The organism is Mesorhizobium sp. L48C026A00, from assembly GCF_000502375.1.
GTDB classification, from domain to species: domain Bacteria; phylum Pseudomonadota; class Alphaproteobacteria; order Rhizobiales; family Rhizobiaceae; genus Mesorhizobium; species Mesorhizobium muleiense.
In genome coordinates, this window is record NZ_AYWU01000031.1 from 1 (window position 1) to 57671 (window position 57671).

The 57671-nt window shown below is 62.4% G+C and carries 31 protein-coding genes and 2 pseudogenes (1 of these 33 running past the window's edge); 10 read left to right on the plus strand and 23 right to left on the minus strand.

Going from position 1 to position 57671, the window contains the following annotated elements:
* The 10 genes and pseudogenes from X738_RS74340 to X738_RS0143720 form a co-directional block, all read right to left on the minus strand.
* A partial coding sequence (locus X738_RS74340) for an ISL3 family transposase (protein WP_245277817.1) occupies positions 1–1211 on the minus strand: 1211 nt, incomplete at its 3' end.
* A 273-nt stretch (positions 1212–1484) separates the two neighbouring features.
* A complete protein-coding gene (locus tag X738_RS74345; protein ID WP_023802810.1) occupies positions 1485–2072 on the minus strand; it encodes an RES family NAD+ phosphorylase in 588 nt (195 codons plus the stop codon).
* Entirely contained in the window at positions 2069–2704 is a 636-nt protein-coding gene (locus tag X738_RS74350) for a hypothetical protein (RefSeq protein ID WP_245277816.1), read from the minus strand. Before X738_RS74350 ends, X738_RS74345 begins: the two co-directional genes overlap by 4 nt.
* 141 nt (positions 2705–2845) lie before the next feature.
* Positions 2846–3310 (minus strand): annotated as a pseudogene (locus X738_RS89340) (DUF1612 domain-containing protein); the annotation flags it as partial.
* A 251-nt stretch (positions 3311–3561) separates the two neighbouring features.
* Positions 3562–4923, minus strand: coding sequence for a trypsin-like serine peptidase (locus tag X738_RS74360; RefSeq protein ID WP_031256496.1), 1362 nt, complete (start codon positions 4921–4923; stop codon positions 3562–3564).
* A gap of 38 nt (positions 4924–4961) precedes the next feature.
* Complete coding sequence (locus X738_RS74365; RefSeq protein WP_023802815.1) at positions 4962–6179, minus strand: S8 family peptidase; 1218 nt, start codon at positions 6177–6179, stop codon at positions 4962–4964.
* A 32-nt stretch (positions 6180–6211) separates the two neighbouring features.
* A complete protein-coding gene (locus tag X738_RS74370; protein WP_023802816.1) occupies positions 6212–7198 on the minus strand; it encodes a DNA/RNA non-specific endonuclease in 987 nt (328 codons plus the stop codon).
* A 13-nt stretch (positions 7199–7211) separates the two neighbouring features.
* Positions 7212–10007, minus strand: a complete 2796-nt coding sequence (locus tag X738_RS81240) for a S8 family serine peptidase (RefSeq protein WP_023802817.1) — start codon at positions 10005–10007, stop codon at positions 7212–7214.
* 147 nt (positions 10008–10154) lie between these two features.
* The gene (locus X738_RS74380; protein ID WP_023802818.1) at positions 10155–11039 is read right to left on the minus strand and encodes a hypothetical protein; all 885 of its coding nucleotides are present in this window, start codon (positions 11037–11039) and stop codon (positions 10155–10157) included.
* Between the two features lie 304 nt (positions 11040–11343).
* A complete protein-coding gene (locus X738_RS0143720) occupies positions 11344–11655 on the minus strand; it encodes a hypothetical protein (RefSeq protein ID WP_023802819.1) in 312 nt (103 codons plus the stop codon).
* 240 nt (positions 11656–11895) lie between these two features.
* On the opposite strand from X738_RS0143720, the gene X738_RS74385 reads away from it, so the two are divergent.
* Positions 11896–13164, plus strand: coding sequence for a S8 family serine peptidase (locus X738_RS74385; RefSeq protein ID WP_023802820.1), 1269 nt, complete (start codon positions 11896–11898; stop codon positions 13162–13164).
* Here X738_RS74385 and X738_RS74390 read toward each other — a convergent pair.
* Entirely contained in the window at positions 13154–14863 is a 1710-nt protein-coding gene (locus tag X738_RS74390) for a caspase family protein (RefSeq protein ID WP_023802821.1), read from the minus strand. The genes X738_RS74385 and X738_RS74390 overlap by 11 nt on opposite strands.
* A gap of 722 nt (positions 14864–15585) precedes the next feature.
* On the opposite strand from X738_RS74390, the gene X738_RS74400 reads away from it, so the two are divergent.
* Positions 15586–17631, plus strand: coding sequence for a hypothetical protein (locus tag X738_RS74400; RefSeq protein ID WP_023802824.1), 2046 nt, complete (start codon positions 15586–15588; stop codon positions 17629–17631).
* 77 nt (positions 17632–17708) lie between these two features.
* Positions 17709–19601, plus strand: coding sequence for a hypothetical protein (locus X738_RS74405; protein WP_156942706.1), 1893 nt, complete (start codon positions 17709–17711; stop codon positions 19599–19601).
* Positions 19602–19624: 23 nt separating this feature from the next.
* Here the strand turns inward: X738_RS74405 and X738_RS74410 are convergent, their stop codons facing one another.
* The 3 genes from X738_RS74410 to X738_RS74420 form a co-directional block, all read right to left on the minus strand.
* Entirely contained in the window at positions 19625–20887 is a 1263-nt protein-coding gene (locus tag X738_RS74410) for a S8 family serine peptidase (RefSeq protein WP_023802826.1), read from the minus strand.
* A gap of 444 nt (positions 20888–21331) precedes the next feature.
* Positions 21332–22597 carry a S8 family serine peptidase gene (locus X738_RS74415; RefSeq protein WP_023802827.1) on the minus strand — a complete coding sequence of 422 codons (1266 nt, stop codon included), beginning with the start codon at positions 22595–22597 and terminating at the stop codon, positions 21332–21334.
* 42 nt (positions 22598–22639) lie between these two features.
* Entirely contained in the window at positions 22640–25258 is a 2619-nt protein-coding gene (locus tag X738_RS74420; RefSeq protein WP_198032913.1) for a hypothetical protein, read from the minus strand.
* Between the two features lie 163 nt (positions 25259–25421).
* On the opposite strand from X738_RS74420, the gene X738_RS86395 reads away from it, so the two are divergent.
* Complete coding sequence (locus tag X738_RS86395; protein ID WP_198032914.1) at positions 25422–25643, plus strand: hypothetical protein; 222 nt, start codon at positions 25422–25424, stop codon at positions 25641–25643.
* A 172-nt stretch (positions 25644–25815) separates the two neighbouring features.
* Here X738_RS86395 and X738_RS74425 read toward each other — a convergent pair whose 3' ends face one another.
* The 5 genes from X738_RS74425 to X738_RS74450 form a co-directional block, all read right to left on the minus strand.
* Positions 25816–28674 (minus strand): acyl carrier protein, encoded by a 2859-nt coding sequence (locus X738_RS74425; protein ID WP_156942707.1) that lies wholly within the window; start codon positions 28672–28674, stop codon positions 25816–25818.
* A 42-nt stretch (positions 28675–28716) separates the two neighbouring features.
* Positions 28717–28941 carry a hypothetical protein gene (locus X738_RS74430; RefSeq protein ID WP_023802830.1) on the minus strand — a complete coding sequence of 75 codons (225 nt, stop codon included), beginning with the start codon at positions 28939–28941 and terminating at the stop codon, positions 28717–28719.
* Positions 28938–29726 (minus strand): hypothetical protein, encoded by a 789-nt coding sequence (locus X738_RS74435; protein WP_023802831.1) that lies wholly within the window; start codon positions 29724–29726, stop codon positions 28938–28940. Before X738_RS74435 ends, X738_RS74430 begins: the two co-directional genes overlap by 4 nt.
* A gap of 391 nt (positions 29727–30117) precedes the next feature.
* The gene (locus X738_RS74445; RefSeq protein ID WP_031256511.1) at positions 30118–31722 is read right to left on the minus strand and encodes a trypsin-like serine peptidase; all 1605 of its coding nucleotides are present in this window, start codon (positions 31720–31722) and stop codon (positions 30118–30120) included.
* A 1081-nt stretch (positions 31723–32803) separates the two neighbouring features.
* A complete protein-coding gene (locus X738_RS74450) occupies positions 32804–35752 on the minus strand; it encodes an N-6 DNA methylase (protein ID WP_063830571.1) in 2949 nt (982 codons plus the stop codon).
* A gap of 111 nt (positions 35753–35863) precedes the next feature.
* Between X738_RS74450 and X738_RS74455 the strand changes: the two genes are divergently transcribed.
* Positions 35864–36157: a hypothetical protein gene (locus X738_RS74455; RefSeq protein WP_156942708.1), complete on the plus strand. Its 294-nt coding sequence runs from the start codon at positions 35864–35866 to the stop codon at positions 36155–36157.
* Between the two features lie 120 nt (positions 36158–36277).
* Here X738_RS74455 and X738_RS87660 read toward each other — a convergent pair whose 3' ends face one another.
* The 3 genes from X738_RS87660 to X738_RS74465 form a co-directional block, all read right to left on the minus strand.
* Positions 36278–36961, minus strand: coding sequence for an ATP-binding protein (locus tag X738_RS87660; protein ID WP_023802836.1), 684 nt, complete (start codon positions 36959–36961; stop codon positions 36278–36280).
* A gap of 688 nt (positions 36962–37649) precedes the next feature.
* Positions 37650–39893 carry an ATP-binding protein gene (locus X738_RS87665; RefSeq protein WP_023802838.1) on the minus strand — a complete coding sequence of 748 codons (2244 nt, stop codon included), beginning with the start codon at positions 39891–39893 and terminating at the stop codon, positions 37650–37652.
* Positions 39890–41149 (minus strand): metallophosphoesterase family protein, encoded by a 1260-nt coding sequence (locus tag X738_RS74465; RefSeq protein WP_023802839.1) that lies wholly within the window; start codon positions 41147–41149, stop codon positions 39890–39892. Before X738_RS74465 ends, X738_RS87665 begins: the two co-directional genes overlap by 4 nt.
* A gap of 311 nt (positions 41150–41460) precedes the next feature.
* Between X738_RS74465 and X738_RS74470 the strand changes: the two genes are divergently transcribed.
* The 5 genes from X738_RS74470 to X738_RS87675 all read left to right on the plus strand — a co-directional run bounded on the left by X738_RS74470 (position 41461) and on the right by X738_RS87675 (position 56315).
* Positions 41461–47448: a DUF3320 domain-containing protein gene (locus X738_RS74470; RefSeq protein ID WP_031256512.1), complete on the plus strand. Its 5988-nt coding sequence runs from the start codon at positions 41461–41463 to the stop codon at positions 47446–47448.
* A 46-nt stretch (positions 47449–47494) separates the two neighbouring features.
* On the plus strand, positions 47495–50137 hold the full coding sequence (locus tag X738_RS74475; protein ID WP_023802841.1) for an AAA family ATPase: 2643 nt from the start codon (positions 47495–47497) through the stop codon (positions 50135–50137).
* 12 nt (positions 50138–50149) lie between these two features.
* Positions 50150–51316 carry a DUF6361 family protein gene (locus X738_RS74480; RefSeq protein WP_023802842.1) on the plus strand — a complete coding sequence of 389 codons (1167 nt, stop codon included), beginning with the start codon at positions 50150–50152 and terminating at the stop codon, positions 51314–51316.
* Positions 51306–53168 (plus strand): phospholipase D family protein, encoded by a 1863-nt coding sequence (locus X738_RS74485; RefSeq protein WP_023802843.1) that lies wholly within the window; start codon positions 51306–51308, stop codon positions 53166–53168. Before X738_RS74480 ends, X738_RS74485 begins: the two co-directional genes overlap by 11 nt.
* Before the next feature lie 1161 nt (positions 53169–54329).
* Positions 54330–56315: a C-terminal helicase domain-containing protein gene (locus X738_RS87675; RefSeq protein WP_023802845.1), complete on the plus strand. Its 1986-nt coding sequence runs from the start codon at positions 54330–54332 to the stop codon at positions 56313–56315.
* 3 nt (positions 56316–56318) lie between these two features.
* On the opposite strand, the pseudogene X738_RS74495 reads toward X738_RS87675, so the two are convergent.
* A pseudogene (locus X738_RS74495) lies at positions 56319–57671 on the minus strand (Tn3 family transposase) (its annotated part continues 537 nt past the right edge of the window); the annotation flags it as partial.

The window sequence follows — 57671 nt, forward strand, 5'->3', positions numbered from 1 at the left end:
TCCGGATCTCGAACCGGCTCCAAGTTCAGCGCGGGAGACTGAATGTCATCGGCCTGCTCTCTTTCGGCCCGCCGCCAGGCTCCGAGAAGCCGCTCCAGATTGGCGAAACTGCCAGTGTAGCCGCGCTGCTTGACGTCATGAAACAGGTGCCGTCCGCAGCGGTTCCCATCCTTCCAGCATTGGGCGAGGAAGGCTTCGAAATACCAAGGTGATGTGGGGTTCAATGCTGCGCGCCGCCTGTCTGGCGGAGCCTTGAACTTGAGCCAATTCGCAACGCTGCGACGTTCATAGCCGGTCCGGCGGGCGATCTCGCTATACGACAGTCCCTCGTCGCGCAAAGCGTGGAGCGTTTCGAGTATCTCCTGACGAGCTTGCCTATGCGCGAGACGGGCGCGCCGGCGATGTGTCGCAGCGTCGACGATTGCNTCCTCCGACAGGATGGCCCTGCCGGTGGCACGTCCAGAAAGGCTCATCTGTTCTTCGATGGCCGAGCGAAGATTCTGGACCAGGTGAAATCGATCGGCAACCTGTCGCGCCTGTGGTGCGCCCTCGCGAACAGCCTGCGCATAGAGGCCGCAGCGGTCCCGGCTGACGACTTCGACCGAAGGATGGCTCCGCAGCCACTTGGCCGCACTCTCAACGCTCCGATCGTCCAGAATGTCGACAACCGAGCGGCGCTCGAGATCAACCACGATGGTCCCGTAGCTTGTCGCCCGCCGCCAACTCCAGTCATCGATGCCGACCACCCGGACCTCGGAGTTGCGGTGAGCGACCGTGGCATCCCGCTTCAACTGCCGCAGGATGGTGTCGTCGCTGACCGGCATGCCGAGCCGTTCCATCAAGCGCTCGCCAGGACGGCCGCCAGTGCTGTGGCCAAGCAGGCCAACAATCTCCCCGACCCTTCTCGTCCGACGCGCATAAGGAGCAGCGATCATCGGCAGCCGGTCGGTGAACGTTTGTCGCTCACATTTGCGATATGAGCACCGCCAGCGGCGCAGCAGGAGCTTAACTGTCACCGGCCTGCCCTGGACTGGCAGATCCTGGAGGTGACGGTTGGACCAGCCATGCCGACTTCGGCTTCGCCGACCACAATCGGGGCAAATGCCGATCGCGGATCCGGCAGCTGAAACAACCCAACTGTCATCAACAGCGAGCGCGACACCCAGAATCTTGACCCCTGGGCCGGGTGACCATTTCGATTTTGTTCGCATGCCCGCCCATAGCGACNGAGCGCGACACCCAGAATCTTGACCCCTGGGCCGGGTGACCATTTCGATTTTGTTCGCATGCCCGCCCATAGCGAGAGCGCCACTAACAGCGGATGAACCACACAAAGTGAGGAAGAACCCCATTAACTGCCAAGCGACACGATTTCATTCCTGAATCTGATGCCCGCCTGATCGTGAATGCGGGGCCGGCGGCGCAAATGGGCGGGCTGGATAGTTCGGCAATAAAGCAGCTTTACGGTGGCTGACCCTCATGGCCTATGGGGCCAAGCCGACGCCGTAGCGTTCGGCGATGCGCCAGAACCAATCCTGATCGAGATCGACTTGACGTTCTTTTTCTTCGATTGCGCCGGCTGACCGATCAAACAGCGCATAGCAAAGCTCGGTGTCGTCATGCCGGGCGTGGTAGGCTATTCCATCCGCGTTGATCGGATGCCGAAGCAGAGCCTGGGACCAGGTTTGCGGGACGTCATAGGGCAGGCCACCGTGCGAAACCTCGCCGGTGGCGCCGAGGCGCGCCAGGCCGGTCCCGGCGAGCCGGATCAGTTTCAGATCTCTTTTTGCGCTAAGGTGGACATAGGCCTTCCGCTGGAGCAGGTCACTGTCGATGAGCGTGCGACCTGGTGTGCGCAGGAAGGTTTCCGCGAAGGCACCGCTGGCCCCCTTCGCCGTGTAAAGCACGCCGTAGGACGCATCTGGAGCGTTGAAGCGCCCGGTCGTCGAGGTGTCGAAGAAGATCGGCTCTAGCTTGCTGGTATAGAAGCGGTGCAGGCTCTCCCCTGCTCGAAGCTCGACCAGTTCTGGATTTCGTCGGACGAGATCGGCGGGAGGGAGCGGGCCGCTCACGCCCCCTGCTCGCCGTGCCGCCTCGCGGTTTCGATTACGGGAGCACGCTCGCCGGATTTCAGCAGGTCGATGGGCTTACGATTGCCGAGCCGATCATCCGGGTGGGAAAGGAAATTGAGGACCGTCCACGGATTGCTGGTCTGCAGGGCTTCGCGAACCGCCTTTAGGCCGGGCACAACGGTGCCATCGCGATTGAACTGCAGCGTGGGATAGCTGCGACGATTGCTCGGGCCGGGAACGGCAAGCAGTGTACCTTCCTGCACACGCTTGTCGATTGCCTGACGGGACACGCCGCGCATCAGCGTGCGGACCTGATCGAGATCGTAGGCCCCGCCGGCATCTCGCAGGTCCTCCTGCGCAATGCGGATACCCTCGAGCATCGCGCGGCTGCGGGCATCGGGTTCAAATGCCGTCTTGTCGACGAGCGACCTCTCATCGCCGCGCGCCGAGCCCGGCTCCTTTTCGATCACTTCGGTAACCCGGGCGACGCGACCGCGGACGGTCTTCCTGATTTCCCGGACTGACTCCGGTCTCGACGACACGATCGCGACATGGGCCCCGGCGGGCAGCTTGAACCCGGAGAGCGCCTTCATCGGATCGCCTTTCATCGTGAACATCGTCACCACGCCCATCGGCGTCTTGCCCCGCTCTTTCGCGGAGGCGGTCGAAGTCTTGGAATGTGCTTTGTCAGCCATGTGCCTTATCTCCTGCACTCAAATATGGCGATCAGAGCAACTTTGTCAACCTGCGCAACTATGACAACGCGGCGAGCTTCAAAGGATTCCCCATGCGCGGTAGCGTCCCCTCCCCGTCATTTCCCGCACGCCGAGGTCGGCGGGCGCCGCGTTGTGTTACCTTCGCAGCCTTGGCGATCATGGCGGCGGAAACGACGGGCCGTGACAGGACAAGTTCGACGACGGCGGGCAGGCTACTCGACGAACGGCGACCGCGCAGCCGGCGCTCCATCTGTTCGCGCGCCTGCGCCAGACGGGCGGTCTCCTTCATGCCGGCCTCGGCCGAGGACGATATCGCAAAGCGATCAAGCGAGTCACTCGCACCTGAGCCCGGCGCCGCTCTCTGGGAACGGCCTTCAAGCCGACATTGAAGCGGAACAAATGCGAGCCGACCTTGCTCCGCGCCCGGAGATAGGCGCTGACCTGTTGCCCGCCAAGCCAGTGCTGGCGCTGCATCGGTTCGAGCGTCTCCCAGGCATCCCAAAGCAAGGCCGCGCCGAGCGCCGGAGTTCCTCGAGAGGCCGATCGCCCGTCCACCACACTAAGTGAGGAAGAACCTGATTAACTGCCAAGCGACAACTGATGGTTTATCTGCCATTGCGATAAATGGATACCAGCCCATCCCCAAAACCCTAGGCAAGCTGAAATGCGGGTCGCTCATCCCGCTTAACGAACCGGTTTTCGATGTTTGGCGAACCCACATAGGGTCTGATATGGCGAAGGAACACGTTTAGTTCGACCGCAGAAATCAGCGGCTACGGAACACCGGCTCGGCTCGCAGAGAACACGCTGAAAAGCAACATGCCTGCCAGCACAAGCGAAAGTGCGGAGAGGCCGTAGATGACAAGCGGCTGGAGGATCGGGAAGAAGGTCACCGACCCGCCATTTTCCGCGCCGTGATTGCCGTAGTGATAGGCGTTGTCGAAGTAGCCGCCTTTCCGGTCTCCTTTCGGCGTGACCAGCTGCATCCGCCCGGCACTGGAGTGTAGACAGAGCGGCACGTTCTTAATGGCTGAGCAGCCCGACAGTTCGGACGGCGTGTAGCCGAATGTATCGGGATAGATGTAGACTGCGCCTTCACTCTCGAATTTCTGGATGAAATGGACCTGCGCCGCCAGAGGCAGCAGGACAAAGGCGGTCAAAGTCAGGGCCGCGGTCCGGCGCAGCGTTGAGGAGATGGGAATGGCGCTGAGACTGCCGAAGGAAGGGACGCGCGCCGCCCAGGGATGCAAACGCCGGGATCGAGAGAACACAAGGAACATATAGAACACTATTGGCGCCATGAACGCGAACAGATGCATGCCCCAAAATGCGTTGAGTAGCCTGTTCTTCCCGCCCATCGTGATCGGCTCGAAAATCTCGGTGCCGCGTTCGGCTTGGAAATGCGCAAAGAGCAGAAGGAAGAAGGCTGCGGAGAGGATGGTCCAGCCGCGCATGAAGGATGGCGACAAGGGCCGCCTCTCAAACGGGAGAGGCGGCCAGAACGCCTGCAGATCGGCGACCGGGATCATGTAGGCGACACGTTCAACATCTGACTTGAACCTGCGCACGATCATGCCTACCACGGCCTCGTGCTCATTGTCCCACACCGCGCCGCCGCTATAGCCGCCCTCGACGAAAGCCCCAGCATTCCGGCTGCCTTCGATCTGGATCCAAGCGTCGGTGTTCTGTCCCATGAATTGCGCATCGACATGGTTCCCAATGCTACGGCCGGGGGCGATTCCGAAAACGCTCAGGCGGTCGCCATCCAGCGATTTGCCCGAGATATCGGCAAGCAGCGCCTGCCCGGCTTCCGGCGGTGCGTCCTTGTCGAGCCTGATCACGGCGATGTCGTCGAGCGGCGTTTCTCCAGCGGCCCGCCACTTGATTACCCTTCCAGGGAACGGCTCGCTCGCAGGCAGCATCGGAAAGCCTACTTGGACGACCGCGTTAGACGCAGGCGGGTTCTGCGCGTCGGCGGGTTCACCCAAGGCGACGTTCACGACATGCGCGCAGGTCAGAACATGGCGGCTGTCGACGACCATCGCCATGCCTGCATGCTCACCATTCGCTTTCAGGACCCGAGCTATTCCGGCGGCTTTGGCCGCCCGCTTGCCACCGACTCCGCCCCGCAGCATGAATACCCTCTAATACTTTGTGACATCATTGACGCGCATTATGGACCCTGCACAAGCCCGTCGCCGACGTCTTCCGGGTCGAGCGGGCTAAGGTCAATTGCCGTTTCCCTGATCTGTTGCACGACCCAATCCGCCGAAAAACCCTGCGGCATCTTCTTTTGTGCCCACAAAGCCGCGACTCCGGCCACATGCGGCGTCGCCATGCTGGTGCCGCTCAGCGCGATCAGGCCACCTCCCGCCTTGGCGGACCAGATGTCTTCGCCGGGCGCCGACACCACAGCGCCTTCGTTGGAGAAATTCGCCACCCGGTATTTTTTCTTGCCGTTATTTTCGTCGAACCCGAGCGCCGCCACGGAGAGAAACCGCTCGCCCGACGCCGGAGGCGCGACGATGATCGAGTAATTCGGTCGGTCGCTCTCGTTGCCGGCCGCCGCCACCAGCACGCTGCCGGCAACGACGCCATCAACGCCGAGCATCATCTGCGACAGTCTGTCGAACACGCGACTGTTTTGCCGGTAGCCGGCTAGCGCGATCGACGTCGCCTCCGCCTGCGTAAATTGCTTCTTGTCAATCAGGTGCTGCTGATATCCGACGAAATCCATGCCGAGCGACATGGAGATGACATGGGCACCCTCGAGCTTCGCCCAGAAGATGGCGTTGACGATATCCTCGGAAGAGCCGCCGCCTTCGCCGAGTACCTTGCCGATCAGGGCTCGCGAGATACCCTTGGCAACACCGATGCGAAACTTGTCCACGTCTCGGCCGAAGATCGTGCCGGCACAATGCGTGCCATGTCCGTCGAGATCTTGCGGCGCTTCCCTGGTGAAGTTTCGCTGGACGAGCGTGACGCCTTTGAAGGCCGGGTGCGTCGCGTCGATGCCAGTGTCGAGCACTGCCACGGTGACGCCGGTCCCATCGGAATCGCCGCCTACCGCGTTGACCGCGCCGACGCCCCAGGCAACCTTGCCGACCTTCTTCGCCCCGGCGGATGCCTCGCGCGCCTTGATCAGCGTCACCGGCATACGCGGAAAGGACGCCAGAACGGTGTCGTCCTGCTGCGCGGTGCGGCGCTGCTCGCCATCCATTTCGTCTACCTCGACCGTGACCCGCTCCAACCGCGTCGTCATCCGCGAGGGGGCTGCCTCCAGCCCCAGGATACGGCGCCGTCCGGTAGCGGCCTCGGTTGCCACCAGACCCGCATCGTCACCGGGCGAACGGGGCCTGCGCAGCACCACCCATTCGATCTTTTTCGCCATCTGATGTCCCTCCCAACGAGCCGGCCTACGCCCTATACCCTAATGTCCCCCAGCACCTTGATCTCCGCAGCGATGGTCAACCCGCCTTCCAGTTCTTCCTCATTGGAAAAGCCGTCAAAATTCGGCAGGGCACCAAACGAGAGCCCGGTGAGACGCTCGATCTGTCGTACGCTTTTCTGATACGTCTTGTAGGCTCCGAAAGCTGCCTCGAGCTGGCCGAGTTCCTTCCCCTGTTCGACAACATAGGCGGTGGCGGACGGACGGGCGTCGTCGGACAGGAAAGCAACGACCTTCCAGAACGCCTTGGGAATCAGCACGTCCCGGAAGAGCAGGTCGCTCGGTGAAAAGACCGGGCCTGTGAATACGCTGCACCGTTCCTTCCAGGCCCGCGAATTCTGCAGGATGTAGTTCTCGAGCCCGAGCCAGGTCTTCTGGTTGACGATGTCCATCTGCGGTGCGCAGTTGGTAAAGTGAAACGTGTCGCTGTTTGCGATTGTCGCGCCATCCCCCCAGTTGGGATCCTCGCGCCTAACGAGATGGCCGCGGTCGAGGCGGTTGGCGGTATAGAGTTCCTCGCCGATCTGGGCTTCGATGGGAATTCTCCCATCAAGGGACCATTTGTCGCTGTCGCGTTCGATGGAAACGGAGCGGGCGCCCTCTATATTGACGGCGGTGAACATGGCGGTGCGCCGCGCGGCCGACATGACCACCGAAAAATTCTGATAATCCAGCCTGCCGTCGCGATTGCCGCCGACCGGCGTCACGTCCCGAAGTCTCGCTCCTTCGGGTTTCGGAAGCGCGACCTTGAAGTCGCTCAGGAAGTCCGCGTCAAAACCGGTTCGATCGGCGAAGATTTCGGCGGGCGTTATACGCGGCTGCGTCGCCCGCTCCGTCCTTGCCGATTCCAGGCGGTTGTGCGCTTCGAGCTCGCCTTCGCCGCCCGGCCGTCGCAGTCGCACCATGTCGCGCAGCCGCGGGCGTTGACCAAGCTTGATTTCGGGGTGTTGGCTTCTCGGCATTGGAATCCTCCTCTTACGATGCGAAAAACTTGGCGAGAGCGGCGAGATCGAGAAGTTTTGGATTGCGTTGCGCGGCTTTGCGCACGGCGGCGAGGTCATGTGCCAGATTCTGCCGCAGCACCTGGCCGCCGAAATGCAGTCCGCCGATGCCATACGGTGCGTCGAGGCTGATGACGGGAGCGCCTGAATTGCCGCCAAGCGTCGTCGCGTCGTGGCTGAACGCCCAGCTCGCGCCATCGCCGACGACCGACCCCGGCCCATTGGAGATTTCTCCGGGGCTGACATATTTTATCCCGTAGTCGTCGCCGAACAGTTCCCAGAACCTGTCCCAGATCTCGGTCGACACCTTTCCGGTTTCCAGGTCGATGGCGGCCTCGAGCGGCGGCGCGGCTGGATAGCCGACCACGATCAGATTGGACTTCGCGCCAGGTCCGGTGCGCAAGGGACCGGACGGCGCCGGCGCAGGCAGCCTCTGCCCGGCGCTGTTTGTGGTTTCGACTTCGAGGATGGCCACGTCGAGCTTCGACAGGTCGACGAAGGGCCCGATCTTGGAAGGACCGGCGGTCACCACGCCCTTGACAGCAAACCGCCTCGTGTCGTCGGCGGCCGCCTCGTCGAAGCAGATCGACACTGACGCGTTGAGAAAGAAGCGCTGCTTGCCCTTCGCGGCGGGCAAGGGCTCGGCAAAAGCGTCGATAACATGCCGATTCGTCATGACCAGGCCGGCTTCGATGACCGTGCCGGTGCCAACATGCTCGTGTCCGTCGGCTGTCGCCGTATCGATGCGGCCGACAGCGTCGAACAGCGGCTTCAGAGCCTTTCGGTTCGGGCCGAGATGCCCTGCCCAGCGCTCGAGCTGCGGATCCTGCGGATCGACCATGCCTCCCGATATACGTATCGCCGGCCGGCCGGTCAGCCGAACGATCGCCTCGGTGGTGGCGCGCAACATTTCCAGGGACGCCCCTTGCAGCGCGGTACCCTTCGACAACGCCTCGACTACCTCTTCGGCCTGCGTCATCATGTCGGTGCGCGCCCTTCCGGCGGCTTCGATCGACATCGTTCGAGGCGCACGATGGCTCAGCGCCTTCTCGATGCGATCGAGCACGTCCTTATTGCCGGCCGTACCGACCATTTTTCCAGCGGTGATCTCCGGCGCGCCCTTGCGGCCCTTGGCGCCACCGCGCTGCGTCGACGTCAGGTCAGGAGAGCGGGGGCCGACGAAGGGCGTCTTGGGACCGGCGGCCGCACGGAACGGCGACTTCGGCGGAGGTCCGGCCTTCGCCGGCGATGTCATCGCTTCGGCGAGGGCGCGGCTCGGGCGCGGCGGCGCCGCACTCTCCAGTGCGCCGCTGCGCGCCGGATTCTGTCGCTGGAGACTGTCGGCAGCGAGATAGCCGGCCTCGGCGACAAAGCGCCTTGTGCCACCCGCCGCCTCGACGATGGAAGCGCCTGGGTTGGAGTCGGCCGTCAGCAATACCGCTGGAATGGCGATGAGCGAAAGCTTGAGCAAGGCATGGGCGTCGACGACGCCAGCACCCATGGACCTTGTCGGCCAGTCGGCAGGCTTGCGCGCCGTCTTCCTGACCGCAGAGCGGAAGAGTTCCTGCACCGTTGCGCCCCGCTTGGCCGCTTCCGCGCGAACGGCTGTCACATCGTGATGGGCGAGCCACAGCGCCGCGCATCCGGCAGTCAGAGCAACAGCAAAGGACGTTCCCTGACCGGGCTCGACCAAGGATTTGTCGGCATCGTTCGGGCGGTTTCGGCGCGCGATGTAGACATTTTCGCCAGGTGCGGAGATGTCGACCTTTGCGCCGCGGGAACTTCCCTTCCAGGGCTTGTCATGGATGTCGACACCGGCGACTGCGATCACGTTCCTGTCCCACGCCGGATACACTACGAACGACACGCAATTGCCGGCGGCGGCCAGAACGATCATTCCCGCGTCCACCGCGCGGGCTATCGAGTGCTTCAGATCCGGGCCTTCAATTGGCCCTCCAAGGCTCATAGTGACGACGTGGCAACCTTTGAGGCGCGCATGGTCGATCGCCGCCGCGACCGCGCCGCCGCCGCCGATAACCACGCCGTTGACGCAGCGAACGGGAACTAGGGTCGCGCCAGGCGCAGTGCCGATAATCGACAGCGAAGAGCGGCTAACGACAGCGCTCGAGGTCGCCGTACCGTGACCGGGCGATGACATCGACGCCGAGAGAGGGTCTATGGGCAGGCCCGATCCGACCAGAACATCCTTGCCCTTGGCGAGGTCAATCGCGGTTTCCAACTCGCGGTGGTCGGCGACGCCGGTATCCGGCTGGCCGACCAGGATGCCTTGCCCCGTTGTCCCGAACGCGGCCCAGGCCTTGTCAGCACGCACCGCTGTGACCGCCCATCGGGGCTGGGTCGGCACAGCCGCAGTTGACTTGCAGAGCGCCCAGACGATGCCGCCCACGGATTCTGGCGCCCTGCGCATCAGGTCATCGTCGGGAATCCAACCAGGATCGACATCCGGAACGCAGGATACGAGACCGAAATCATCCACCAGCTTCTGCGCGACATCGAACAGGAAGCTTGACGATTGCTCGCGAACGACGTTCGGGAACTGCAGCACGCAGATCAATGGGTCTTCGCCCGGTGGTAGCTGGAAGAACTGAAACCGGTCGCTTCCCATGAGTTTTCGAAGCTTTTGGCGCTCTTCGGAAACGTTTGGCGGGCGCGAATATTCGAAGGTGAACCGCAATATGCCAGGCGCCAGGTTCTCAGCCTGCTTCGGATCACTCGCCTTTGCCGCCGCTTTGAGAAACGCCCTGTACATCGTTGCCCCCCTATTTCCGCCGCTTGTTCAACATGCGCCGGGAGCGACGCATCCCCCGGCGCATTTTGGCTCAGAGTGGTCGGTTCGGCCCCAAAGTCGCGCCAGGTCAGCGCAACCAGCGGCGCGATGTCCTCCCGCCCGAGATCGCTACTGGGCCGTTCGCGGACCTAACTTCAGAAGTTCCGCGATAAATTGTGTGATCGTGGACCCCTGAACCATCGCGTTCATGCCTATCTCCACTTTCAGGTGACCCGCATCATCGAAGAACCTGGCAGATTCGATCGTCGGGCCGTATTGCAGGAATTCGTCCGGGACGGAGGCGCGCAGGATTCTCTGGTCGATCGCCTTCCTCAAGGCGTCCTCTGCTTTTGCATTGATATCGACGCCGGCGATCGACAGCACGCCTTCGGTAATGAACGCGAACTGACCCTTCAACTCAATGTCCGGTCGTCCCAGGACGAGCTCGACCGAATAGTCGTCGGTCTTGCCGATGCGCAAAGGCAAGTCCGCATCGAACGACTGGCTGACCAGCTTGCTCTTGATCGGATCGCCCGGCCATGTAACCACGACGGGCACCTTGGTCTTGATGCCGAAACCGACATCCTTGATCTCCCACTCGACCTTGGAATTGGGGATCGGGTTTTCACGGCAATCCCACATCGTGACATTTCCGCCGATCGAGAACATCAGCGTCCCGTCGCGAAAAAGCAGCTCCTTCCTCGAAATCGAGACAACCGGATTATCGGCGCTGTAGCTCCGACAATTCTGCGTCGGCAGTTCGAAGGTGTCGACGATCGCGCCGATCTTGCTCTGAAGGTCGGACAGATCGCCGACGGCCCTGGCCTTGATCTCGGCCCGGCCATCCACCGTGCGGACCTTGAAATAGCTTGTTGCGACGATTGCGACCGAAATCCCATTCACGTCCTGGGAAATCGATACAGGTCCAACCACCACCTCGTCGGGCTGGGCGTAACATGGGGTGACGGAAAGCAGCCCGACGATCCAAGTCGTTAGAATAGCGCTCGCTTTCATAGCTGCAGCCCCCATACCGACCCCCATATCTGCCTTGGGGCGATCAAGCTTCGACTTCCTGGACGATTTCAGCCAATTCGATCTCGTCCAAACGATAATCTAGTTATGCTTGTTGGGGAAGTCTTCCCCAACCGGCACCAAAAAGATCTTCCAAGGTAACTAAGAGAATTGTTAGCCAACACATCAGTCTTTAGACAGTTTGGGTCGTTATCGGGGAGCAAAAACTCGCTGGAATGGCTCTGTGGATTGGAAGCTCCAACCCCTCTGAACGTCTTTTGCGACACGGTCTAGACGTTTAGCGGCGTCATGCAACGAGAGCCTGGCCCATGATGGTGATTTTGCCCGAGTAAAGGCTGTCTGAAGAACGCGCCAACAAAAGGATGCTGTAAATGTCCTCCCACTTTTGGTGTTCCGTGACGGTTACGCATCCAAGCGAGGTCGAGCCTGTGTGCAGACAATACCCCTCCTCACTTTTGTAGGCGATGATCCACCAGCTCAGTGCGTGTGGCGCTTTGTCGATGTAGCCGGCGGCGTGCTGGAAAGCCTTCGCGGCTTTCGGCCATATGACATAGGTGCCGTCCGGTACCTCGGGTTGCGACGTGGCGGTCGCCGTCACTGTCTTCGAGCCATCTGCCGACGTTGCCGTAACCTTTCCCGCTGCCGCATCCCAAAGCAGTAAGCATATAGGCGTTTCCGCCCATGGGAGCAAACGAAGGCAGGCGCTTTCGCCTAGCGCTCAAATTTCAAACTGAGACACTACCGCCTGGCGATTCAGTTTGAGAAATTTACATGATTTGATATCACTAGAGTTCGAATCCAACTGCATCCGTAGAAGCATCGCGCTCCAGGTAACCCAATGGAAGAGGACCGCTATATCTTTCTGCGTGTCCCAGATTTTGTATCGCTGAAGGACATCAATACCTTCGCGATCGACCGGACCTTGTCCGGCAAATCACCGATCGGACTGCCGAAAGGACTCGGCCGTAGTTTGGATCAAGCAGAGAATCGGCGACGCGCCATGCTCAACGGCGGCGTCCAGATTGTGTCAACAAGCGATGCGAAGCTCGCTGCGGATCTGCGCGGTGATCCGCGCACGATCGAGGGCAGCCTCGCCATGCCTACCTGTCTGGTGAAGCCGCTCACAATCGAGACGCCGGAAGAGGATGCCGGTGACTATGCCTGGGGGATAGAGGCGGTGGGAGCGCTTGATGCTCCGGGTTCGGGCGCTGGGGTCAAGGTCGCGGTGCTCGATACTGGTATCGACAAAGCCCACGAAACATTCAGGGACAAGACGATCGTCGAGCAGGACTTCACCGGCGAGGGATCTGGTGATCGCAATGGTCACGGCACTCATTGCGCCGCCACTTTCTTCGGCGGCAATGTCAGCAACGTGCGCATCGGCGTCGCCCCGGGCGTGAGCGATGCCTTCATTGGCAAGGTCTTGCGAGACGACGGGAGCGGCGACGTGGGCATGCTGGTCCAGGGGCTCAACGCGGCTGTTGGTTTCGACGCTGATGTAATCTCGATATCGGTGGGGTTCGACTTTCCGGGCTATGTCAAGAGGCTGATGGCCAACAAATGGGACATGGATCTCGCCATTGCCAAGGCGTTGGTGGTCTATCGCGACAATCTAAGGGTGCTCGATGGTATGCTCGAACTCATACGGCATCTTGGCGCGATGAATCGTGGCGCGGTCGTAGTCGCGGCGGCAGGCAACGACAGCCGCTCGGATGACCGTTCCAGGATCAGGATTCCCGTCTCGCTGCCGGCCGCCGCCGACGGAATCATCTCCGTCGGCGCGCTGGAGCGTCACGCGGGAGGATTGTGGGTTCCCGACTTCTCCAATACTCTACCACGCCTTGTCGCGCCCGGCGTTGCGGTGTTGTCGGCAAAGGCGCGAGCAAAGGAGGGCGACAGCGCCTCAGCACTCGACACGAAGACTGGCACAAGCATGGCATGTCCGCATGTCGCGGGAGTCGCGGCCTTGTGGTCGCAGTTTCTTGGTCGCGCCTCGCCAGACGAAGTGGAGCAGCATATGCTGGAGTCTGCCCGCAACGACGTGTTCGCTCCCGACGTCCAACCTACCGATCGGGGTGAGGGCTTGGTAGCTGCGCCTAGAATCTAGCCCGCGCTGCCTTTGTCGCCTCTCTGCGATCCCGTCGCAACATCAGGAGCGCCAAGCCGATCGCCGCACCGAGAAGTGAGCCGGTGATCGGTCCGAAAATGAGGCCCGTGACGATAAGGTCCATCGTGTCCGGGTGCCCGACCCGACTCGCGATCAAATTGTCGAATGACGAATTGATGATTAAGAACAATACTCCGCTGAGCACCCCGACAATGGCCGTTGCTCCCATGGCGATGCCGGCGTCGCGCAGAATCTTGCGGTAATTTGTGCGCTCGATGCTGTAAGTCGTCACCGAGAAGACAATGGCTGCCACGCCGACGAAGCTGCCCGGCAGCAGCGCCTCGGGCGATGCGGGCGGGCGGTTCAACGATCCAAAATAGAGAACCACGGCGGGTCCTACGAAGATGCCGACGATGACCCCGCCCAGGATTCCGCCGATCACCAACCAGAAATTCGAGGCGATGACCTTTAGCGGAGGCTTGGCTGCCAGCAGGTTGGCGATGACGAAGCTCGCCCCGCCGAGCAGGCCTCCCGTGGCGACCGCGCTGATCTCGATCTCGGCGAGCAGCCAGCCAAATGGCACGTATTCGTAGTTTTCAGTGTTGGTCCAGAAGAAGTAGTATGCGGCGGCTATAACTGGCCCGGCAAGGATTCCTCCCAAAAATCCGCCGAAGACGCTTCGCTGCGCCAGCGTGAGCACTCCTTCACCGCGCTGGTCGCCGAACTCGCCGCGTACGAAGCCGTAGGCGCGCGACAAGCCAAGCAGGAAGATCCCGAACGCGACGACCATGATCAGGGCGGCTAGAGCCATGAGGGCAAAAGCCCGTAATATCGGAATGTCAGGCCAGTACGTGGTCTGCCAAGTTACACCGTACATCGCGGATGTGTGGCTGGCAACCGCAACCAGAAACGCGACCAGCCCGAGGATGTTGGCCGAGAACCACATCAATGAGCCGGGATTGAAGAAAAAAGGCGCCGAGAGCGATGACGTCATCCACGGTTCCTGCGCGCCGGATGACCGCTCCTGCACATGTCGCGTGATCCGCAGCATCAGATTGCCCAGCGACAGGTCCGCGGTGTCGAGATTGGCGAGCAGCCCCTCGGTGAACAGGCTGTTCCCACCCTTGCCCTCATAGGCCAGCCTGCCCGGCGCGGCGGCATAGGCGAAAAAGATCTGTCCTTCGAAACCATGGTCCTCTTGCGGTCGCGCCAAGCCGGTCTTGAGCTTGTCGACAGGCAGGCCCTTGGCTTTCGCGAACTCGTGAACTGGCGTGGAGTGATCGCCGAACAGGCTCTCGCGGCAGGCATCGAGAAATACCAGCGTTACCTCCGCCGCCTTCGTCGCCGCCGCAATGGTTGATTGGATCGGTACAAGATCGTCGAGAAACTGCTTCTTATCCGCATCGAAATCGACGGGAATCATGTAGTTCTCATCCTTCCACTGGACGCCGTGGCCGGAATAGTAAATCAGCGCAGTCGCCGCGCCGTCGCAGTCGCGAACGAAGGCGTCCAGCGCCGCCCGCATGTCCCTCTTCTTGCCGTCCTTGCAAGTCATGACCTTGAAGCCGAGTTCACCCAGCGACCTGGCGAGGTCATCGCAGTCCTTCGCCGATTTGGAAAGCGCAAGTTCGCCAGCATAGGCGCCATTGCCGATCACGAGCGCGACGCGCTTCTGCTCCTTGACCCGGCCGAAATTCATATGGGCTGTATCCCGCAATGAACTGATCTTACTGTGGCTAATCTAGTCGGATCCTTTTCAATTGGGAAGAAAGAAAGAATGACTTGACCCTCATGCACACGCCGACGCTCTCGTATAGTTGACCCGATACCGTGAACTGTTCACGAGTATATCGCGTCAGTTTGCTCATTACGTTTCGGTCGTATTCGATCCTCGAGAGTAGCCCAGCCGAATGACATGACGGGCGGTAGACGTCCTCGATGAGGTGGAAGCGGCCATCGTGCTTCGCCAGCATAGCGGAAGCGATGGCGAACGAGCAGTTCGCATTCGATGGAGACAAAGAAGCTCTCGCAGAGGGCGTTGTTGCTGGCGTCGTTGATGGGAAGGTGGGTGGGCAGATTTCAAGATTAAAGGTGTGGGGGGCTTAAGGGGTCGAAGTTCGTGACCGCCACGCTGGCAAAGACCGCGGGAGCGTTATTGGCATCTTCTTTATTCCTAAACTGACACGACAGGCGTCAAGCGAGTAGGAACGGAGACGTTTTCGATGTAAATTTGTGCCGTCTCAACCATTGCCGGCTTGCGCGAAGCGCAATTTATGTGTTCGACTTGTAAACAAGATCAGCCATGAAAAACAATTCGAACTGCGACCCCGCCGAGAAAAAAGCGAGATTGGCAACTTTGTCGCGGACTAGCAGTTGACCAAGCCTTGCGTTTTGATGACTTGCAACCCAGGGAGAGAACCTATGCCACCATTCGAAGGATCCGACATTTCAGCCCTCGGTCTTTCCAATACCGAAGCCGAGGGGTTCGAGGCCATGCTTGCCGATCGCGAGCAGGAAGAGGTCACGCTCGAAATGGAGGCGGCGGATGATAGCCTCATCGTTGCCGGGGCGAGCGCCGATGGTGCAGTTGCGGCCGCCAGAGTGTCGGACGCCTCTTTCAAGCTGATCGTTGATTACGAGACCGGCGGGAAGGCTTTCTATGAGTTGGTGATCAAGAGCCGGCCGATCTGGCCGAAGGAGGCATCGGGGGTCACCATCGGCTTCGGCTATGACCTTGGCTATGTAACGCGCGACGAATTCCGCTCCGACTGGGCGGCGCTCCCGTCCGGGGACCGTAACCTGCTCGAAACCTGCGTCGGCTTCCACAGCGGCAAGGATCCCGCAACCAAGATGCAGATGCTACTGGCGTCGGTGAAACACATAATAGTCGCATGGGCGCCGTCGGAAGCCGTATTCAAGGCGAAGACTCTTCCAAAATTCGCCCTGATGACACAGAACGCACTGCCGAACACAGGCCTGCTCAGCGGGGATTGCTTCGGCACGCTGGTGTCGCTGACCTTCAATCGTGGCGCGTCCTATTCCAAGGCGCACAACCCGACCACTGACCCGAAGGACCGTTACCGCGAGATGCGGGCAATCAAAGCGGCAATGATAAGTCGCAAGTTTGGCGACATACCGGGTTTGCTAAAGGCCATGATCCGGATCTGGGTCGGCACGGCGGTCGAAACCGGCCTGAGGCGCCGTCGCAACGACGAGGCGGCGCTGTTTCTCACCGGGCTGGCGGCTCCTGTCGTGGCGAGCGGGCCGCTGGATTTCGGGGGCGACGCAGCCGCAGCGGATGCGGGCGCCACGGCTGCCGCAGCGCCATTGCCCGAAAGGGCAGAGAGCGTGCCGGCCAGCCAGCCGAACGACGAGAATTTCTGGACCGAGGTGTCAGAAGATGATCTTGCCGCCGAGGCCGAGAACGGGCTGAGCGGCGGTATTCTCGCCGGTGGCGCAACCTGGGCGCCAGACAATGTCCAGCCCGACTACGCCCATCTCGGCGGCAATTTGCTCCAGAACGCGTCCTTCGCGTTGAAAGCTGAGGATCTCCAGTTGCTCGCGCAGCTCAACGACTTCGACCTATCGGGCGCGGGCGATACGGTGTTGTTCGGCCTCCGCGGCTGCGGCGTCGTCAAGGACCACACTGTAAGCGGCGGCCCGATATTGATGGATCAGCGTCCCGACCACAATACGCCGCGCTGCATCATCGGCGTCTGGAAGCGAGCGACTGGGACTGTCTCGGTCTTTCCCGCTTCAACCGTACCGAACCAGGCTGCGGTTGCCCTCTACAAGCGCAACCGTTCGGCCGGCAACATACTGGCCACCGGACTGCACTCCTACGTCTGCGGCCCACACATCACCTCGCGGACGACACCGGGCTGTTTTCTGCTGCGTAAGCCTGACATGTCGAAACGCGTTGTCGTGGTGCGGCGTTCAACCGACGATCTGTCTTATCAGAAGACAGACATCGTCGACCGCTGCGCGCCCGGCGACAACATCCATCCGACATTCTTCAGCACGATGGCCGGCTTCTCCTCGCTCGGTTGCCAGGTCGTTGTGGGCACGTTCAAGGAGGGCAGGCACTCCGGCCCCTGGTCGGAGCTCCGCAAGGCAGTCGGCTTTACCGACAATGACGGCGAGCCAGGCAAGCAGTTCCGCTACATGCTGCTCACCGGCGCCGAGGCGCGCCTTGCGTCCAAAATGCGGATCGACGGACTCGCCGCCGATCCGTTGTCGCAGCGGCGGTTGAGGCGACTTAGACAGGGATCGTCTGGGCAGCGAGTAGACCAGCTACAGAGCAAGCTTCAGCTCGCCGAACCGGACGGGCAGATGGGGCCGTTCTCGACTGAGTCCCTACACAAGTTCCAGACCGCGCGGCAGGGCGCACGCGGCTCCGACGGCATCTTTTCTCCGGAGATGGACGAAGCGCTTGGCTGGGGCGTCTTCTCCACCGTCGGAGTATGACGATGCTGCTACGCGTCGCCGCGACGCTTTGCCTGTGGCTCGCGGTCGCAGTCGCGGCGACCGCGCTCGAGGTCGACATGACCGATGGCGGTGCAGTGGTCTGGCCGGTGCAGAGCGACGGGCCGACACTTCACGCGCAGATCATCATCCGCAACGCATCGAGCGCCGAACGGCGGTTGGCGCCTGCGGCGGAGTTGGTGCGCGATGACGACCACTCGCGGGTGATAGCGGATTGGGCGCTCGCGGAACCGCTCGGCGAAGGCGGGATCCTTCCGGCGAATGGCGAAGCAACGTATACCCTTTCCGCGACGCTTCCGCGACCGGGCAAGTACATGACCGAGATTACCGGCCACGTGCCAGGAACAGCCGGAGCCGAAGGTCGAGTATGGCGGATTGGAATTTTGCTCAACCGTGCAGTTACGCCGATTGGCGGGCCGACCGCGACGCTGACGACCAATCCGACGCAGATCACTTTCGGCCCGTTCGGAGGCGTCGACGGCGGGATCGTGAAGATCACCATGCGCAACGCCGGAACCGAACCGATCGAGTTCTTGGAGCCAGCGGTGTTCACGACGACGGCTTTGACTGGAGGAACCGATTTGGGCTTGAAATCAACCGGTCAACCGAGTGTCAACCTCGGCAACTGCACATCCCCGCTTGCCGCGGGCGCAGCTTGCGCATTGGAACTGAACCCCGGGGCACTTCCAGGACCGGGGGACTATCGGGTCGGTGTCGGCCTCGCCGGCACGGGTGGCGGCTGGGTGGAAGCGACGCAGGTTGTAAATGCACGCTGGCACTGGACCTGGGCGTTCCTTGTTGTCGTGATCGGTGTCGTCAGTGGCTGGATACTGCAAAACTGGCGTACAAGCGGGAAACCTGCTGCAGAGGCGTTGATAGCCCTCGCCCCGGTGGCTGACAGACTAAAGGCGCTTGCTCTCACCGTCACCGACGCGGAATTCATGTCGAAAGTCGAACGTCTCGATGCCGAACTCCGTGCCGCCGAGGGGCGAATTCGTGCATCAGGTCCCACTGCGGGCGAGGTCGGCCGGCTCGCGGCGCGCGTTCAGCAACTTGCGGAAGCATCCGGGCCGTGGCATGCATTCAAGAAAATGTCCGCCGACGCGCAAGCTTTTCTTGCCGAGCGCTGGTCGCCAATCGCCGACAAACTTGATGCCCCTTGGTCGGAAGAGCCCGATCCGGGCGCATTCCGATCGAGCCTGCGCCTGCTCGGCGACGATATCAGGTCCTGGCAGCAAATCGTCACGCAAAGGTCGCGCGCTGCCAGGCTCGAGGCGGCCCTGCGCGGACTTGGGGCGGCAGAGACAGACGGAACGGCCGCAAAAACACTCGCCGTTGAACTCCGCACCGCGACTAACGCAGTCGACGACGGCGGGCCGCTACCCGCATCCGGTGAAAGCGCCGCCACTCGCGCGGGGAAGATCAAGGCAATCGTCGACGCGAAAGAGATCGAGGCGTACGCGCTAGCCGACGCATCGAAGCAGATACTGCTCAAGGCCATCGCCACGCTCGGCGCGGACCCGGGAGCAAAAGCACTCGAGGCGAAAGTGCGCGCGCTCGTCTTGCCTTCAGCCGGAATCGTGGAGGATCTGCAGGCGTTGGCGACGCTCTGTCGGGAACATCACGAGGTCACGGCAGCAATCGCCGCAGCGGCCGGGGTCGTGGCGGCGGACGCGCAGGCCATTGAGCCGATCAACGTGCCGGGCTTGCCGCAGGTCACGCTGCCGCCTAGTTTCCTACTGCCGCCGCCGGGCAGTTCAGTCGAGAGTCTTCTAAGAACTGTTCGTCGCAACAATCTGATCATGACGGCCATCGTCGCGCTGATGGCCGGACTTGTCGGCGTGGCGACGCTGTGGGCGACGGACCCAACCTGGGGCGGCATCTCAAGCCTGATCACCGCCTATGTCGGCGGTGCAGCGTCGCGGATCGTAGTGGGCGATGCGGGCGGATAGTGCCCGCGCCGTTGGCGCTGTGACTAGGACGGCGCGCGCACATTGCCGCGCCCGCGGTGGGCCGCGGGCACGTCGGGATCGAAGTCGCCGGCGCGGGCACTGGCGATCACGCTTGCCCGCGTATCCGCACCGTTTACCGAACCGTTGTTTATCAGATTGTCCTGCCAGTAGAGCGCGGCTACGCCGGCGACATGCGGGCAGGCCATGCTTGTGCCATTCATTTGGACTAACCCGCCCAAATGGCCCGCGGAGACCACGTCCACGCCCGGCGCGCTGACGCGCGGATTAATGTTAGAGAACGGCGCGATACGGAGCTTGCTTGTGGAGCTGCGAAAGGCTGCGCCGACCGAGATCACGTCCGGCGTCGAAGCGGCCGGCACACTGGCGCCGATCACGAACTTCGGATCGACATTCGCTTGGCTTTCGTTTCCGGACGCCGCTATCACGACCGTTCCTCGGCTACTGGCGTTCTCGAGCATCAGCAGGCCAACATAGTTTTCAAACAGCTTGAGAGTTTCACGATAGGCAATCAGCGCGACAGAAACCGCCACCTTCACCGGTGCGCCGCGCAGTTGGAGTCGCTCAACCATGGCTGGAAAATCAAATCCGAGCGACATTGAGATGATATTGGCTTTGTTGTCGCCCGCCCACCGTAGGGCCAATAGTACCGAAGCGGTCGAGCCACGTCCGGCGTCGTCGAGCACCTTGCCGATCAGGACATCAGTGACGCCGCGCGCCACGCCGACGCGCGTGCCATCCACGTCACGGCCGAAGATGGTGCCGGCACAATGGGTGCCGTGGCCGTTGTTGTCGGTGACGTCGGTCGTTGGATTTGCTGAATCTAGGAAGTTGCGGCAGTTGCCGGCATTGAAGGCGATGCCAGCGAAGGCTGGATGATCCTTGTTGATGCCGGTGTCGAGCACCGCGACCTTCACGCCGGCACCGTCGCGGGGCGTGGCGTCTGCGCTGACACTGGTGATCCCCCAAGCAACACCAGCGGCCTTGGCCTCGGCAACGGCGTCGGGGTTGACCGGCAAGTCGAGATCACCGGCTGCCACCGGGTGCACGAGTGTTACCGGCATACTGGGTATGGCAGTCGTTTCAGGGTCCTCATTGGCTTCATGCGCCTGCTGGTCGTCGAGCTTCTCCGTCCTTACATCGAGGATGGTGCCAATCGGCGCATCGTCGTCGACACTGGCTATACCCCCCATCACGCCCCCATCGATTCCGTTTTGGAAATTCCCGTCCGGGCCTATCCGACGCACGATGATATAGTCGAGATCCATGCTTGTCTCCTCTGTTGCTTCCCATTCATGACGGCGGTTTGTCGTTCTTGCGCGGCGGGGAAGCGCCCTGACAACATGGAAGTTGGTTGGTATGCGATCCGGACCTAACCCGTCCAACTCCTCGGTGTTTCGAGGGCGCAGGCCCAGCTCTTCCCTTCCGCCCTCAGCCAATCACTGTCGAAAGCCTTACGTCATAATTCTATGGATTGCCAACAACTGTGAAGCGCGACCCGTTGATGAGGCGTTGATCAGCGAGTTCTTTCAGGGCCAGCAGTCATCATCCACGGTCGAACAAACCGGTCAAGATATATTACGTGCCCGAGAGCTGCTGCGCTTTCATGATCTGGTCCGTCGCTGGGCCTGAGCGCACTTCAATCCGGGATTAAGTCGCAGGGGAAACGTCAGCGGCATCTCGGCGCCGGGCCGCCTACCTCCAATCCAGCTTCAGGGCGCGCGCGGCATTCCTCGGCCCCGGCTGGCCTGCGTCACGTCCGCGTCGAAGTCGGTGCTCCTTGAATTGGCCACCAGCGCGGCCCGCACGTTGGAGGCCGTTGCCTGCTCGTTGGTCATCATCTCGTTCTGCCAGCGCAGCGCGGCCAGACCCGCGACGTGCGGACAGGCCATGCTGGTGCCGTTCATGGCGACGAGCCCGCCGCCCTTGCGCGCCGAAACGATGTCGACGCCGGGCGCGCTGAGCCGCGGCCCGACATTCGAGAACGGGGCGATCCGAAGCTTCCCGCTCGGGCCGCGATGCGCCGCCCCAACCGAGATGATGTCCTTCTCGCAGGCGGCTGGCACGCTGACCCCGACCACGTTGTCGGGGCCGACGTCGGCGCGGCTATCGTTGCCGGAGGCGGCCACCACGATCACCCCCCGCTTGGTCGCGTTCTCGAGCTGCAGCGCGGCGATCCACGATTCGACCTCCTTGAGCGTCTCGCGATAGGCGGTGAGCGCGAGCGAGGTGGCGAAGCGTACCTCGAGGTTCTTGCCCTTGCGCAGCCGGTCGACCATGCCGGGGAAATCGAAGCCGAGCGATATCGAGATGACGTGGATCGGCTTGTCCGGTGGCAAGTCCGCGATCCAGCGCAGGGCTCTCAGCATGCCGCTGGTGCTGCCACGGCCCTGGTCGTCTAGCACCTTGGCGACGAACAGCTCCTTGACCCCCGGCGCCACTCCGATGCGCACCCCGTCGACCGTGTCTCCGCAGATGGTGCCCGCGCAGTGGGTGCCGTGGCCGTGCCGGTCCGCGAAATCGTCGGGATCGCCGCCGGTGAAGTTGCGCCCGACGATCGTCTTGCCCTTGAAGGCCTGGTGCGTGGCGTCGATCCCGGTGTCCAGGATGGCGACGCGCACGCCGGCGCCGTCGGTCATCGACTGGTCGGCCCCGACGCTGGCGATGCCCCAGGCCATCGCGCCTGCCTTGGCCTCGCCGACCGCGTCGGCCGATACCTGCAAGCCGAAATCGACCGCCGCGCAGGGCTCGATCAGCGAGATCGGCATGTTGAGCAGGGCCTTCCGGCCAGCCTCGCTATTGATCGCCTGCGCCTGCTGCGGCGTCGCCACCGCGGTGGCGACCGAAGGCATCGTGGATTCCGATTCCGGCAGCGCGGGGCTTTCAGTTGCGCCCTGCAGGTAAGATGTGTCGACCGCCCGGTCGATGATTATGTAGTCCAGTTCGACCGGCCCCTGCAGTTTCCTGCGTCTCGCCATCGTTCTCTCCCTCGTTCAGTCTGCTTGGTGCGCCGGCGACAGTCAAGGAGCCCCGGCGCCTGAGCCGCCACTCGGCGGCGGCCGGTTGCACTCGAGGTAATCGCCCCGCCGGGCCGGGTCCGGGCACCAGAGGTCAAGCAAGCGCACATAGGCGGCGGCGGTTTCGGGCGCGAATTTGCGTACCTTGTCGAGGTCCGCCCGCGCCAGCGCGAGCGGCAGCACGAAAGCCGTGCGATAGAAGCCATCCCGCAGGAAGATGCGCGCGATGTGGGCGTCCGGGTCTGGACCGAACGGGGCGGAGGGTGCGAGCAGGTACCCTTCGACCTCCGCCTGCGCGGCGGCGAGCGTCTCATGGGTGCCCATCACCAGGGCAGAATCCAGTGTCGACTGGACTTGACCCTGCTGCTCCAGGAAGGCGGTGTCGGGAAATGTGCCGGGCGCCTCGTCGAGCCGGCGCGCGACCATTTTCGGTGTTTCGGGATAGGAGGCGAGACGGGCGAGGGGCAGCCTGGCGACCAGCTGCGCGCGGGCGAGGTCGACCACGCGCAACCGGCCGTCGATGCTGGCGGCCGCGACCTTGGTTCCGTCCGGCGAGATGGCGAGGTCGTCGACGATCCCGCCATGCTCGGGCAGTTCGAGCGTCTGCGGCGCGTCACCGGTCAGGTCGACCAGCATGAGCGCGTTGTCCGCGTCGCCGACGACGAGGAAAGTGCCGTCCGGCGCGACGGCGGCACTGACGGCGGGCGCATCGAGCCCAATCTCGCTGAAGACGAAGTAGGTTTGGTTTTGGCCGCGTTCGTCGGACCAGGTCTGCGGCGCCCGGATGTCCGCGACGAAAAGCTTGCCCGCCCGGGTCCGCAGCATCAGCCGTGATCCGTCCGCCGAGAGCAAGAGGCCGTCGCGGTCGGGCGGGGCGACGGGGTTGGTTGGATTGAGCGCCGTGAACGAGACACGCCCTTCGCCGATTGCGGTCACGCCTTTGCGGAAAGTGCCGAGCTCGCCGTTCGCCGAACGATAGGCGATCGTCCGTCCGTCGCTCGACACGAGCATCTGGTCGATATCCCTCCCGAGATTTGCCCGCAGGGCGGCGGCACCGGTCGCTGTATCGATCACTTCGATCGATTCGTCGGATATCTTACGGACGATCCAGTCGCCGTCACCGACAAGGTTGAAAAACACGCTTTCTCTGGCGTTGCCGCGCCGGATCAGCCGCAGGTCGCGCACGGCATAGAGATCGATCGTGGCGTCATTGTTGGCGATGATGAGGCGGCGCCCGTCCGAGGAAAAGGCGAGGCCGGCGGGACTGCCGCTTACGGTCGCTTCCACCGGCGTGGCGTCCCGATTGTCAAGGTCGTAGATGGTGATACGACCCTGCGGCCCGGTCGCGGCGAGCAGCCGGCCGTCATCGCTGAGCGCGGCCGCCTGCGTACCGGAAAAATTCGACCTGAGGGTGACGGGTTCCCCTCCGGAAGCCGTCACGAGCGTTCCCGAGCCGTTCGCCAGGAAATATACTGCCGCATTGCCACGGCGGCCGACCCGAGCTCCCCACATCGCCGACCCACCCGACTGGTCCGCGCCGTTGCTAAGGCCGATCATGACCCGGCGGAACGCATCCTGCACCTCGCCACCCATGAAGATCGCCTCGGCAACGCCCGGGGTTGCGAGCGTTCGATCGCTGATGCCGGGCGGAACATTCAGCGCCGTACGGCCGGAAATGCTGCCGTCCTCCGCGACATCGAGCAGGAAGTAGTTGGTGCTCTTGTCGATCGCCATCGAGGCGAGAATTCGGGATCCGTCCTCGGAGATAGCGATCAGATCATACCGACTGCTGTCGTCGATCCACTCGGTCCAATTCTCTCCCCAAAGCCCGGCTTCGGCGTGGGCAAACAGATGCATGGGGCCGAGGGGGGCGGCATCGTCCGGAGGGGTTGTACGAAACACATAGACCCGGCCTTCGGAATTCGCGGCGGCAAGCGTGATACCTTCGCCATTGCTCCCCGGAGCCATGCTGCCCCCCGCCGCTACCGCCACGATCGGCACGGTCGGAATATCTTGCTGCGTGCGCATGTAGACCTCGGGGTTCACGCCCGAAATCTGCTGCGTCATGTCGATGGTGACGACCGCGCCGTTCTCTGTGCCGGCGACCGCCAGCGTGCCGTCCGGCGTCGCCGCCAGCGCACGCACGCCGGTGAGCGTCCCGACCTCGCCGGCTTCCGCCACCGCGCCATTGGCGCCGAGCTCGTACCGGAACAGCCCCGTCGTTGGCGTCTGCGGCGCGACCTGCTGCTGTTGCTGTTGCTGGTTGGCTGCCACGGTGCGCCGCCCGGCGACGACTGGCAGCGGTGTGCCGGCGCCGAAAGCGAAAAGCCCTTCGTCGGCCTCGAGATCGTTGCCCGCGCAGGACAGCCAGACCCGTCGCAAGGCCGACGGCGGTGCTTCCGGGTCGAATTCCTGATTGAGATCGGCACGGACCGAAACGTGCATGAGCTGATTGAGGGACGGGCCACAGGAAGACGGGAGCACCTCGGCGATCGGCCCAACGGGCGAGGCCGTCGGTGGCAAGGATTCGAGCGCACCGGCCGCGATCTCGTGAACCAGCTGCGTGCCCCCGTCGGTTCCCATCGCGAGCCTGTCTCCGGACAACCAGGCGATGCTGGTCACCCTTTCAGATTCGGTCTCTTGTCCGACCTCGTCCTCGATCGCCGTTTCGACGCTGTGCAGCAGCCGTTGCGTTGCATAGCCTGCAGCGAGCGCCGCCACGAGCACCATGACGGACGCCGGCACGCGCCGAAGAAGCCGGCCCAGCGTCGCGGCAAAGCGACGGATGCCATTGCTCTGTGGGACCAGACCCGCCCTGCCGCTTCGAGCGGCCGACGACGCGGCGGGAACCGTCTGGTCGGGCGGCTGCGCGACCGTGCTAGACGAAGCATCGGCCGGTCGTGCCCGGGACGAAGCGGCGGCCGACGGCGCCTCGGGCGAGGCGCCGGACTGCGCTTCCTGCTTCACATCGGATCGGCTGCCGCTTGGGATTGCGGCCTTCGTCTGATCCGACGCCGGCCCGGAATGCGGTGCCGCCGATTCCAACCCGGCATCTTCGGCACGCGCGTCCTCGGCCGCCCCGGTCGGAGCCTCCGCGCCGGATGGCCGTTGGGTGCCCTTGCGCGCCGGGCGGCGTTCGCTGCGGCCGCCATCGGGGCCGGGCCGGTCCTGGTCCGCCGTCATCCCACCACCTCCCCGCGGTCTTCACGCACTGCCGTCACGACGGTGCCGATAGTCATCGGGACAGCCTCCTGTCCTGGCGGCGCCACCAGCTTCGGCGCTCCCGACCCCGGCGCGCCGCGTGCCAGCCAGCCAAGGCTCTTCAGCCGCCGGTACACGGCGATGCCGAGCAGGCCAAAAACAGTGACGACGGCAGCCACGATCAGCGGCAGCCACGCGCCCGGCGCATGAGGCGCATCGGCGCTGATTGGCCAGAACCACGCCATGGTCCAGCACCACAGCCCGACCGCGGCGACGACCGCCAGCCGTGCCAGGAGGATGTTGCGGATGCGGTCGAACGCCATGCCGAAGGAGACCGGCAGATAGAGCGTCGGAAGCACCTCCGGCATCTGGCGCAGCATCGGGTCGGCGATCACCTCGTCGGGCGGAATCTCCTCGCCGGCATCGTCCGGCAGCCAGATCGTCAGCGCGCGCTCGCGGTCGATCGCGTTTCGCGATGCACGGCCGCCGTCGCCGGCCGGCGCGGCGGCCTCGATCTTCTTCGCGCTGCGCAGCATAGCGGCGAGCGCCGCGTCCACCGCCGCGCGCTGCCCGGCCGGCAGCGCCGAGAACAGGTCCTCGCGCACCCACAGCGGCATGCGCCCGTGCCGGAACCAGGGCAGCAGGCAGAGCCGCGCCAGAAGCTCCTCGTCGTAGACCGGGCCGCGTATGCCGTAGAGCCGGTTGCCGAGATAGACGGTGATCGCATAGCGCAGCTGCGGATAGCCGGCGCAGCCCGCCAGCCAGTAGAAGCCGTCGCCGCCGAGCCAAGCCTGGAGCTCCGCGACCAGTTCGCCGCGCGCCTCGGCCGGCGGCGGGATGTCGGAAAGCATGGCATACTCGTCGTGCCGCACGAATTCCGGCCGCGGCGCCGCCGAATGCGTCACTTTGAGCAGCAGCCCGGACGCCTTCATCCAGCCCTGGATGCGCTGCACCAGCGCGTCGAAGTCGCCAGTGGCGGTCGGCGGCGGCGGGCGCCAGCGCGTCATCCGGCGTACGCCGAAGCCGACTGCAAGGTCTTGAAAGCTTTCCGCCGTGGCGCGGCCGATCGGTGCCGCGAGCGCGGCCGAAAGGTTCATCTCGCGCTCGCCCCATTCGGCCATCGGCACTGGCGTGAGCAGCATGCGTTGCGGCCAGACGCGCAACCGCTCCTGCACGAAGGCGAAAGGCCGCTGGCTGAAATAGTCGACCAGCTCCTGTCCGTCCGTCACCAGCACCAGGCGCGCGTCGGGGTGCAGCTCGCGCAGCGCCCGCAGGTCGAGCGGCCCTGTTTGCGTGCTGCGCGCGCTGGCCCCGACAAGGGTTTGCGGATCCGGGCTGTACTCGTAGATGTGCAGCACCAGACCTCCGGCGTCCAGCGCCTCCAGAAGCCGCGTAATGCGCATCGCCTCGTGGTTGTTGTCGCGCCGCGCCGGCATCAGGAACAAGAATTCCGTCGTGCGACTGCGCGTCCCGAAAACCGGTTGCGAGAACCCGCCGCGCCGAAGGGTAGCCGAGATGCTGCGCCCTACGTCGAGGCGGCCGGAAGGAGCCGGCTGATGCCAGGAAAGCTGTCGCGCGAGCCGGCGCGCGGGTTTTGGCGCCGTACGGGCGAGTTCGCGCGCCGCGATCGGCACCGGCGTGCCGCGCATATCGTTCGGTGGACTGCGCAGCGCCGCGCGCCATGCGCTCACTATCGCCCAGCCGACACCGGGCAGCAGCGGCAGGAACAGCAGCCAGCGCGGCCAGTCCGGCCATTGCCGGGCGACGGGCCGCATCGCGTCGCGCGGGTCTTGGCCGCCCAGCGCTTCGGCGACCACTCGGACGGCGTCCGCAACCGTAGCGCCGACCCGGGCACCGGTATCTCCATCCGATCCGCTGCCTGACCGGACATAAATCACCCCTTGCGCCTGGTCGTCGGTAATCGTGATACCGAACCGACGGTTAAGTGCGGCAACGAAATCCCAGATACCGTAGGCTCCATCCCCACTATAGATGCCGAGGTCTTCGTTGAGCCGTGTTTGATCAGTGACAGTTCGAGGATCGACCTTCGTTCGCGCACCAAGGACATCGAAGAGGCCGTCACGAATCTGGCGCAGCCGCACCGCCTCCATGCGCGCCTGCAGCGTCGTCGCCGCACCCTCCGACTCCTCGTCCGGCGTGCCTTGTGCGGCGACGTCGATCCCCAGTCGCAAGCGTTCGCGGTCCAGCCCGACGGCCAGATCCGTCTCGGCTGCTGCCAGCGAATACTGGCCGAGCGCGTAGGCGCCCGCGAGCGTCGGGGGGATCGGGTCGTAGACCGGCAACGGCCAGCGCTTCAGCATCGCCTGCAGGAACAGCGCCGGCTCGCTGACGAAATCCGATTCGCCGGCGTAATATTCCGCGAGCGTATAGGGCGAGATGCTGAAGCTGTACTGCTCGGCCGCGGCGATCGTCACGTTGAGAAAACGCCGGCGCGCCGACTGGGCGGGATCGGATGGCCGCGACGAGTCGGGTTGCGACTGCGGTCGCGTATCCTGGTATGGCGGCCTCGCTACGCAGTTGACCTGGCACGGCGGTGGGTCGGAAACGGCGGCGCGTGGGCCGAACTGTGTCCATATCCAGGGCAGCAATATGGCGGCTGCCAAGACGGCCAGCCCGGCGCCGACATCGCGGCGGAAAATCACGTGCAGCACCGCTCGCACCAAGTCGGCGAGACGCATTTTCGGACGCTTCGGCGGTTTCGCCGGTACAAGGCTCTTGTCAGGCGGCATCGGGTGTTGCGGTTCCGCCGGACCCATCGCCGGTTCGAACCGGCCCGGCAGCGGAAAGGCACGCAGCGTCTGGTCGAGCGCCTGCACCGACTCTCGCGTTTCGGCCAGCACCGGCGCGAGATAGCGACGTCACAGCGCTACCGCGTTCTCCTCGCCGCTGCGCCGCCAACTTGCGCCGGCATTGAGGCCGGTCATCGTCATGATGGCATCGGCGCGCTGGCGCGGCGATACCCGCTGCAGGGTCGCTCCCACGCCCGCGGAGATCCGCTCGCTTTCATAGGCGAGGAAGAACCGGTCCAGTTGGGTCTGCGTCCAGACGAAACGATAGGAGATGCCGTCCGACATCGCCGTCATTCGCTCTCTGGCGAGGCCATCGGCGGCAGCATTGCGCGCAGCGTGTCGCGGTCGGTTTTGAGCTTGGCGAGCGCCACCACCGCCGCGTCGAGCCGCTCGGCGAGATCCGGCTTTTCCTGGCTTTCGGGCGCCGCCTGCACCGCATTGCCCTCTGTCGGCCCCTCCGCCGCGCCTTCTTTCGGCGTTGCAATGAGGAAGGCCGCGTCGACGATTTCCGACACCCCTGCCTTCTTGTCGACCGGCTGCTGCCGGAACTTGCCGACGAGATCGAGCAATTCCTTGCGGTCGTCGTAGTCGAGCACGAGGTCAAGGCCAGTGCGCTCGAAGCGTCGCTTCAAATTGTTCTCGATGATGTCGTGCAGCATCTTGTCGTCGGGGAACTGGATCTCGTGGAACACGCAGCGGCGTAGGAACGCGTCGGGCAGCTGCCGCTCCTCGTTGGAGGTGATGACGATGATCGGCCGCAGCGCAGGGTCAGACGGGAAGGCTGGCGTGCGCGCTGGCTCGGGCCTGCCGGACCCGGCCGCGGGGCCGGCAACGGTCCCGCTGCGCCCGAGTTCGGGCACGCTGAATTGCATTGTCTCGAGTTCCGAAAGCACGTCGTTGGGAAAGTCGCGCGAGGCCTTGTCGATTTCGTCGATGATCACCACCGAACGGCCCGATTCCGGCTTGGTTGCCGACACGGCCGCAGGGGCAGCACCCGCCACCGCCCCGGCCGCCCCTTTGGCATCGCGGTCATCCTGCGGATGCCGGTAGGTCCGCTCGCCGTCCAGGAGGTGGCGCACGGCGGCGAAAGGATGCGCGTCGAGGATCGCGGCGCCCAGCGCCTGGTATTCGATGTAATCGGCAGCGCCGATCCGCTGGGCCTCCTCGCCACCGAAATTGGCGTCGCGGAAGCGACGAATCGCGTCATAGGTGTAAAACAGGTCGCGCGCCTCAGAGACCGATNCCGAGCCGGCGCGCGATCGCGTAGCCGAGCTCGGTCTTGCCGCCGCCCGGCTCGCCCGACACCAATAGGGGTCGCCCCAGTCCGATCGCCACGTCGACGGCGGCCTCGAGTTCGGGATTGAACACGTAGCCCTTGCCGCGGAACGGCTCGACGACGCCGTTCGCGCTCAGCGGCACCACCTGATCGCTTTTCTTGTCCGAGAAGGAACTGAACCACATGGCCTTTTCCTATTTGGTGTCGCGGCAATAGATGGACGTGACGCGCCGGAGCTTCGGCTCGATCGCCGCAAAGGGCATCGGACCGAGACGGAAGATCCTGTCGATTTCGTTGCTGAGTGCGTCTCTATCAATCTTGTAGGCGTGATCGATGGCCTTGATCCATTCGTCGAGCTGGTCACGGGCGATGTCGGTCAGGTCGAGGCAGCGGCCGCAGCCGTCCGGCGGCGGATTGCGCCAGAAGCCGGCGACGCCGCTGCCGCCCCGGCTGTTCGGCCGGGTGTCCTCATAGACGAAGATCACTTGGAATTTGCCCTTCGCCGTGAGCGGCACGCACAGCCGGCCTACCTCGGCGACCATAATCTTCTCGCGTTCGAAATCGGGGCGCTTGGCGAACGTCGTCCCGATCACGAAGACGGTGCCTTGCCCTGGATCGATCTTCCACTCGATCTCGCGGGCGATCTTGGCTGCGGCTCCTATGGGATCGAGCTGCGTGTCCACGATCGGCGAACTGCCCGCCCAGCCGTTCTGCGACCTTCCCGATTTGAGAAGCTCGGACAGCCGGTCGTTCCGTTCGGCCCGGGACAATCCCTCGAACGCGAAGCTCGCCTGGCGCAGGCGCGTCATGAAGAATTTCTGGCCGTCGGCCGTGCGGCAGCCGATCGCATGCACGAGGCTTTTCTGCACCGCGCGTGAATCGATAATGTCCCATTCCGGCCGGTCACGGTCGACCAGCGGCAGCGCCCGGGCATGTCGGTCTCGCAGCAGGCCCTGGCCGATCTCGGCAGTGCTCTTGGCGACCGCGACCTGGGCCGGATTCTCCTTCGGTGGCAGCGTCTCCTGGTAGATCTTGGGAAAGCTGGCGAGCAGCTGGGCGGCAACCAGGCCGAGCGGGATGGCGCGCTGGCCGGGCGGCAGCGGCTTCTGGTCGGGCGTGACGGTCTCCAGCGCCGAATCCGGATCGCCAGCGTGGTGGAGCGCGACCGGGTCGAGGTTCTTGCCGTAGCAGATCGCGCCCGAGGAGCCGTGCCGGGTCTCCGCATTGTGCGTGACGCGCAGCCAGCCCGCGTCGACGGACAGGATCGTGCCGCGCGCCGGCAGGTCGGGCATCGCGCAGCTCGACACCTGGCCGCCCTCGACCACGCAAGGGTGATGATAAATGTCGATCGGCGTGCCCTTCTCCACGCGCGTTTCCGGCTTGGGCAGCACCAGCCATCCCCTCCGCGCCGGGCGGCCGACGTAGCGCCATCCGGCGGCGACACCCTCAGCCGGCGGGCCGTCGCCTACTTTTTCAGCTATGCGGACGACTGCGTAGTCGAGTTTGTCCGGTTCGACATCCCGTGTTGGGTCGAGATCGCGCCAGGAATAGAAAGACTTCGCCACGAGCCAGTCCTGCGCGAGCACGACTACCCGGCCCGTTCCCGGCGCGAAGTAGTCGAAACGAACGCGCGCCGCCGCCTGCCGCGCCGCATTCTTCTCAAGCCTTTCGACCACGTGGTAGTTGGTCAGAACAAGATCCGGACCGATCAGCGCGCCGGTGCCGTACACGCCGGCGAAATCCTCGAAAGCGCAGGTCCAGCTCCTGCGCTGCGCCCGCAAGGTTGCCTCGTTCGTCACCTGCGTCCCTGAAACGTGTTTCGCTCCTCGCCGGACGACGCCCGGCACTTTATTTTCCGATAAATGCTTGGAACATGCAATCCGTTGGAAGGGCGATTATATATGTAAAGTACATAGTCGCTTAGCGTGAGCAGCTCTTGTTCTGATCCCTACGATAACGTGCTCTATCCATTCGTAATCGTGCGGAAGGGGAAGTAATGTTGGTGGATATGATGAGCGGTGCACCGATCCCAGCTGCCCTACGAACCGGAGGGTCGCCGTCTCACGGCACGGGTGACCACCGCCGAGGTCGTCGACGAAACAAGTCGAACGAGTGTAGGTTTGCTCGGTGCTGAAAAAGAGCGTCTGGTAAGGTTCAGGCCTTTCAGGGCGATCGCCCGTGCGCTGTTGATCGGCTGTAGAACCTGTATTGCGCGCGAGCGTGCGGGCATCAGCCTCCGTAAACGAGCAGGACAAGATAGCTTCCCACTCATATAATGCACCATCGAAATCCTTTGCGCCCTGGGAGGCGAGGGCGAGCGCCAGCCCATACTTGCGTCACTGTTTGCGAATCGTGGGATGAGCTTGAGTTTCGCAGCCCGATGCGCTTCGTCGAAAATCACGGCGTGGATGCAGGCCCTAGCCCCGATGGGGGCGGCTCTGCTGTGGCAGGCGAGCGGGGGACGCGGTTCCGGCGCGATCTTCGTCGGGTCTCTGCGCTGTGTGCTGGCTTCTGGTTGCAGCGGTACGGTCGGAGCGATAGCACTCTATCCTCAAGATCGGGCGTTCACGGACCTTCGCCACCCGGCATCCTCAGCAGTCCGCCAGCTATTCGAAAGCTCACGCTGAACAGCCCCTTCCCGGTTTTCGTCTGAGTCGAACCATTTTCGCAGCTCCACGTTCCAGCGGTTCCAGGCTGCCCTTTATGCGACTTTCGAAGCACAAATAGTGAACATTGAGGTCGTGGCTCATGTGTTTCGACGTTAACAGCTCTGGCTCAGTTCGCGGCGGCGGGCATTATGAAATGGCTAGAAGGTGGCCGAACAGCGGACGGGCAGGTAACGGGCGGTTCGTTTGGATAGCGGACCTTCTGGAGTGCAGATCAAGGAGGAAGCAGCGCGTCAACGAGCCGCTCGATCGTTTCCGCTACGCCGTCGGCAACCAACGCCTCCCGGATTATTCGCCGCTTGGCGGTGAAATGCGCGGCGTCGGGCAGTAGAACACGCGCGGCGACCTCGGCGGCGCGCAACGCCGCCGCGGCGAGATCAGCGTGCAGCGCTTCGGCCGCGTCGAATTCAGGGATCGGCAACGTCCAAACAAGGTTGCTGAAGTGTCGCGGATCTCGTTGGCCCACGGGCTGCAGGTCCCTGACACGATCGAGTACGATTTGGCTGTTGAGAACAGCGGCAACATAGGCCGCTTCCTCAATCGAGTTTGCTGCAGCCCAATGGGCCTGTTGATCAATGAAAGCACCGTCATCTTCGATCCAGCACGCACTCAGCCGTGTACCCGACTTTGTATACAGCACACGTATTGGTATTCTCTCAGCCTGAGCTGTCAGCTTCTGTAGATGATTAGTTCCTTGAGCGAGGGACGCACGAGGTGCGCCGTCGGCTTTCTTATTGCTATGCTCATCCCATTTCGCTTCGGCATCGCGTAGCCAAGCAGATAGACCACGATGGCCATGGGCGTCGGCAGTCACCGAGGTCAGGATCTCTCCCTCCTGCATCGGAACAACGCCGGTTGCCAACGTGAGAAGGCGATATGGAGCTATGGATTCGCCTAGCGCGATCGGCCTGATAAAGGCGCGCTCTACCGGTCCTTCAGGCGGCGCGACCGCCGTCCAAGGGTCCTTATCAAGATTACCAACGCGCCCACGCACGCGTGGTGCTTCGCGTCGGCTCTGCAGGCGGCCTGAAGCCGCGTACTCGACGAAGAAGAAGCGCCGCGGAGAAAAAGGCGGTCCCTGACGGAAGCGGCGACGGTATGGCGACGCGGAAATCAGCGTGCGCGCCCTTGGCCACGGGGCTAGCATATGTGCCAGAGCATCCGCTGCCTCAGCGTCGCTGGCGTCGCGCCTGGGAAGAATGCCCACCCAACGATCGACCTCGGCCGGCGGCAAACCATCGCGGTCGCGTCTTCCAAAGAGCACGCAGGTGCTCGTCGTGCTGGTGCCCGATTTCGCGCCGAAGATCGGCCACACCCGCTCCAGCCCCCAGCCGCCGGTGATCGCGACCCGCACGCGCTCCATGCTCCCGTCGCGCATTCCGGCGAAGACGGGTGCGTTGAGCGCGGCATAGGGCAGAACCAGCGCCAGCGTGCCGCCGTCGCGCAGATAGCGTTCGGCGCCGCGCGCCCAGAACAGCGCGAACATGTCCTGATGCGTGGCGAGGCTGCCGCCGACCCAGAGATTATAGCTCCGCAGAGCCTCGCGCAGGCGGTCCTTCATGTCCGCGCTCAGGTGGCGATAGACGATCCAGGGCGGATTGCCGATCAGCACGTCGGCCCGGTGATCGGGATGCGACAGCCAGACCGGGCGCAGCAGGTTCCGCAGGATGAAGGTCCAGATGTGGTTTCGGCCGTCGAGATAAAGCTGCTTCAGCTGCGCGAAGGTGCGGCCGAGCATGGCCGCGTCCTCGGCGGTGGCGCCAGCGCGGGCAATGGCGTCCCGAATCGCTTCCGGCTCGGCGAGCGTGTCGAGCCCGCGGTTGAGCTCATCGAGCGCACGCTCGAATAGATTGTGGTCGCTCGCGAGGCCGGCAGGGATGCGCAGTGGCGGATCATTGGGCGGCACGTCGACCAGCACTTCGGCGGACGCGCCGAGCGGGCGCAGGCTCCATTGCATGGAGTCGCCCATGTAGACCGGCACGGTAAGCGTGGGCGGCCGGTCCTGCACCAGATCGCCAAGCGCCAGCAGCCACGTGACGCGCGCGAGCGCGACCGCGACCGGATGCACATCTATCCCGAACACGCGATCGGCGCAGATAGCCACGATCTCGGCCGGCGGCAGCCGCGCCTCCCGGCCCGCTTCGATCAGGCGGCGCAGTGCATGGAACAGGAAGGTCCCCGACCCGCAGGACGGATCGAGCACGCGCTGCTCCAGCGGGCGCGGGATCGCGGCCGCGACGACCCGCGCGGCCAGCCAGTCGGGCGTATAGTATTCGCCCAGATCGTGGCGTTCGTCGGGGTCGATCAGGCTCTCATATAGGCTCTTGAGCACGTCGACCTTGACGTCGCGCAGGCGAAAACGCACCGTCTCCGCAGCAAGCGAGCGCACCAGGTCATCCCCGCCCCTGGCGAGCAGCGGCCAGTCGAAGAAGTCGGCCTCGACGGCCCCGACAATGCCTTCGTTGGCGAGAAGCCGGCCCGACAACATCTCCGCCGGATCGCCGATCTCCAGATCGAGGACGCGCGCCGCGATCGCCTTGACGAGGATGGTCAGATAAGTGTGCTGGAGGAACAGTGCGTCGCTGCCGACGTCGTCGCCGTATACCTGACGCAGCAATCCGTCCCACAGGTTGCGCTTCAACCGAACTTCGGGATTGTCGCCGACCTCCGACCACAGCCGCTGGAGTTCCGCATGCGCGCGGCCGAAGGCGAGGCTGTATCGGCCGAAGGCGAGCGCGACGGCGATCGGTGTCGGCATCACCTCGGGAACAGGTGACAGCAGCGGCTCGAGCCAACTCAGCAGCTGTTCGGGATGCTCGACGTCGACGTCGTAGCGGCCGATCGGCGCGAGCGTGCCGCGATCGAGCGCGTAGGCGAGCAGCGTCGCGCCGTCGGTGGCAAGACCGACGGTGGTGCGGCCGGGCGCACTGCCTCGGCTGGCGTCGGCCAGGTAGTGGGGCATGCGGGCGAGGACATCGCGCTCTTCGCGGCGAAGATCACTCTTCAGCTCGATGACGGTGGCGCCCCACGCCACGTCGATGCGCCCACTGTTGTCGACAAGATAGCGTTCGTGCTCCAGCTCGCTGAACGCGGCGCCGAAGCCTTCTCGCAGCAGTTCCGTGACTAGGCCGCGCAACGCCTCGTGTCGCGGCCGCGAGGCCATCGATCGAACGATGTCGGGCAGGCGGTCCCCGCGCCAACTGTTTGCCACTTTTCCCCTCCCGCTTCGGTCCACACCGTTGCCGCCGCATGCGCGAGAGCATAGGTTGCCAGCATGAGACTCACGCAAGCAGACTTGTTCGCGCAAGACGACGCCGAACGCAATACATTGTCGCAATCACAGCGGGTGGCGATTCGCTCGCGCTTGGAAGCAACGCTGGCCAGGCTCGAAGCTACGGCAACCTTCCCTTGGCACGATCCGCTGGACGCCGTGCACCAGGAGAACCGCTTCCAACGCGACACCGAAATGCTCGGCGAAGAGGGCGCCGTCCTGTGGGCACGGTTCGACAAAGAGATGGACCGGCTGTACTCGACGCAGTTCTCTCCAAATGCCCGCGCAACGGGATAGACGCACTGAACGGCAGTTTACCGGAATGCTTGGACATCGCCCAACGTCGTAAATGAGGGCGAAGCAGTCGTACACAATGCAACTTTCCTCGAGAGCCGACCAGCAACAATGCCGCTTGAATTAGCCGAGCTCGTGGATCACCACGTCCGGAATGACCGCCCTGGCGATGTCGCACAGGTGCTGATGATGGGTCAGGTAGATTACCTGGCCTACGCCGGCCATCTCGCCGAACAGGCGGAAGACTTCCTCCGATCTGAGATGGTCGAAGGTCTCCATGATGTCGTCGGCTATGAACGGTACAGCGGGCCTGAGCTTGGCAAACTCATAGTATCCGGCCAGGCGTAGAGCGAGGTAGAGCTGGAAACGCGCGCCTTTCGACAGAGCGTCTGCGACCTTCGAGTGGCCATCCTGCTGCATTGCGATGAGAACCTCGCCGCCCTTTACCGGCTGGGTGGTCAAGCCTGTGTACTGGCCCCGCGTGATCAGTGCAAAGGCTTCGGAGGCCTCGCTCATCATTCCAGAGCGGTGGCGTTCGCGATAAACCCGGAGCGCGCTCGACGCCGACATCACCCCAAGCTTCAATTCGATGTAGCGGACGGCCTTTTCCTCGATTTCGAGAAGGACGGTGCGACGATCGGCATCGATCCGGGCAACTGCGCTGTCGCCACCGATCGCATCGAGCTTGTCCGTCGCACGCGTACGCCGGACCAGTTGCTGTTGTAGTGATTCATCGAGGTCGGCTAGCCGCCGCTCGACCTCGGCCTTTTCAATTGCGAGCCCATCGAGATCGAGGCCTTCCAGCACCGACTGCGCCTGGATGAAGTCGTCGAGGGCGAGCTCGCTCGCCAGTCGTNATCGAGATCGAGGCCTTCCAGCACCGACTGCGCCTGGATGAAGTCGTCGAGGGCGAGCTCGCTCGCCAGTCGTTCTTCAAGCTCGGCCGTGGCACTCTGCAGACCGTCCCGCTCGCGAAGCTGTTCATCGCGCTCCCCAACCTCCGGGAGCGTTCTCACACCAAAGGCATCGAGCACTTCCTGTTTTGTTGTCTCGTGTGCCGCGACTTCAGCGTTCAGTGCCTCTCGAACGTCCTGCAACTTTTGAACGTCAAGCAGCAGATTTGCCCTCGCCTCGCGGGCACGCTCGGCTTGCTCTAGACGCTCTGTCAGCCTGACACTCACCTGTTCTGGGGCCTCGCCGCTTGCACCCTCGCCGGCCAGCGCACCAAGGCGGTCCAACTCATCAGCAAACGCAGTCCTATCCGCCTCCATCTTGCGGATCCGGATACGCATGGCCTCACGATCCTGCAGGGCCTTTGATAGCTCGGACAACTGATCGAGCACGCTGCCAAGCCCAGTCCCGGCAATGCCTTCTTCGAGCCAAGTGCCCTTCAGCGTTTCCTTGACCTCGGCCTGCCATGCACTTTCTCGCCTCTCGGCAATTTCAACAGCGAGCCGCCTAGCAGCGAGCTCCTCTTCCTTGGCGGCTACGCTCCTTAGCGCCTCCGCTCGTTCCGCGTCGACCTTCGCCTGCCTGTCCAGAAAGCGNCCTGGGCGGCTACGCTCCTTGGCGCCCCCGCTCGTTCCGCGTCGCCCTTCGCCTGCCTGTCCAGAAAGCGATCAGCGGCGACCACCAGAGCCTCCAGAGCCTCCCCGGCTTCGGTCTGGATTCCAACGCTTTGAAGAGCCGAGGCCAATCCGAGCCGAATCCGCTCTCCTTCGGCTGTCGCGCGTTCAATCCTTGCGCGTGCGAGCAGGATGTCGTCCCAGGCGACCAGCGCTTCGACGCGTGCGGAAATGCGCTCCTCGAGAAGTCCGATCATCAGGTCGAGCGACTGCGCCTGGCAGTCCTCAAGCAAGGCGCTGGCCATTCGCTTGATTTCAACGGACGCGATTTCTGCGCGCTGGCCCACCCCAGCGAGTTGGCAGCTTACGCGGTCTATTGCCGCTCCGGTCTCAGCCGCCTTTTGCTTGATTGCGCGCAGATCCGCGAGTTCGCCCGCATGGGCCAAGCGAGCCGCGCCGACATGATCATCCTTGGCCAATGCTGCGGCAAACGCGTCTGCGGTTTCGGCCTTGAGGTCGGCCCGGTGATTTCGCCAGGCTTCGTCTCTCTCACGTCGTATAGCTGCGGCTGTGTCGTCGTCGGCGAGGTCGGCCGAGGCGCGGACAGCAGCCAGGCGTGACGAAGTCGCTATCCGACTTTGTTCATACTCAGCCAGACGCTCAGAGAAGACTGCGTTGTCCCTTTGAAGGTCCGCGGCCAATGTTTTCCACGCATCTATCTGTGTCGGTGGCGGAACCGATATCTTCGAAAGCGCGTTCGCATCTCCCGACCATGGCTGAAGGCGCCGCATGGCGTCCGCCAGCATTGTTTGCCGCTCGTCCTCCGACGCGCGCGCCTCACTTATCTCCCGTGCGTGACTGCTGGCCTTCGCCTCCGACACGGCTGCCATCAGCCTGGCTCTTGCCGGCTCAGGCACCGCCCTCTCCTCGCCGACGCGACCTCGCGCAGCGTTGAGCCCGTCAAGCGCTGCAGCGGCTTCGTCGCGGGCCATGCGCAGGCTCGCCGTGATGCCGGAGCGTTGCTCGACCATGTTGCGAAGTGGGCCGACCACAAAGGAAGGCAGGATCAGCCGGGACGGATCCTGTTCGGCCGATCTCCCGAGCGCGGCGATACAGTTCGCCACCACCTGGTCAAGTATCTGGACTTCCATTTGGCGGGTCGGCAGATCCATGCCCGCCGACAGATAGCGCGCCTTGCTATCAGCAAGTCCTCGCACCTGTTCGGAGATAGCCAGGACAGCGTCGTCGACAGCGACTGCTTCGATCTTTGCCGTCGCCCGATCGATCTCATCGGCATTGGCCTGGAGGCGGGTTCTCAAGCGTGCGTCCCGATCGATCAGTTCCGCGACGCTGCCACTCCAGGTCCTGGGAGGGGACGGGAGATCAGGCAGCTCAGCCAGTCTATTCGCCTTGCGTCTGATTTCGGGCAGGAGCGGCGCGGCGCGCACATATCGGTCGATCGTAGCCAGTCGCGCGGACAACGCGGAGCGTTCAGCGAGGCTGCGATCATACTTGTCCTGGGCTTCCCCCCGTTCCGCCTCGAGCGTCTCGAATGTCGAGGCTAGCGTGTCGATCGCCTCCTTGCGCGACTTGAACTCCGCAAACCGCTTCTTCAGCAGCGCGATTTCGGTGCTCTGGGCCTGTTTTCGGTGAAGTCCATCTGCCTCCGTCTCCAGTGCGGCCAAAACATCGCTCGCATGACCAAGCCCGGCGCTGGCGGTGAAAAGGAGCTTGCCCAGATCACCACGCGATTCAAGGATCGCCTTGCCCCCTGCTTCCAGCGTCTCGTCATCCAGTGAGAACATGCTGCTGTAGGCATCGCGGGACAATCCGGCGAGGTGAGCCGAAATGGCAATCTCGCTCAGTGGCCGACCTTCGGTATCGTGCAGCGAGTTGCTGCGACTCTTGGTGCGTGAAACGGCAAGCGTCTGCACCTCAAATTCGAGCAGCCCGCCGATGCGCATGGAGCTATATTCGTGCAGGAAATTGTAGCGACTGCGCTCTTCGATGCCGAAGAGCAGGGCGAGATAGGCAGAAAGCGCGGTCGATTTGCCGGCTTCGTTCAAGCCAAACACTATGTGCAGATCAGGCCCTGAACTCGGCTTGGGTCCGAAGTCAATCGCCTTGTCGGTGAACTTGCCGTAACGGGTGAGATCGAGCCGCCGCAATCTCATCGCGTGCCGCCTGCCTTAAGGCGAGCCGTGACCAGGTCGACGCCACGTGCAAGCACGTCATCGAGGAATGCTTCCAACGCCGCCTCGTCCTTTCCTGCGAAGTCTCGCGCATCCGTCGGCAGGTCCGCGATGGTCTTCAACACCAATTCCCTAGCCTCCGAACGGAATGCGTCCGACGTTGCGTTAGCGCGCATTGACTCGGCTAGCTCCAGGGTCGGATCCGCGACGTCTTCGGACTTCCCAGTTCCGGGAGCAGAAAGATTGAGTTCGACCTTCTCCACCCAGGTGTTGCCCACCTGCTCTGCCGCCTGTTCGGCCTCGGCAAGCACCAAATCCTTATCGCGGATCATCGTCCATGACAGCGCGGAAGCGCCGACCAGGCCGAGGCGGGCGATGAGGTATTGCGATCTGGCGGCAATCCGGGATTGTTCAAGCGCAGACCGGATGCGGCCGACGGCCTCGGGCAGTTCGGATGTTCCTGCCAGGTCGACACTCACGCGCTCGAACTGCGCAACGCTGGTCAGCCTCTCCTCAATGTCGACAGACCGATCGTCGTTTATGGTCGCCAGGGTGACCGATTTCTCACCAGCCTCATTGATGTCTCTGCCCTGAGGGATTCCAGGCATCACGAGCGTGCTTGCGCCGGGATAGACCTTGCGACCGTGAATATGGCCAAGGGCCCAATATTCGAAGCCGTGACCTCGCAAGTCGGCGACGCTGCAAGGCGCATAGACGTCGTGGCCGGGCGAGCCGGCCAAGCTGGTGTGCATGATGCCGATGTTCGCGGCGCCCTCTCGGGGGCCGGCATATTTGGGCAGCAGGCTTTCGGCCGCCTTGGGGCTGGCGAAGCTCAGTCCGTGAAGCACGACGTCCAGCCCGGCGCCCGACTGGATCACGGACTGCGTGCGGCCACTGAAAATCGTCACGGTGTCCGGCAGGACGAGCTGTTTAGAGATTCGAGACATGGCGTCGTGGTTGCCGCGGATCATGTAGACCCTGACACCGGCCTGGTGCAGACGCATCATTTGCGAGGCCAGGAAGCGCGCCGTCTTCATCGATGTCTGATCGCCATCGTAAAGATCGCCCGCAATGACAAGCGCATCGACCCGCTCCGCAAGACACAGGTCCACGATCGAGATGAAAGCCTGGCGGCTGGCATCTCCCACCAGTTCGGCGAGTTCGGGATTGCGCAACGCGAGTGTGCGCAGCGGTGAATCGAGATGGGTGTCGGCTGTATGAACAAATCGAAATGCCATCTGGCGCGCTCTCCCGGCCCGAACAGACGTTCAGGCAACATTCGCCCAAAACGTCGCAGCGAGCGGCGAAGGCGTCCCATCCCGGTTAGCAAAGTGCGCCGGCGTTCGGCAACAGTATCTGTGAGTTGAGGCCTCGAAGTCAGGATAGGGTGTCTGCAACCTTCTTGTAAGGGAGCATTGACAGGCCTAACCTCTCCGTTGCGAGCCTCAACTATCGCGTGGATAAGCGAAGCTTTTGTATTCATTCGTCTGCCAAGAGCCTTTTATATCCGCAAGAAATTCCTTAATCTCCACGCGGGGGTGTGGGGTCAATGCAATCTGCAGATAGTTCAGAGTTTACAAATAATAGTGAGGTTGCCGGTAGGCCACCTGGCTCGGCCATAGTTGCCGACGTCGCGTCCAGCTTCACTTATGCATCCTTTCAGAATGCGATTCCGGTTATCCGGTCCATCCGGCTCGATAACGACACCGCCCGCAGTTTTGAGAATTGCCGGCTGGAGCTTACGTCGTCACCGTCGTTCCTGCGGCCGAAGACCTGGCCGGTAGACCGCCTCATCCCAGGCGACCGGCTCCAGCTGAGTGACCGCAAGGTAGAGCTTGACGCTGGATATCTCGCCGGCCTGAACGAGGCTGAGCGAGGTGAGATTACCTTGCGCCTGTCTGCAGCCGATGAGGTCCTGGACGAAAAGCGAGTGACGGTGAGGCTGCTTGCGCGCGACGAGTGGGGTGGCGTCGCGGACATGGCGCAACTGCTTCCGGCGTTCGTGATGCCCAATGATCCCGGCGTTGCGCCGATCCTTAAGGCAGCGGCCGAACGGCTTGCCGCGCACGGGCATCCGAGTGGCCTCGACGGCTATCAATCGCAAAGCCCGCAACGGGCATACATGCTGGCTGCCGCAATTTATTCGGCGATGACCGGCATGGGGCTGCACTATGCCGAGCCTCCCGCAAGCTTCGAGAGCCGTGGCCAGAAGGTCAGGCGCCCGACGACGATTGCCGAGGAGCGCCTCGCGACCTGCCTGGATACCTCGCTTCTCTTCGCGGCGGCCTTGGAGGCAGCCGGTCTCCATCCCGCCGTCCTGATGTTTGATGGACATGCGGCTGCGGGGGTCTGGCTGGCCAAGTGCACTTTTGCCAATGCGGTTGAGCAGGATCAGATGGAGGTCCGCAAGGCGCTGGCCTCGCGCGAATTCATTGCATTTGAGACCACAGGCGTCACGCACCGGCCTGCGCTGACGCTAGAAGCCGCGCAGAATGCGCTCAGTGTCCGGCTTGCGGAGGAGCAGGCACATGCCTTCGTCGCAGCCATAGACGTGCGGCGATCACGCAGCGGCGGCATCACGCCGCTCGCCTCGCACGAGCCGGTCCGACGCAAAGTCGCCGACGAAGAGTCGGCAACTGCGGTTGCGGCTCTGCCGCTTCCGGCGGCGCCAGCAATCGGGGAGATGCCGGCTGAGGCCGTTGAGATCAAGCCCACCACAGCGGCAGGGCGCATCGACCGCTGGCAAAAGAAGCTGCTCGACCTGACGCTCAGGAACCGGCTGCTTAATTTCCCCGATTCGAAGAAGACAATTCCCTTCCTGTGCACCGACGTCGCCTATCTGGAAGACAGGTTGGCGAACGGGGCCGCGGTCCGTCTTATTTCGCTGCCAGAGCAAAACCCTTTGGGAGAACGCGATGCGGAGCTTTATCGGGATGTCCACGGTCGCGATCTGCAACGCGGGTTCGCGGCTGAAGCGCTGCTCAGGGATGAGCTCGCCTCCACCTTGGATGTCCGCCAGCTTGAAGCGAGGCTGATCGACCTCTACCGGCAGGTTCGCAACGACTTCGCTGAGGGCGGAGCAAATACGCTGTTCCTCGCCGTCGGGTTCCTCCGCTGGAAGAAGAAACCGGAGGATGAGCGCAGCTACCGGGCGCCGCTGCTGCTGGTGCCGGTCCGGCTTGAGCGGCGCAGCGCAAGCTCGCGCTTCACGATCCGCTTCCATGAGGACGAGCCACACTTCAATGCCACACTTCTTCAATTCCTGGAGCGGGATTTCGAACTTCGTCTTCCTCAATTTGCCGGTGACTTGCCCCTCGACGACAGCGGGATCGACGTGCCGCGGATCCTGTCCTCGATGCGACAGGCGGTGCGCGATGTTCCCGGCATGGAGGTGATCGACGAGACCGCGCTGTCGACATTTTCCTTCGCCAAGTTCCTGATGTGGAAGGATCTTGTCGAACGCACCGACGCGCTTCGTCAAAACAGGGTCGTTCGTCACCTCATCGATACGCCCCAGCAGGCGTTCGAGAGCTCAGGCGGACAGTCGGCCTTTCGCGATGAGGCAGAGCTCGATCATGCGTATGAACCTTCAAGCATCATAAGCCTGCTACCTCTGGATTCCTCGCAAACATCGGCAAGCATGGCAGCGGCCGAGGGACGTGACTTCGTCATCGTCGGGCCGCCCGGGACCGGAAAGAGCCAGACGATCGCCAACATGATCGCCAACTGCCTTGGGGTCGGCAAAACAATCCTGTTCGTGGCCGAAAAGACTGCCGCGCTCGATGTAGTCTACCGCCGGCTGCGCGAACACGGACTTGGAAATCACTGTATTGAGCTGCATTCGAATAAGGCCGATCGCAGGCATTTTCTCGCCCAGTTGAAGGCATCATGGGAGAATGGTGGCCGGGCGGACGCCTCACAGTGGATTGCCATCAATGAGCGGCTTCGCTCGCGCCGGGACGAGTTGAACGCCTATGTCGCGGCGCTCCACAAGCGCTACCAGAACGGTTGGACGCCCTATCTGGCATTGGGTATTGCACTCAAATCGAACGATCATCCGGCACCGGCGTTCACGTGGCAGACGCAGGACTCGCATGACGCACAAACGCTGCTGGCACTGGAGGATCTGGCCGCGCAGGTCGGCCTGGTCTTCGCGTCGGTTGAACGTCAGCCGGAGTTGGACCTGATCGATGTTGGAGAATGGAGCAGCGATTGGCAACAGAGGTTGCTTGCTGCAGCGGCGTCTCTGCACTCCGCCACTGGGCAATTGACTGAATCGTTACGGGACTATCAGTCCTGTCTAGGTCTTGCCCCCAGTGAGCCATTGTCGCATGCCGAAATCCAGTCGCTCGTGGGGTTGGCGCAGATTATGGCCCAGGCCCGCAGTCGCGATATCTCGATAGCATATGACCGGGATTTCTCGACCTTCGCGGATGCGGTCACCGCTCTGGAGCGCTCAATCGAGGGATATCGAGAGACCGAGCGTAGGCTCTCCGCCACCTATGACGTTGCGACTGTCCGTGACCTCGATCTGGAGGTCATGGATCGCCAATGGCGTGATGCTGAAGCGTCGTTCTGGCCAAGATCGGCGCTCGGCAAAAGCAAGATCCAGAAACTGCTTCAAAGCCGAGCACAACGTGGCACCGCCGACCCCGGCAAGGAACTTCAGCTGCTCCGTCGGATGAGGGAGTTTCTGGCTGCGGTCGACCAAAGCCCGTTGGCAGGCAAGCCACTGCCGATCGAAGGTCTGGCAACGGACGTAAAGGCCATCGCCGGCACCCTCGATCTTGCTCGACGGCTTCGCGTATCACTTCGCATTCCTGGCCGCAGCCCGGACGAATTTCGGGCCGTCGTCCGTTCTGTCGCGCCGAGTCTGCGCGGGACTCTTGAAAACGACCAGCTGCGCGAGGCCGGCGATCAGCTGCTGGCGGCCGTCAAGGAACTTGAGGCCGCGCGCTTGGCATTCGGCGAGGTTTCGGCACGGGAGGTTGCGGATACTTCGGACGGTCCTGGCCTTGAAGCGCTTAGAGCAAAGCTGATTGCGCTAGCGGATGCTCGAAACCTGTTTCGCGATTGGGCAGCCTGGTGCCAGGTGAAAAGACAGGCGATCCAACACCATCTTGCGCCTCTTGTTGGGCAAATCGAGACGGGAACAATAGCCCCCGAACAAGCACGGTCGGCCTTTCGTGCGGGTTATGCCAGATGGTGGTTGCCGAAGGTTCTCGACGGCGATCCCGTATTGCGAAGCTTCCGCAGGTTCCAGCACGAGAACGCCATTACGGAATTTCGCGAGATCGACGACCTGGTGCGCACTCATGCGACCCAGCGGGTCGTCAGCGCGCTTGCCCATGGACTTGCGCCGGTACAGAGCGTCTCACGCAACTCCGAACTCGGCTTGCTGCGACATCAAATGGAGCTTCAGCGACCGAGCCAGTCCATCCGCGACATGATCGGCAAGATGCCGCAGAGTTTTGCCAAGCTTGCCCCGTGCATGCTGATGTCACCACTTTCCATTGCGCAATACCTTCCCCCGAACCAGGCTTTGTTCGACGTGGTGATTTTCGACGAGGCCTCGCAGATCACCACCTGGGATGCAGTCGGCGCCATAGCCAGAGCGCGTCAGACAATCATCGTGGGTGATCCCAAGCAACTGCCGCCGACCAACTTTTTCGGCCGCAACGAGGACGAAGAGGAGATTGCGGATCACGAGAAGGACCTGGAGAGCATTCTCGATGAAGCAAGGGCGTCCGGGATCCCGGTGCGCGACCTCAGATGGCACTACCGCAGCCGAAGTGAATCGCTGATCGCGTTCTCCAACTATCACTACTACCACAACCGCCTGGTCACGTTCCCCTCGCCTGCTGTCGATGACCGCGCGGTTCGCCTGCACCAGGTTCCTGATGGCGTCTATGACCGTGGCAAGAGCCGCACCAACAAGGTCGAGGCCATGGCGGTCGTGCGCGAGGCAGTCACCCGGATGATGGGCTGGCTGGCCCTACCGGAGAAAGGTCGCCCGACTTTGGGCGTGATCACCTTCAATGCGCAACAGCAGTCACTGATCCTGGACCTGCTCGATGCCGCACGCCGAGACCATCCGGAACTCGAATGGTTTTTTGCCGAAGACCGGATCGAGCCGACGATCGTGAAGAACCTGGAGAACGTCCAGGGCGACGAGAGAGACGTTATTCTGTTCTCGATCACATTCTACAAGGATGCCTCCGGGAGGCCGCCAGCAATGGACTTTGGGGCGTTGAACCGAGACGGTGGCGAGCGCCGCCTCAACGTCGCGGTAACACGCGCCCGCCAGGAACTGATCGTCTTCTCCGGTTTCACGGCGGACCAGATCGATCCATCGCGAAGCAAGGCGATCGCAGTCCAGCATCTGAAGACCTTCCTCGACTATGCCGAACGCGGCCCAATTGCATTGCCCGCCCAGGACCTTGGATCGGTGGGCGGCTTCGATTCCCCGTTCGAGGAAGCAGTCGCCGATCATCTTGAGCAGCGCGGCTGGACAGTCGTTCCGCAAGTCGGGATTTCCGACTTCCGAATTGATCTGGGAATTCGTCACCCGGATCTGACTGGGGCCTACCTCGCGGGCGTCGAGTGCGATGGAGCGACCTACCACCGATCGGCGACGGCAAGGGATCGCGACAAGGTTCGCGAGCAGGTTCTGACCGGGCTCGGCTGGACCATCCTTCGTGTCTGGTCGACGGATTGGTGGTTTGACGCAAAGAGCTGCGCGGATCGCCTTCACGCAAGCCTGGAGAGCCTGCTTGAGGAAAGCCGGGCGCGTCATTCAAGCGAGCAGACGGGGGAGGTGACAACGCGTTGGGATATGGGTCAGCAGCTCGAGCCGACAGGCGAACCGGAGGCGCAGACGCCGGCCCCAATCGAGGAGTCCCTGCCCCTCCCGACCACGTCCGAGGTTGAGCTGGTTTCTGCAAGAGTTGCAACAGCACCCGAGCCCTCGGCCTTTGTAGGATTTTCAACAATCGTCGACGAGCCAACCCAAAACCAGGGCGAGCAAACCCGTTATCGTGTGACGGATCTAACCGACTTTCGGCCGGACCCCGAGCAATTCTTCGAGATTAGCTACGGCACCACGCTGCGCGGGATAATCGAAGCCGTCGTTGACACGGAGAGCCCATTGCGCTCCGACGTTCTCGCCCAGCGCATTGCACGGGTTCACGGTTGGCTGCGCACGGGCGGCCGCATCCGCGAGAGGATCGACCTGAACCTGCGAGATCTGGATCGCACGCAGGAATCCAGCGGCGAATTCATTTGGAAAAAGGGCGGGCTCTCGGATCTCCTTCCCTATCGTCAGCCGGTCAACGAGGAAGCGCGACGTTCAATTGCCGACATACCGCTGGCCGAGCTTGCCTCGGTCGTGATCGACAATCCCGGACTTCTCGAGATGTCCGATCCTGCACGCGACATGGCCCATCTTCTTGGAGTTGAGCGCCTTGCCGCGGTATCGCGCGCGCGGCTGGACGAGGCGATCGCCAGGGCGAGACAGCATATTGCTGGATCCTCCTAGCTAGAGTCCAACAGGAATTCGCTAGGGTTTTTATGGGGGAAGGATAATGGCGGGGACGCCGATTGATGATGTTGTCGACTGGTCGGCAAAACTCTCGACCTGGAAACAGGACGCTCTGCGGCGGCTGGCGATCAGCAATGAGCTCACGGATGCTGACATTGTGGCTCTGCTGGCGATGGTCAAATACGCGGCCGGCTTTGCGCTCACTTCGGCGCCGCCCGCCCCGATACCGTTTACGAAAGCCCACTTTGGGAACGGAGAATATCAACCGATTGTCCTCAAGCGCATCGCCAATGTCGAGAATGTGAATCGGCTGGTGCCCAAGGCATCTCTCACGTTCTGTCCCAAGGCTTTGACGATCATCTACGGTCGCAACGGGAGCGGCAAAAGCGGGTTTGTTCGGATCTTTCGCACCGCTTGTCGGACGCGCATTGAGAACGCAGCCAGGCTGAAGGTTCTTGCTGACGTTTACGGAAGCACGCCCGGCCCTCAGACAGCCGACATCGTGATCGACGCCGGCGAAGGCGAGGCAGTAGTTCCCTGGTCGCCAGGCAACGCAGCGTCGCCGCAGCTCATGCAAGTTGCGGTGTTTGATACGGCCTCCGCCGAGCTTTACGTCGACGGCGGAAATCAAATCCGTTTTCTTCCTTTCGGACTGGCCCTGCCGCATCGGCTCAACGCAGTCTGCATTACCTTGAAGGAGAAACTGGAGGCAGAACGGGCGAAGGAAGTCGGCAACAAGGTCGAACTGACTGCGCTCGCGTTTCCTGCCCAGCACGGCACCGCGGCTCAGCTCTTCAACAAGCAGCTGAACAAGTCCACAACCGATGCGCAGATTGAGTCGGCAACGACGTTTACCGAGACGGACCAGCAGCGTCTCGCTGAACTCACCTCCGCCCTTTCCGCAGGCGCTGCCGCCGCTGCCGACGTCACCGCGCTTTTGAAGTGGACAGATGCGCTGCTGCTGGAGGTCCGGGCTGTCGGATCGGCATTCGCAGATGCAACACTGGACGAGCTTCGAAAGCTCCGCGCTTCAGCAGTTGCAACACGCCAGGCAGCGACGGTAGCCGCTGGCGAGTTGTTCACCGATGAACCTCTGCCAGGTGTCGGAAGCGGTGCATGGCGGGCACTTTGGGCGGCGGCTCGCAATTACTCGGTGACAGAAGCGTATAAGGATAAGGAGTTCCCGGTTCTGGTGGCAGACGGCGGCGCTGCTGCATGCGTGCTATGCCAGCAGCCGCTTTTGCCCGACGGTGCTGCTCGCATGCAGCGTTTCCAAAAATACATGGATGACACACTCGATGCCGCCGCCCGGGAAGCTGAGGAAGCCGTCGAAGACGTCCTGGGAAGCGTGCATGCCTTGCCTCTCCTTGGCGCCTCCGATTTTGCCGACCGTCTCGAGCAGGTAAAAAGGCGGGACGAGATGCTTGCTGGTGCCCTCGCAACTCTCCAGGCATCGGCGGTCGCACGGCGAGCGGAGGCCCTCGCGCGATTGCGGGGCGAGAGCAGTCAGACAATTCCTCCTCTTGTCGTGCCGATCGAGCAGCTGGAAACTTTCGCGCTCAAATTGAAAGGCGAAAAGGATGGACTAGCGCAGGCGGGAGACAACGAAGAGCGGATCAAACTCCTGGCGGAAAAGACGGAGCTTGAGGACCGCAAGCTGCTCTCCATCAACAAAACGAAGCTCACCGTGCGACGGAATTTGCTCATCGTTGATGACGCCTACTCCAAGGCTCTCGCCGACGTTCACACTCGTGGCATTACGCAGCGCGCGAATGAGCTTGTCGATGCCCACCTGACAACAGCCGTCGTCACGCGTTTTGATGCCGAGCGCGCCCGCTTCGACATCATGCACCTCAAGGTAGGCCTCGCACGCAAGAGCAATCAGACAAAGGCGGAATTCGAGGTCGATCCCAAGACAAAACTGGCCAAGGTCACCTCGGATATCCTGAGCGAGGGTGAGCAGCGTGCCTTGGCTCTTGCCGGATTCCTGACCGAAGTTGCTTTGACCGACGGTTCAGGTCCGATCGTGATTGACGATCCGGTTTCGTCGCTCGATCGCGATCGAAGTGCAAGGGTCGCCCAGCGGATCGCTGAGGAGGCAACCAAGCGACAAGTCATCGTGTTTACGCACGATATTGTGTTTTTCAATGAACTCAGTCGCGCGGCTGATGAAGTGGGCATCGAGCCCGTCACGGTGGCACTTTTTAGCGACAAGGCTGCCGCTGGCAGAGTGGATACGGCAGGGATGCCGTGGAAGGGGCAAAACGTCGGCAAGCGCATCGGGCTGTTGAAGAACGACTCAGCACAACTGACGAAGCTGCTTGCGACCAGCCCGGCCGAGTACGAGTACCGAGTGAAGAACCTCTACGGCCGATTACGCGACACTTACGAGCGTGTGGTGGAGGAAGTGATATTCCGGGACATCGTGCGAAGAGGAACGGATGTCATCCAAACCCAGCTACTGCGCTATGTTCGACTCTCGGACGCGTTGGCAATACGATTCCACGAAGGCATGACCCGCGCAAACACTCACAGCCACGACAATCCCGCGGCGGATACGGTAGCTGTCCCCCTTCCCCAGGAGTTCATCGCGCATCTGTCCGAACTTGAGGCCCTGGTTGCTGATTTAAAGTTCGACAGCGAGGCAGCAGAGGCGGATCGGCCGCAGATGAAGCCAAAGAAATAGCAGGCAGAATTGATGTCTTATCTCGCTTGGATTGATTTCGACCCCGAGGAGCGTCGGCGCGCTCAAACGCTGATCGACCTGTTCAAGCAGCCAGAAGCTCGCGATGAGCTTGGCCTAGGCACGGTGCGCGATGCCCTTGCCGATCTCCTCTTCCCCGGGACCAGCACCATCCAGACGCGACTGCGCTACATGCTGTTCATTCCATGGATCTATCTGGAGGCCCAAAGCCGAAGGGCGACGCAGGCAGAACGGACAGTCATTGCTCGCGATCTGGAATTTGATTTGAGCGAAGCACTTCTACGAGACGGGGAAACAGTTGATGTGATTGGTCGTCTCGCCGGTCGAAGCCTCAAACGGCTACCCTCGAGTGTCTACTGGGCCGGACTGCACACCTTGGGGATTCGGACGCTGCCAGGCAACCAGGCGACCTTCCACTCTTACGGGCCCGAAAGCCTCAAGGACCATGATCTCAAACTGTGGACATCTAACCTCCCGAAACCGCCCGGAAATCTCTTCGATAAAACTGCCTTCGCGCTGACGCGAGGAGAAGCTGACTTTCTGCGCGATCGCATCGCGAGCAATGCGAGGGCAAGCTTGCTGAACGAATTGGCACGCAAGGCAAAGTCTTTTGCCGAGGACTGGCCCTGGCAGGTGAGCGAAGACACCGTGTCAGACTCAAATCGTGCGATACTGCGACACGCCGAAAGATTCTCGGGTGTGATGTATGGCGCCAGTCTGCTCTACAACCTGTTGCTGGCACTTCGCGCAGCCGAACGGCCGAATGCGAAAAAACACGCAGACGCTCCTAGGCTCGTGGGGGATTACCGCTCGCGACTTGAAGACTGGAAGGCGGAGCTTGGGCACCTGGCTTTGAGCGATTGGGATCTTGACGATCTCTTTGGCCTGATTTCGAAGACCAGCCACAATCTAAGCAAGGCATCGCGCGATTTTGTCCGCGGCTGGGTATCGATAGCGCGGGACGGCACCGTGCAGCTTGAGGCCAATAACCTTGCGATTGGGCTTCTCAAGCAGCGGGAACATGGACTTAAGCGGATGAAGGCGCGGCTCCTGCACGACGCCCCACTTGAGCGTTGGTCGGGTGCCTCTGGCGACGCGCGCCTCGATTTCAGGTGGAGGATCGCCAGCAGCTATCTTGGGGAGCTTGCAGATGCCGGTTGACCCCGCCTTCGACCCGGAAAATCGCGAACTGTACACCACACTCATGCGCTCGCCCGATAGGTATCGGTTCGACCACGCCGTTGCGACGACCTACTCGCTCGACTTCGAGACTGCCCTCGCCATCCCTATCGCCATCGTTTTTCGGGACGCCGAAAACCGCAACGAGATGTTACGCAGCCCCTTGGCTTTACTGCAAAGCGTCGAACGGATGGCTGGTCGGATGGCCATTTACTGCGACCGGGGCCGCATAAAGGAAACGCGTCCTGCCGCAGCCCGCCTGATGGCTCTCTACGAAAAGACAATCACCGAGGTCTCGGCACCAGGCGGCGGCGCGTTTCATCCCAAATTGTGGTGCATCCGGTTTCAGCCGGAACGAAAGGGAGAGCCAAGTCGCATGCGCCTGGCCATTCTCTCACGGAACCTGACCAATGACCGTTGCTGGGATTTGGCTCTCTGCCTCGACGGCACCGTCAAAGAGGATATCAATAAGGTAAATGAGCCCGTCGTGCAGCTCCTTCGAGCAGTGCCCGGCTTGGCAAATTCAGTCACCCGGCCTCCGGCGCCCAAATTCCTTCCGTCGCTCCTGCGAGATCTCCAACGCTGTTTCTGGGACGATCTGCCTGCCGGGGCGACCAAGATCAGGTTCGCGGTCAATGGATTGGACGTGGGAACTTGGTCCCCGCACAAAGGCGAGCGCCTCGCCATTCTGTCACCGTTCGTGAGCGGTGATGCTCTCAAGCACTTGGCCGAGGGTTACGATGACCCCTCAGCATGTCAGCTTGTGGCGCGAGCCAATGAACTCGACTGTATCAACCACGCCGTTCGCGAGATGTTTGAAATTCGAACTCTTGATGAGCGCGCTACCGAATATGAGGAGGAGGATCGCGACGAAGCGTGTTCGGCTGATCTCGATGGCCTCCACGCCAAAGCCTACCTCGTGGAGCGCGGCTCGCGTCTGCAGATCCATATTGGTTCGGCCAACGCGACAACTGCCGCCCTCTTACCGATCCGCGGAGGGCGGACACAGAACGTCGAAATCATGGCCACGCTCGATGGCCCCAAGACCCGTATGGGCACGATCGAAGAAGCCCTCTTTTCGGACGGGTTTCAGCGACTTTTAGCTCCTTACGCACCGGCCGAACCGCCAGAGCAGGATGCTGCCGCGGCTGCCGAAAAGGCTCTCGAAAAATTGCGCAGCAAGATTGCCGGTCTGCCCCTCGATCTTCATTGCGTGCAATTGACCGAGGCTATCGGTCTCGAACTCGAAGTCGCAGGCAAGGCTCCGCCGATCGAGATCCCCGAAGGCGTGAGCTGCTTCGTTCGCGCGATTACGGTTGCGAATGAAGGGGGATATGACGCGGCGCCCTTGCTTTCCGGCATGGAGCCTAGAAAGGCACTTGGCGCCGTTCCGTTGGGCGACGTCACCCGTTGGCTAGGGATGCGACTGCGAGACGAGGAAACAGGTGTAGAGCTTGCCTTTACATTGGGTGCTCGGCTCATCGGCCTTCCTGATGGACGCGATGCCGCCGTCCTGCGAGCCCATATCGCCAATGTTGAAAACTTCTTCCGGTATCTTAGTTTGCTGCTCGGGAGCCTCGGCGAAGGCAGCTTCCTGGAAAGCGAAACCGCGGGCGAAGGGCAATGGCTGAGACGGCTCGGCCAAGGTGGTGCTTCCCTCCTCGAGCCGATGGTGCGAGCGCTGAGCCTCGGTAGCGGTGAGCTCATCGAGATCGGCCAGCTCATCAAGTGCCTTCAAGATCCGGATGGCGGCACAAGTATCGTACCAGAGGAGTTCCTCAAGCTGTGGTCCAGCTTTGCACCGCTCGTGGCTTCGAAGGGTGCACGCCAATGACGTATCGCGCCGAAGAGCATTTGAAGCTCCTCAAGCCGTTCCAGCGAGCCACGGTGGACTATGTTTTCCGACGTCTGTTTACGGATGCATCGGCCAAACGCCAATTTCTCGTCGCCGACGAAGTTGGCCTCGGAAAAACCATGGTTGCACGGGGCGTCATTGCGAAGGCGATCGAAGAGCTGACTGGCAAGGTCGATCGGATCGACGTGATCTATATTTGCTCCAATCAAGCAATCGCCGAACAGAACATAAAGTCTCTCAATGTGATCGGTTCGGCGACCAAACCGCTGAACACCCGCCTCACGCTGCTGCCGCTCGAGATTGGACAGGAGGGTGGAATCACCTCACGGCCTATCAATCTCATCAGCCTGACGCCAGGGACAGCGCTCGATCTCAAGTCATCGCTTGGTACAGCGAAGGAGCGCGCCCTTATCTATGAGATGTTGAGGAAGAGGCTCGGTATTCGGCATAGCGGCGTGCAGCGCATCTTCCGTGGAGGAGTTACTGCAGACAACTGGCCCGGCTGGACCGATTGGATACGCAACCAGCCGATATCCGAGGAAATCGCGCAACAATTCAACGCTGCCATTGGGGATGATTTCATACAGCGTATCCGCGAGGCCGCGGAGCTAGCAAGAAGCAGGAATAGTCCTGACTACCCTCCCGATCATCGCCCGGCTACGATGATCGGGCAACTGCGCCGCATTCTCGCGCGGATTTGCGTCGACGCACTGACCCCAGATCTTATTATCTTGGACGAGTTTCAGCGATTTGCCGAACTGCTGAACGATCATGATGAGGAGCGCGCACCCGAAAAGGCTGCTGCTGCAGAGCTCGCGCGTGCTCTCTTTTCTTATTCCGGACCGGACGGATCGACGGCCCGATTGTTGCTGCTATCGGCAACGCCATACCGGATGTTGACACTGAACAGTGACGATCTCGAAGAGGGCAATCATTACAGCGATTTCCTGCGAACCATGCGCTTCCTGTTTGGCGGGGAAGATGGCGAGGCCCGTGTCCAGGAGCTCGAAAAGGAACTCTCCCTCTTCCGGCGTGCATTGCAGGCCATGCCAGAGACCAGATCGGTCGCACGTANTCGCACGTATCCAGCGCGACCGTGTCCAACACATCCTGAGCCAGGTCGTTGCCCGGACCGAGCGAGTGGATTTCACCGATGACCGCAACGCACAGGTCCGGGAGTTCAAGCCTCAACTAACGATCGAGACGGGAGATCTTAAGGAGGCGAAGGCCGTCGCTCATGTAGCCGAGCTCGTGAGTGCGCCAGGCATTGTCGAGTATTGGAAGTCGTCGCCGTACCTCCTCAATTTCATGCGCGGTTACAAGCTGAGGGAAAAGCTACAGGCGGTGAAGCTGCGGCCGGCCAAGGAGCTACGCAAAGCGATCAGAGCCGCTGCCCCCCACTTCATCAACAAGGAGCAGGTCGAAGGCTACGAGGCAATTCCCATTCGTAATGGAAGAATGCGGGCTCTCGCTGAATCAGCTTTCCAGCACGGGCTCGATCGCGCGCTGTGGATCCCACCATCCCGACCATCATTTGGGGAGCCCATTCCGGCGACAAAGACCTTGGTCTTCTCGGATTGGTCGATGGTCCCTGACGCGATCGCGGCAATTCTCTCGCATGACGCAAGCCGCCGTATGAGCATGACGTCGGACCTCGTCAGTCGCACCAGCCGTCCAATCGGCGTCGAGGAAATGATGCCGATGTTGTGTCCTTCACCTAGCCTTGCCGCCTGGGTGGACCCCTTGGCTTTGGAAAAACGGTTTGGACGTGCGGCGACCTACGACCAACTGGTGAGTCAGGCTCGTGAAGCTCTTGCTGAACGCATTGACCCGAAATGTCTCTCTCGACTGGCCGAGCGATCGGGTCGCCTCCTTCCGCTCACGCTGGAAGTTGAATTGGGGCAAGGCATAAACTGGGGCAAGGTCGGTGCCATCGAACATGACGCCCATGACGAGCATGGGGCGATGGCGCGAACCATCGAAGCGATCAGAGGCGCGCTCGACGCCGAAGACAATCTCAGCGATCTTGATGCAAGGGACATATACGACAAGCTTGCGGAATTTGCCCTTGGTTCGCCTGCCGTGTGTGCACTCCGGGCACTCGCTCGCCTCTGCCCGGAGCTGTCGCTGGACGATCCGGCGCTTGCAGGGGCAGCGATCACGATCGCTCTGGGGTTCCGCAGCCTGTACAACCAGCCCGAGAGCCGCGCATTGTTGGAGGAATCTTCGCCAATAAACTATTGGCGTCAGATTACTTCTCATGCTGCACGAAACGACCTTCCCGCCGTCTTGGATGAGTACCTTCACCTCATTTTGGAAAGTGAGCGGGCCGAACAATTCGATGCAGCCGACCGCGCTCACCTTATTGCAGCGAAGTTGGTCGAGGTGGTCGCGTTGAGGCCGGCTCAGATTACGCTCGACCATTGGACCGCCGGACGCTCACGCTTGCAGAACAAGACTTTCGAAGTGCGCGCTCGTTTCGCCATGCGATTTGCGGCGAACGCAGAGGAGGAGAAGGGCGTTCGTCGGACAGCTCTCGTCCAGGCGGCCTTCAAATCGCCTTTTCGCCCCTTCGTTCTCGCATCAACGTCGATCGGACAGGAGGGCCTCGACTTCCATCCCTACTGCGCTCGGGTCGTACATTGGAACCTGCCCCGCAATCCGGTCGACATCGAACAGCGTGAAGGCCGCGTCCATCGCTTCAAAAACCACGCTGTGCGCCGCAATGTCGCTGCAGAGTTCGGCCGCTTTGCGCTGGGAGGCGACGATGGGCGGCCTTGGTCAGGCATCTTCGACGCCGCTCAGAATCAAGAGAGCGCACACGGACGTGCTGGCGATATCGTGCCCTACTGGCTCTACCCTGGTGAGGCAAAAATCGAGCGCATGGTCCTGATCCCTCCGTTTAGTCGGGAGGTGGAGCGCTACGAGAATCTGAAAAAGTCTCTGGCTACCTATCGGTTGGCCTTTGGCCAGCCCCGGCAAGATGAGTTGATCGAACTGTTTTCGGCGTTCGAATCGGACGTAGTGGCGGACCTAGCCAACCTGCAAATCTCACTCAGGCCATCTCAGATAGGGGTCAGAACAAGAGCTGTTCAGAATCGTACGCTAAGGCCAAATGAAACATGAACATCATGCCGCCCGTCGGATTGGTGCTGGCAAGCGAAGCGATCTGAAGCCTTCGGGCATCTGGTGTTCAGAATCCCAGGTGTAGATGCCTGTGAGGTTGATGTGTTCCCAACTGAGCGGCGAGACGTGTTTGAGCAGGTCATTCGGGATAGTCCGACCCGCCATGCGCAGGTGTGTGGCTCCGCGGTCAAGATAGACGGTGTTCCAATGGACGATGGCGCTGACGACGAGATTGAGACCGGAAGCGCGGAATGCCTGGCTCTCGAATGAGCGGTCACGGATTTCGCCGCGCTCATGGAAGAATACCGCGCGCTTCAGTTTATGCGCTGCTTCGCCCTTGTTGAGGCCGGCTTGGCACCGCCGGCGCAAGGCCGGGCTCGAATACCATTCGATCATGAACAGTGATCGCTCGATCCGGCCGAGTTCCCGCAGCGCCTTGGCCAACTGGCTTTCGGAGACGCCGAGAGCTTCTTCAGGATCGTCGAGGGGACGACGGCGCGCGTCGCGATCGATGCGGCCAGATGCAGCAGGTCGTCCCAATGGTCAAGGATCAACGCGGTGTTGATCGGTGCGCCGATGTGGCTCGTCAGCGCCGGGTAGGCATCGCCCTTCTCGAATGTGTGAAACTTTCGATCTTTGAGGTTGCGTAGCCGAGGCGCGAAGCGTTTGCCGACAAGGGCGAACAGCCCGAAGACGTGATCGGTCGCGCCACCGGTGTCCGTAAAATGCTCCTGGATGTCCAGGATCGTTTCCTGGTCGAATAGTCCGTCGAGCACATAGGCCGCTTCGCTTTCCGTGGGGCTGATGGGCAGGATGCTGAAGTAGCCGTACTGGTCCGACAGGTGGCTGTAGAATTTCGATCCCGGTTCGCTGCCATAATGCAGATTGACGTCGCCGCGTTTTGCTGCTCGGTCGCTCGCACGGAAGAACTGTCCGTCGGACGACGCAGTCGTTCCGTTGCCCCACAGACGGGAATGCGGGTGCCCGGCGTGTGCGTCGGTGATGCAGGCCTGAGCGCCGCGATAGGTTTCTGATCGGGCATGGAAGGTGCGCATCCAGCCAATCTGATGGGCGCTGATGCCCTTGGAAGCGCCGGCCATCCGCTTCGGACCGAGATTGCATCGGCCAGGATGCCGGCCAGCATGGCAGAGACATTTCGTGGGGCGTCGCCTGTGCGGACATGTGTGAAGTGATCGGCAAAGCCCGTCCACTCATGCACTTCCCTCAGCAGGTCAGGAACTTCGACCAGCGGATACATCTCGCTGATCTCTGCGTTCAGTTCTTCGGCTGCCGCAGGAACGTCGCCGACAGTCGGCGTCACGATCAGCGTTCCCGCTTCGAGACGAACACCATCGA

Coding starts and splice junctions, on each gene's coding strand:
- X738_RS74465 (WP_023802839.1), bottom strand. CDS start 41,149: ATGGCATTTCGATTTGTTCATACAGCCGACACCCATCTCGATTCACCG.
- X738_RS74410 (WP_023802826.1), bottom strand. CDS start 20,887: ATGGATCTCGACTATATCATCGTGCGTCGGATAGGCCCGGACGGGAAT.
- X738_RS74405 (WP_156942706.1), top strand. CDS start 17,709: ATGACCGATGGCGGTGCAGTGGTCTGGCCGGTGCAGAGCGACGGGCCG.
- X738_RS74470 (WP_031256512.1), top strand. CDS start 41,461: ATGCAATCTGCAGATAGTTCAGAGTTTACAAATAATAGTGAGGTTGCC.
- X738_RS74385 (WP_023802820.1), top strand. CDS start 11,896: ATGGAAGAGGACCGCTATATCTTTCTGCGTGTCCCAGATTTTGTATCG.
- X738_RS74365 (WP_023802815.1), bottom strand. CDS start 6,179: ATGGCGAAAAAGATCGAATGGGTGGTGCTGCGCAGGCCCCGTTCGCCC.
- X738_RS74450 (WP_063830571.1), bottom strand. CDS start 35,752: ATGGCCTCGCGGCCGCGACACGAGGCGTTGCGCGGCCTAGTCACGGAA.
- X738_RS74430 (WP_023802830.1), bottom strand. CDS start 28,941: ATGACGGCGATGTCGGACGGCATCTCCTATCGTTTCGTCTGGACGCAG.
- X738_RS86395 (WP_198032914.1), top strand. CDS start 25,422: ATGCCATTGCTCTGTGGGACCAGACCCGCCCTGCCGCTTCGAGCGGCC.
- X738_RS74380 (WP_023802818.1), bottom strand. CDS start 11,039: ATGAAAGCGAGCGCTATTCTAACGACTTGGATCGTCGGGCTGCTTTCC.
- X738_RS74400 (WP_023802824.1), top strand. CDS start 15,586: ATGCCACCATTCGAAGGATCCGACATTTCAGCCCTCGGTCTTTCCAAT.
- X738_RS74350 (WP_245277816.1), bottom strand. CDS start 2,704: ATGGGCGTGGTGACGATGTTCACGATGAAAGGCGATCCGATGAAGGCG.
- X738_RS81240 (WP_023802817.1), bottom strand. CDS start 10,007: ATGTACAGGGCGTTTCTCAAAGCGGCGGCAAAGGCGAGTGATCCGAAG.
- X738_RS74415 (WP_023802827.1), bottom strand. CDS start 22,597: ATGGCGAGACGCAGGAAACTGCAGGGGCCGGTCGAACTGGACTACATA.
- X738_RS74475 (WP_023802841.1), top strand. CDS start 47,495: ATGGCGGGGACGCCGATTGATGATGTTGTCGACTGGTCGGCAAAACTC.
- X738_RS74455 (WP_156942708.1), top strand. CDS start 35,864: ATGAGACTCACGCAAGCAGACTTGTTCGCGCAAGACGACGCCGAACGC.
- X738_RS74480 (WP_023802842.1), top strand. CDS start 50,150: ATGTCTTATCTCGCTTGGATTGATTTCGACCCCGAGGAGCGTCGGCGC.
- X738_RS74360 (WP_031256496.1), bottom strand. CDS start 4,923: ATGCTGCGGGGCGGAGTCGGTGGCAAGCGGGCGGCCAAAGCCGCCGGA.
- X738_RS74485 (WP_023802843.1), top strand. CDS start 51,306: ATGCCGGTTGACCCCGCCTTCGACCCGGAAAATCGCGAACTGTACACC.
- X738_RS74370 (WP_023802816.1), bottom strand. CDS start 7,198: ATGCCGAGAAGCCAACACCCCGAAATCAAGCTTGGTCAACGCCCGCGG.
- X738_RS74390 (WP_023802821.1), bottom strand. CDS start 14,863: ATGAATTTCGGCCGGGTCAAGGAGCAGAAGCGCGTCGCGCTCGTGATC.